The organism is Amycolatopsis sp. NPDC052450 (assembly GCF_044547565.1).
In the GTDB taxonomy this organism is placed as follows: domain Bacteria; phylum Actinomycetota; class Actinomycetes; order Mycobacteriales; family Pseudonocardiaceae; genus Amycolatopsis.
In genome coordinates this window covers 56,625-111,468 of sequence record NZ_JBIUAQ010000028.1, presented here as the reverse complement: position 1 = coordinate 111,468, position 54,844 = coordinate 56,625, and the positions used below count along the sequence as shown (strand labels likewise).

General features: G+C 68.6%; 60 protein-coding genes, 1 tRNA gene and 1 pseudogene (2 of these 62 only partly in view). 39 read left to right on the top strand and 23 right to left on the bottom strand.

Annotated features, from left to right (window positions below):
• The 4 genes from ACIHAO_RS33650 to ACIHAO_RS33635 form a co-directional block, all read left to right on the top strand.
• A protein-coding gene (locus ACIHAO_RS33650; RefSeq protein WP_125797620.1) for an aspartate kinase crosses the window boundary here: on the top strand, positions 1-1,097 show its 3' portion. The gene continues 169 nt to the left of window position 1, outside the view; only the last 1,097 of its 1,266 coding nucleotides appear in the window; the start codon falls outside the window, past its left edge; it ends in the stop codon at positions 1,095-1,097.
• Complete coding sequence (locus tag ACIHAO_RS33645; protein WP_396564720.1) at positions 1,097-2,137, top strand: aspartate-semialdehyde dehydrogenase; 1,041 nt, start codon at positions 1,097-1,099, stop codon at positions 2,135-2,137. Before ACIHAO_RS33650 ends, ACIHAO_RS33645 begins: the two co-directional genes overlap by 1 nt.
• Positions 2,138-2,263: 126 nt before the next feature.
• Positions 2,264-3,454, top strand: a complete 1,191-nt coding sequence (locus ACIHAO_RS33640) for an RtcB family protein (protein WP_396564718.1) — start codon at positions 2,264-2,266, stop codon at positions 3,452-3,454.
• A gap of 61 nt (positions 3,455-3,515) precedes the next feature.
• A complete protein-coding gene (locus ACIHAO_RS33635; protein ID WP_396564716.1) occupies positions 3,516-3,887 on the top strand; it encodes a hypothetical protein in 372 nt (123 codons plus the stop codon).
• Positions 3,888-3,960: 73 nt separating this feature from the next.
• On the opposite strand, the gene ACIHAO_RS33630 is transcribed toward ACIHAO_RS33635, so the two are convergent.
• Complete coding sequence (locus ACIHAO_RS33630) at positions 3,961-5,103, bottom strand: MFS transporter (RefSeq protein ID WP_396564736.1); 1,143 nt, start codon at positions 5,101-5,103, stop codon at positions 3,961-3,963.
• Positions 5,104-5,308: 205 nt separating this feature from the next.
• On the opposite strand from ACIHAO_RS33630, the gene ACIHAO_RS33625 reads away from it, so the two are divergent.
• Positions 5,309-6,751, top strand: a complete 1,443-nt coding sequence (locus ACIHAO_RS33625; RefSeq protein ID WP_396564714.1) for a catalase — start codon at positions 5,309-5,311, stop codon at positions 6,749-6,751.
• A 434-nt stretch (positions 6,752-7,185) separates the two neighbouring features.
• Positions 7,186-7,716, top strand: coding sequence for a hypothetical protein (locus ACIHAO_RS33620; protein WP_396564712.1), 531 nt, complete (start codon positions 7,186-7,188; stop codon positions 7,714-7,716).
• A gap of 102 nt (positions 7,717-7,818) precedes the next feature.
• On the opposite strand, the gene ACIHAO_RS33615 is transcribed toward ACIHAO_RS33620, so the two are convergent.
• Positions 7,819-8,865, bottom strand: coding sequence for an alpha/beta hydrolase (locus ACIHAO_RS33615; RefSeq protein ID WP_396564710.1), 1,047 nt, complete (start codon positions 8,863-8,865; stop codon positions 7,819-7,821).
• A 148-nt stretch (positions 8,866-9,013) separates the two neighbouring features.
• On the opposite strand from ACIHAO_RS33615, the gene ACIHAO_RS33610 reads away from it, so the two are divergent.
• The 6 genes and pseudogenes from ACIHAO_RS33610 (at position 9,014) to ACIHAO_RS33585 (ending at position 12,100) form a co-directional block, all read left to right on the top strand.
• Positions 9,014-9,589 (top strand): NADPH-dependent FMN reductase, encoded by a 576-nt coding sequence (locus tag ACIHAO_RS33610; RefSeq protein WP_396564708.1) that lies wholly within the window; start codon positions 9,014-9,016, stop codon positions 9,587-9,589.
• 139 nt (positions 9,590-9,728) lie between these two features.
• Complete coding sequence (locus tag ACIHAO_RS33605) at positions 9,729-10,151, top strand: organic hydroperoxide resistance protein (protein ID WP_126737210.1); 423 nt, start codon at positions 9,729-9,731, stop codon at positions 10,149-10,151.
• 57 nt (positions 10,152-10,208) lie between these two features.
• Positions 10,209-10,685 carry a Dps family protein gene (locus ACIHAO_RS33600; protein WP_125679743.1) on the top strand — a complete coding sequence of 159 codons (477 nt, stop codon included), beginning with the start codon at positions 10,209-10,211 and terminating at the stop codon, positions 10,683-10,685.
• An 86-nt stretch (positions 10,686-10,771) separates the two neighbouring features.
• A pseudogene (locus ACIHAO_RS33595) lies at positions 10,772-11,215 on the top strand (pyridoxal-dependent decarboxylase); the annotation flags it as partial.
• Positions 11,216-11,277: 62 nt separating this feature from the next.
• A complete protein-coding gene (locus ACIHAO_RS33590) occupies positions 11,278-11,904 on the top strand; it encodes a TIGR03085 family metal-binding protein (RefSeq protein WP_396564702.1) in 627 nt (208 codons plus the stop codon).
• A 10-nt stretch (positions 11,905-11,914) separates the two neighbouring features.
• Positions 11,915-12,100 carry a 2-hydroxymuconate tautomerase gene (locus tag ACIHAO_RS33585; RefSeq protein WP_378443554.1) on the top strand — a complete coding sequence of 62 codons (186 nt, stop codon included), beginning with the start codon at positions 11,915-11,917 and terminating at the stop codon, positions 12,098-12,100.
• Between the two features lie 71 nt (positions 12,101-12,171).
• Here ACIHAO_RS33585 and ACIHAO_RS33580 read toward each other — a convergent pair whose 3' ends face one another.
• A complete protein-coding gene (locus tag ACIHAO_RS33580; protein ID WP_396564699.1) occupies positions 12,172-14,016 on the bottom strand; it encodes a prolyl oligopeptidase family serine peptidase in 1,845 nt (614 codons plus the stop codon).
• A 39-nt stretch (positions 14,017-14,055) separates the two neighbouring features.
• Here ACIHAO_RS33580 and ACIHAO_RS33575 point away from each other — a divergent pair, with 39 nt between their 5' ends.
• The gene (locus ACIHAO_RS33575; protein WP_396564697.1) at positions 14,056-14,748 is read left to right on the top strand and encodes a methyltransferase domain-containing protein; all 693 of its coding nucleotides are present in this window, start codon (positions 14,056-14,058) and stop codon (positions 14,746-14,748) included.
• 428 nt (positions 14,749-15,176) lie between these two features.
• On the opposite strand, the gene ACIHAO_RS33570 is transcribed toward ACIHAO_RS33575, so the two are convergent.
• From ACIHAO_RS33570 to ACIHAO_RS33560, 3 genes are all read right to left on the bottom strand, one after another.
• A tRNA-Pro gene (locus ACIHAO_RS33570) sits at positions 15,177-15,250 on the bottom strand.
• 28 nt (positions 15,251-15,278) lie between these two features.
• Entirely contained in the window at positions 15,279-16,205 is a 927-nt protein-coding gene (locus tag ACIHAO_RS33565) for a metallophosphoesterase (RefSeq protein WP_396564734.1), read from the bottom strand.
• A gap of 275 nt (positions 16,206-16,480) precedes the next feature.
• Positions 16,481-18,649 (bottom strand): transglycosylase domain-containing protein, encoded by a 2,169-nt coding sequence (locus ACIHAO_RS33560; protein WP_396564695.1) that lies wholly within the window; start codon positions 18,647-18,649, stop codon positions 16,481-16,483.
• 350 nt (positions 18,650-18,999) lie between these two features.
• Here ACIHAO_RS33560 and ACIHAO_RS33555 point away from each other — a divergent pair, with 350 nt between their 5' ends.
• Positions 19,000-19,317, top strand: coding sequence for a WhiB family transcriptional regulator (locus ACIHAO_RS33555; protein ID WP_020632155.1), 318 nt, complete (start codon positions 19,000-19,002; stop codon positions 19,315-19,317).
• Positions 19,318-19,380: 63 nt separating this feature from the next.
• On the opposite strand, the gene ACIHAO_RS33550 is transcribed toward ACIHAO_RS33555, so the two are convergent.
• The 4 genes from ACIHAO_RS33550 to ACIHAO_RS33535 are packed head-to-tail and all read right to left on the bottom strand — an operon-like array spanning position 19,381 to position 22,791.
• Positions 19,381-20,511: an ArsA family ATPase gene (locus ACIHAO_RS33550; protein ID WP_396564692.1), complete on the bottom strand. Its 1,131-nt coding sequence runs from the start codon at positions 20,509-20,511 to the stop codon at positions 19,381-19,383.
• Positions 20,511-21,515: an ArsA-related P-loop ATPase gene (locus tag ACIHAO_RS33545; RefSeq protein ID WP_125791116.1), complete on the bottom strand. Its 1,005-nt coding sequence runs from the start codon at positions 21,513-21,515 to the stop codon at positions 20,511-20,513. The genes ACIHAO_RS33550 and ACIHAO_RS33545 overlap by 1 nt, the downstream gene beginning before the upstream one ends.
• Before the next feature lie 22 nt (positions 21,516-21,537).
• Positions 21,538-21,786, bottom strand: coding sequence for a hypothetical protein (locus tag ACIHAO_RS33540; RefSeq protein ID WP_396564690.1), 249 nt, complete (start codon positions 21,784-21,786; stop codon positions 21,538-21,540).
• 60 nt (positions 21,787-21,846) lie between these two features.
• Complete coding sequence (locus ACIHAO_RS33535) at positions 21,847-22,791, bottom strand: esterase/lipase family protein (RefSeq protein ID WP_396564688.1); 945 nt, start codon at positions 22,789-22,791, stop codon at positions 21,847-21,849.
• Between the two features lie 131 nt (positions 22,792-22,922).
• On the opposite strand from ACIHAO_RS33535, the gene ACIHAO_RS33530 reads away from it, so the two are divergent.
• The 7 genes from ACIHAO_RS33530 (at position 22,923) to ACIHAO_RS33500 (ending at position 27,279) form a co-directional block, all read left to right on the top strand.
• Complete coding sequence (locus ACIHAO_RS33530) at positions 22,923-23,084, top strand: DUF4177 domain-containing protein (protein ID WP_005166970.1); 162 nt, start codon at positions 22,923-22,925, stop codon at positions 23,082-23,084.
• Positions 23,085-23,096: 12 nt separating this feature from the next.
• On the top strand, positions 23,097-23,552 hold the full coding sequence (locus tag ACIHAO_RS33525; protein WP_016337888.1) for a RidA family protein: 456 nt from the start codon (positions 23,097-23,099) through the stop codon (positions 23,550-23,552).
• Positions 23,552-24,181 (top strand): hypothetical protein, encoded by a 630-nt coding sequence (locus ACIHAO_RS33520; protein ID WP_101613579.1) that lies wholly within the window; start codon positions 23,552-23,554, stop codon positions 24,179-24,181. The genes ACIHAO_RS33525 and ACIHAO_RS33520 overlap by 1 nt, the downstream gene beginning before the upstream one ends.
• A gap of 38 nt (positions 24,182-24,219) precedes the next feature.
• Positions 24,220-25,362 carry a hypothetical protein gene (locus ACIHAO_RS33515; protein ID WP_396564685.1) on the top strand — a complete coding sequence of 381 codons (1,143 nt, stop codon included), beginning with the start codon at positions 24,220-24,222 and terminating at the stop codon, positions 25,360-25,362.
• 89 nt (positions 25,363-25,451) lie between these two features.
• Positions 25,452-26,264, top strand: a complete 813-nt coding sequence (locus ACIHAO_RS33510) for an NUDIX hydrolase (protein ID WP_396564683.1) — start codon at positions 25,452-25,454, stop codon at positions 26,262-26,264.
• Positions 26,261-27,031: an MBL fold metallo-hydrolase gene (locus ACIHAO_RS33505; protein WP_396564681.1), complete on the top strand. Its 771-nt coding sequence runs from the start codon at positions 26,261-26,263 to the stop codon at positions 27,029-27,031. Before ACIHAO_RS33510 ends, ACIHAO_RS33505 begins: the two co-directional genes overlap by 4 nt.
• On the top strand, positions 27,028-27,279 hold the full coding sequence (locus ACIHAO_RS33500) for a glutaredoxin domain-containing protein (RefSeq protein WP_125779656.1): 252 nt from the start codon (positions 27,028-27,030) through the stop codon (positions 27,277-27,279). The genes ACIHAO_RS33505 and ACIHAO_RS33500 overlap by 4 nt, the downstream gene beginning before the upstream one ends.
• Before the next feature lie 318 nt (positions 27,280-27,597).
• On the opposite strand, the gene dnaN is transcribed toward ACIHAO_RS33500, so the two are convergent.
• The 4 genes from dnaN to ACIHAO_RS33480 all read right to left on the bottom strand — a co-directional run bounded on the left by dnaN (position 27,598) and on the right by ACIHAO_RS33480 (position 31,493).
• Positions 27,598-28,662, bottom strand: a complete 1,065-nt coding sequence (gene dnaN, locus ACIHAO_RS33495; protein WP_396564678.1) for a DNA polymerase III subunit beta — start codon at positions 28,660-28,662, stop codon at positions 27,598-27,600.
• 9 nt (positions 28,663-28,671) lie between these two features.
• Entirely contained in the window at positions 28,672-29,934 is a 1,263-nt protein-coding gene (locus ACIHAO_RS33490) for an MFS transporter (protein WP_396564732.1), read from the bottom strand.
• A 473-nt stretch (positions 29,935-30,407) separates the two neighbouring features.
• Positions 30,408-31,082 (bottom strand): Crp/Fnr family transcriptional regulator, encoded by a 675-nt coding sequence (locus ACIHAO_RS33485; protein ID WP_003081747.1) that lies wholly within the window; start codon positions 31,080-31,082, stop codon positions 30,408-30,410.
• Positions 31,083-31,241: 159 nt separating this feature from the next.
• Positions 31,242-31,493 (bottom strand): hypothetical protein, encoded by a 252-nt coding sequence (locus tag ACIHAO_RS33480; RefSeq protein ID WP_005166943.1) that lies wholly within the window; start codon positions 31,491-31,493, stop codon positions 31,242-31,244.
• 238 nt (positions 31,494-31,731) lie between these two features.
• Here ACIHAO_RS33480 and nth point away from each other — a divergent pair, with 238 nt between their 5' ends.
• From nth to ACIHAO_RS33460, 4 genes are read left to right on the top strand one after another with little or no spacing between them, the layout of a single operon-like run.
• On the top strand, positions 31,732-32,415 hold the full coding sequence (gene nth, locus ACIHAO_RS33475) for an endonuclease III (protein ID WP_125797608.1): 684 nt from the start codon (positions 31,732-31,734) through the stop codon (positions 32,413-32,415).
• Positions 32,412-33,008, top strand: a complete 597-nt coding sequence (locus ACIHAO_RS33470) for a TlpA family protein disulfide reductase (RefSeq protein WP_396564675.1) — start codon at positions 32,412-32,414, stop codon at positions 33,006-33,008. Before nth ends, ACIHAO_RS33470 begins: the two co-directional genes overlap by 4 nt.
• Complete coding sequence (locus ACIHAO_RS33465; protein ID WP_396564673.1) at positions 33,005-33,712, top strand: NUDIX hydrolase; 708 nt, start codon at positions 33,005-33,007, stop codon at positions 33,710-33,712. The genes ACIHAO_RS33470 and ACIHAO_RS33465 overlap by 4 nt, the downstream gene beginning before the upstream one ends.
• Before the next feature lie 6 nt (positions 33,713-33,718).
• Positions 33,719-34,903, top strand: coding sequence for a MarP family serine protease (locus tag ACIHAO_RS33460; RefSeq protein WP_396564671.1), 1,185 nt, complete (start codon positions 33,719-33,721; stop codon positions 34,901-34,903).
• 80 nt (positions 34,904-34,983) lie between these two features.
• Here the strand turns inward: ACIHAO_RS33460 and ACIHAO_RS33455 are convergent, their stop codons facing one another.
• The 4 genes from ACIHAO_RS33455 to nhaA are packed head-to-tail and all read right to left on the bottom strand — an operon-like array spanning position 34,984 to position 38,068.
• A complete protein-coding gene (locus ACIHAO_RS33455; protein WP_396564669.1) occupies positions 34,984-35,400 on the bottom strand; it encodes a DUF1992 domain-containing protein in 417 nt (138 codons plus the stop codon).
• On the bottom strand, positions 35,397-36,320 hold the full coding sequence (locus ACIHAO_RS33450; RefSeq protein WP_396564667.1) for an alpha/beta fold hydrolase: 924 nt from the start codon (positions 36,318-36,320) through the stop codon (positions 35,397-35,399). The genes ACIHAO_RS33455 and ACIHAO_RS33450 overlap by 4 nt, the downstream gene beginning before the upstream one ends.
• Positions 36,321-36,331: 11 nt before the next feature.
• Positions 36,332-36,820 (bottom strand): phage holin family protein, encoded by a 489-nt coding sequence (locus ACIHAO_RS33445; RefSeq protein ID WP_125791131.1) that lies wholly within the window; start codon positions 36,818-36,820, stop codon positions 36,332-36,334.
• A 51-nt stretch (positions 36,821-36,871) separates the two neighbouring features.
• Entirely contained in the window at positions 36,872-38,068 is a 1,197-nt protein-coding gene (gene nhaA, locus ACIHAO_RS33440; RefSeq protein WP_396564730.1) for a Na+/H+ antiporter NhaA, read from the bottom strand.
• A 209-nt stretch (positions 38,069-38,277) separates the two neighbouring features.
• Here nhaA and ACIHAO_RS33435 point away from each other — a divergent pair, with 209 nt between their 5' ends.
• The 5 genes from ACIHAO_RS33435 (at position 38,278) to ACIHAO_RS33415 (ending at position 42,477) form a co-directional block, all read left to right on the top strand.
• On the top strand, positions 38,278-39,738 hold the full coding sequence (locus ACIHAO_RS33435; protein ID WP_396564664.1) for a peptide MFS transporter: 1,461 nt from the start codon (positions 38,278-38,280) through the stop codon (positions 39,736-39,738).
• A 163-nt stretch (positions 39,739-39,901) separates the two neighbouring features.
• A complete protein-coding gene (locus ACIHAO_RS33430) occupies positions 39,902-40,219 on the top strand; it encodes an SAV_915 family protein (RefSeq protein WP_125786238.1) in 318 nt (105 codons plus the stop codon).
• Positions 40,216-40,503, top strand: a complete 288-nt coding sequence (locus ACIHAO_RS33425; RefSeq protein ID WP_396564662.1) for a hypothetical protein — start codon at positions 40,216-40,218, stop codon at positions 40,501-40,503. Before ACIHAO_RS33430 ends, ACIHAO_RS33425 begins: the two co-directional genes overlap by 4 nt.
• Positions 40,504-40,505: 2 nt before the next feature.
• Entirely contained in the window at positions 40,506-41,669 is a 1,164-nt protein-coding gene (locus ACIHAO_RS33420; RefSeq protein WP_396564660.1) for a hypothetical protein, read from the top strand.
• Positions 41,656-42,477 (top strand): hypothetical protein, encoded by an 822-nt coding sequence (locus tag ACIHAO_RS33415; protein WP_396564658.1) that lies wholly within the window; start codon positions 41,656-41,658, stop codon positions 42,475-42,477. Before ACIHAO_RS33420 ends, ACIHAO_RS33415 begins: the two co-directional genes overlap by 14 nt.
• On the opposite strand, the gene ACIHAO_RS33410 is transcribed toward ACIHAO_RS33415, so the two are convergent.
• Positions 42,464-43,183 carry a VIT family protein gene (locus tag ACIHAO_RS33410; protein WP_396564656.1) on the bottom strand — a complete coding sequence of 240 codons (720 nt, stop codon included), beginning with the start codon at positions 43,181-43,183 and terminating at the stop codon, positions 42,464-42,466. The two genes, ACIHAO_RS33415 and ACIHAO_RS33410, sit on opposite strands and share 14 nt — an antisense overlap.
• Before the next feature lie 111 nt (positions 43,184-43,294).
• On the opposite strand from ACIHAO_RS33410, the gene ACIHAO_RS33405 reads away from it, so the two are divergent.
• Positions 43,295-43,747 (top strand): AAA family ATPase, encoded by a 453-nt coding sequence (locus ACIHAO_RS33405; protein ID WP_396564654.1) that lies wholly within the window; start codon positions 43,295-43,297, stop codon positions 43,745-43,747.
• Positions 43,744-44,526, top strand: a complete 783-nt coding sequence (locus ACIHAO_RS33400; RefSeq protein WP_396564653.1) for a tRNA(His) guanylyltransferase Thg1 family protein — start codon at positions 43,744-43,746, stop codon at positions 44,524-44,526. Before ACIHAO_RS33405 ends, ACIHAO_RS33400 begins: the two co-directional genes overlap by 4 nt.
• On the opposite strand, the gene ACIHAO_RS33395 is transcribed toward ACIHAO_RS33400, so the two are convergent.
• Positions 44,490-45,170 carry a DUF2848 domain-containing protein gene (locus ACIHAO_RS33395; protein WP_396564650.1) on the bottom strand — a complete coding sequence of 227 codons (681 nt, stop codon included), beginning with the start codon at positions 45,168-45,170 and terminating at the stop codon, positions 44,490-44,492. The two genes, ACIHAO_RS33400 and ACIHAO_RS33395, sit on opposite strands and share 37 nt — an antisense overlap.
• A gap of 108 nt (positions 45,171-45,278) precedes the next feature.
• Between ACIHAO_RS33395 and ACIHAO_RS33390 the strand changes: the two genes are divergently transcribed.
• Entirely contained in the window at positions 45,279-46,583 is a 1,305-nt protein-coding gene (locus ACIHAO_RS33390; RefSeq protein ID WP_396564648.1) for an MFS transporter, read from the top strand.
• Positions 46,580-46,915, top strand: a complete 336-nt coding sequence (locus ACIHAO_RS33385; RefSeq protein ID WP_396564646.1) for a cupin domain-containing protein — start codon at positions 46,580-46,582, stop codon at positions 46,913-46,915. The genes ACIHAO_RS33390 and ACIHAO_RS33385 overlap by 4 nt, the downstream gene beginning before the upstream one ends.
• Positions 46,916-46,969: 54 nt before the next feature.
• Here ACIHAO_RS33385 and ACIHAO_RS33380 read toward each other — a convergent pair whose 3' ends face one another.
• From ACIHAO_RS33380 to ACIHAO_RS33370, 3 genes are all read right to left on the bottom strand, one after another.
• On the bottom strand, positions 46,970-47,461 hold the full coding sequence (locus ACIHAO_RS33380) for a DUF6319 family protein (RefSeq protein ID WP_396564644.1): 492 nt from the start codon (positions 47,459-47,461) through the stop codon (positions 46,970-46,972).
• 163 nt (positions 47,462-47,624) lie between these two features.
• Positions 47,625-49,595 carry an acetate--CoA ligase gene (gene acs, locus ACIHAO_RS33375; protein WP_396564642.1) on the bottom strand — a complete coding sequence of 657 codons (1,971 nt, stop codon included), beginning with the start codon at positions 49,593-49,595 and terminating at the stop codon, positions 47,625-47,627.
• Between the two features lie 100 nt (positions 49,596-49,695).
• Positions 49,696-50,283 (bottom strand): GNAT family N-acetyltransferase, encoded by a 588-nt coding sequence (locus tag ACIHAO_RS33370; protein ID WP_396564640.1) that lies wholly within the window; start codon positions 50,281-50,283, stop codon positions 49,696-49,698.
• Positions 50,284-50,397: 114 nt separating this feature from the next.
• On the opposite strand from ACIHAO_RS33370, the gene ACIHAO_RS33365 reads away from it, so the two are divergent.
• From ACIHAO_RS33365 to ACIHAO_RS33345, 5 genes are all read left to right on the top strand, one after another.
• Positions 50,398-50,895, top strand: a complete 498-nt coding sequence (locus tag ACIHAO_RS33365) for a phosphoribosyltransferase (protein WP_005166906.1) — start codon at positions 50,398-50,400, stop codon at positions 50,893-50,895.
• Positions 50,892-51,623, top strand: coding sequence for an oxidoreductase (locus tag ACIHAO_RS33360; RefSeq protein ID WP_396564638.1), 732 nt, complete (start codon positions 50,892-50,894; stop codon positions 51,621-51,623). The genes ACIHAO_RS33365 and ACIHAO_RS33360 overlap by 4 nt, the downstream gene beginning before the upstream one ends.
• A 156-nt stretch (positions 51,624-51,779) precedes the next feature.
• Positions 51,780-52,538, top strand: coding sequence for a 3-hydroxybutyrate dehydrogenase (locus ACIHAO_RS33355; protein ID WP_125791147.1), 759 nt, complete (start codon positions 51,780-51,782; stop codon positions 52,536-52,538).
• Positions 52,539-52,703: 165 nt separating this feature from the next.
• Positions 52,704-54,020 carry an MFS transporter gene (locus ACIHAO_RS33350; protein ID WP_396564636.1) on the top strand — a complete coding sequence of 439 codons (1,317 nt, stop codon included), beginning with the start codon at positions 52,704-52,706 and terminating at the stop codon, positions 54,018-54,020.
• A protein-coding gene (locus ACIHAO_RS33345) for a helix-turn-helix domain-containing protein (RefSeq protein WP_396564634.1) crosses the window boundary here: on the top strand, positions 54,017-54,844 show its 5' portion. 1,008 nt of this gene lie beyond the right edge of the window; only the first 828 of its 1,836 coding nucleotides appear in the window; its start codon is at positions 54,017-54,019; its stop codon lies off the right edge, out of view. Before ACIHAO_RS33350 ends, ACIHAO_RS33345 begins: the two co-directional genes overlap by 4 nt.

Below are 54,844 nucleotides of genomic sequence, written 5' to 3'. Positions count from 1 at the left end.
TCAACCCGGCGCCGCCGGAACGCGAGATGGACATGCTGCTCACAGCGGGTGAGCGCATCTCCAACTCGCTGGTGGCGATGGCGATTTCGGCGCAGGGCGCGGAGGCGTGGTCGTTCACCGGTTCGCAGGCAGGCGTGGTGACGACGTCCGTGCACGGCAACGCGCGGATCATCGACGTCAGCCCCAGCCGCGTGACGGAAGCCCTCGACCAGGGCTACATCGCGCTGGTGGCGGGTTTCCAGGGCGTGTCGCAGGACACCAAGGACATCACCACCCTCGGCCGCGGCGGTTCGGACACCACCGCCGTCGCGCTGGCCGCGGCGCTGAACGCCGACGTCTGCGAGATCTATTCCGATGTGGACGGTGTGTACACCGCCGATCCGCGGGTCGTGCCCGACGCCCGCAAGCTGGACACCATCGCCTACGAGGAGATGCTGGAGCTGGCCGCGAGCGGGTCGAAGATCCTGCACCTGCGCTCGGTGGAGTACGCGCGCCGCTACGGCGTCCCGATCCGAGTCCGTTCTTCCTACAGTGACAAGCCGGGCACCACGGTGACCGGTTCTATCGAGGAGATCCCCGTGGAACAAGCGTTGATCACCGGTGTGGCGCACGACCGCTCCGAAGCCAAGATCACGGTGACCGGAGTGCCGGACCACGCCGGTGCCGCCGCCAGGATCTTCCGGGTGATCGCCGACGACGAGATCGACATCGACATGGTGCTGCAGAACGTGTCCAGCACCGTCTCGGGCCGCACCGACATCACCTTCACGCTGTCGAAGGCCAACGGCGCCAAGGCCGTGCGGTCGCTGGAGAAGATCAAGGAGGAGATCGGCTTCGAGTCGGTCCTCTACGACGACCACGTCGGCAAGGTCTCGCTCGTCGGCGCGGGGATGCGTTCGCACCCCGGTGTCACGGCGACGTTCTGCGAGGCGCTCGCGCAGTCGGGCGTCAACATCGAAATCATCAACACCTCGGAGATCCGGATCTCGGTGCTGATCCGGGACGCGCAGCTCGACGACGCGGTGCGCGCGATCCACGAGGCATTCGAACTCGGCGGCGACGAAGAAGCCGTCGTCTACGCGGGGAGTGGTCGCTGATGCCGGAAGGTCTGCGGGTAGGGGTCGTCGGGGCGACCGGTCAGGTCGGCGGTGTCATGCGCCGTCTGCTGGCCGAACGGGGTTTCCCGGTCGCCGAAATGCGGTACTTCGCTTCGGCGCGGTCCGCCGGTTCGAAGCTTCCTTGGCGGGACGAGGAAATCGTCATCGAGGACGCGACGACCGCGGATCCGTCCGGTTTGGACATCGCGCTGTTCTCCGCCGGTGGCTCGACCTCCAAGGCGCAGGCGGAGCGGTTCGCCGCGGCCGGCGCCACGGTGATCGACAACTCGTCGGCGTGGCGGATGGACCCGGACGTCCCGCTGATCGTCAGCGAGGTCAACCCGGAGGCGATCAAGGAAGCGCGCAAGGGGATCATCGCGAACCCCAACTGCACCACGATGGCCGCGATGCCGGTGCTCAAGCCGCTGCACGCCGAAGCGGGCCTCGTGCGGCTGGTCGCGAGCACCTACCAGGCGGTGTCCGGCAGCGGGCTCGCCGGTGTCGAGGAGCTCGAAGGCCAGCTCGCCGCGGCGGCGTCGAACGCGGGCGCGCTGACCCACGACGGCGCGGCGGTGACCTTCCCCGAGCCGAAGAAGTACGCGCGGCCCATCGCGCACAACGTCCTCCCGCTGGCCGGGTCCATTGTGGACGACGGTGAGTTCGAGACGGACGAGGAGAAGAAGTTCCGCAACGAGAGCCGCAAGATCCTGAGCATCCCGGAGCTGCTGGTGTCCTGCACCTGCGTGCGGGTGCCGGTGTTCTCGGGGCACTCGATCTCGATCAACGCGGAGTTCTCGCAGCCGCTCTCGGTCGCCCGCGCGACCGAGCTGCTCACCGGCGCTCCCGGCGTGGAGCTGTCGGACATCCCGACGCCGCTGCAGGCCGCCGGCCAGGACCCGTCGTACGTCGGACGCCTGCGGACGGACCCGGGTGTCGACGGCGGCCGCGGTCTGGTGCTGTTCCTGTCGAACGACAACCTGCGAAAGGGCGCGGCGCTCAACGCCGTCCAGATCGCGGAACTGGTCGCCGCGAACTCCTGACGCCACAACGCAATCAGTCACCTACTTGCCGGAGGACGCCAGGCAAGTAGGTGACTAATTGCGTTGTCGGGGGCCTTCGGTCGGTGCATGCTCTGTGGAGGCAAACGTTTCCACGAAGGGAAAATCATGTACACGGCGGTCGAAGGCTCGCGGGTTCCGATCCGGATGTGGGCGGACCCCACATCGGTCGAGGACCAAGCCATGCGACAGCTGCACAACGTCGCCAACCTGCCGTGGGTGCACGGCGTCGCGGTCATGCCCGACGTCCACTACGGCAAGGGCGCGACCGTCGGCAGCGTGATCGCGATGCGCGACGCGGTGTCCCCGGCCGCCGTCGGCGTGGACATCGGCTGCGGGATGAGCGCGGTACGGACCTCGCTCACCGCCGCCGACCTGCCCGACGACCTGCTGAAGCTCCGCCGCCGGATCGAATCGGCCGTCCCGGTCGGGTTCGGCCTGCACAAGACCCCGGTGAACCCGGCGAAGGTGCACGGTGTCGGTGGCTGGGACGCGTTCTGGAAGTCCTTCGGCCACCTGCATCCCGGCGTCCAGGACCTGCACGACCGCGCAGCGCGCCAGATCGGGAGCCTCGGCGGCGGCAACCACTTCATCGAGGTCTGCCTCGAACAGGGCGGCGAAGACGAAGGCCGCGTGTGGCTGATGCTGCACTCGGGTTCGCGCAACATCGGCAAGGAACTCGCGGAACGGCATATGGCCGTCGCGCGGAAGCTGCCGCACAACGCGGACCTGCCGGATCCGGATCTCGCCGTGTTCGTCGCGGGCACGCCGGAGATGCAGGCGTACCGGCGCGACTTGTTCTGGGCGCAGGACTACGCGGCGCGCAACCGCGCCACCATGGTCGCGCTCGTCAAGCAGGCGCTGAAGGACGTCGTCCCGCAGACGACCTTCGACGACGCGATCAGCTGTCACCATAATTACGTCGCCGAAGAGACCTACGACGGCGTCGATCTGCTGGTGACCCGCAAGGGCGCGATCCGCGCGGGTTCGGGTGACCTCGGGATCATCCCGGGCAGCATGGGCACCGGTTCGTACATCGTGCGCGGCCTCGGGAACGCGTCGTCCTTCCAGTCCGCGTCGCACGGCGCGGGCCGCCGGATGTCGCGGAACAAGGCCAAGAAGCTGTACACCGCCGAAGACCTCGCCGCGCAGACCGCCGGCGTCGAATGCCGCAAGGACTCCGGCGTGGTGGACGAGATCCCGGCCGCGTACAAGGACATCGAAACGGTGATCAAGGCGCAGACCGACCTCGTCGAGGTGGTCGCGCATCTGAAGCAGGTCGTCTGCGTCAAGGGGTGAAGCGGGGTGGTGTGCCGGGGAACCCGACATACCACCCACGTTTCTCGCTACTGTGGTCGTCATGAAGAGGTTGGGAATCGCGGCGCTCCTGGCGGCCGCCGGACTCGCGCTGGCGGGCTGCAGCGAGGTCACGAACGCCGTCGATCAGACGAACAAGGCCGCGACGAAGGTCGGCGCGTGCGCCGAGGCACTCAGCCTCATCGACCTCAACCCGGACCCGGCGACCATCAAGGAGCGGGCCGCGGACAAGGAAAAGCGCCTGCGTGAGCTGGCGAACAGCGTCGGCGAGCAGAATGTGGCCGGCGCGCTCACCGGCATGGCCGACTCGTACCTGCAGGTCCAGAAGGAGAACATCCAGGACGCGGGCAAGGTCGCGGACTGGACCAAGCGCAACCTCGAGCGGGTCGACACCCTCCGCAAGGTCTGCGCCTAGCCCGTCTCCCGCAATTCGGCACCTGCTTGCGCTGGATGCGTGCGCAACCATCGCAACCAGGTGCCGAATCGCGTCAGGAGGAAGTGAGCGCGGGCACCCGGGCGGGGGTGCGGGAGCGACGCCAGAACAGGCCGACCGCGGCGATCATCAGCGCGCCCAGCGCCGAGGCCGCGAATCCCCAGCCGGGGCTGGAATGGTCGATCACGAATCCGATGATCGGGCTCCCGATCGCCAGCCCGATCCGGCTGGCCGCGTCCAGCAGGCCCATCGCCTCGCCGCGCACCCGCGGCGGCGCCGCCGCGCTGACCGTCTCCGTGCTCGCCGCGAGCGTCGGCGCGCACAGCACGTTGCTCGGGAACAGCACGATCGCCAGCAGCCACCACGGCCCGGCGATCAGCCCGACCGGCAGCGTCAGCACGGCGAGCAGCACCATCAGCGTGCCTTGTGAGAGCGACCGCCGGACCGCGCCGTGGATCGCCCCGCCCAGGACGGACGCGACGCACATCACCGTGATCAGCAACCCGGACCAGGCGATGTCGCCGCTCGCGCGCAGCGTCGCCAAGGCGGCGAGTTCCATGCCGACCAGGCAGAACAGCGCGCCGGCGGCGATGAACATCGCCATCACGAGCCGTCCGGTGAGCCAGCTTCGCACCGTCGGCCGTTCCCCGGTGAACACGCCGGCGTCGGCTTCGGCGCGGATCGGCGGGTTCTGCCGGTAGATCAGCGTCGCCGAAAGCGCGAAGCAGACTCCGATACCGGTGAGCGCGTAGACCGCGGGCAGTTGCGTGATCGCCATGATCCCGGCCGACGGCCCGATCATGAACGACGCCTCCACCAGGATCGTGTCCAGCGAGTAGGCCGCCCGGCGCTGCTCCAGCGGCACGAGCGCGGTGAGCACCAGCCGCGCCAGTGTTCCGGCGGGCACCGACAGCACACCCGCGGGGAGCGCGACCACCAGCAGCACCTGGTACGGCAGATGCGGCGCGCTGATCCAGAACGTCGACGAGGCCAGTCCGCAGATCGCGACCACCGGCCGCAGCCCGTAGCGGTCGACGTACCGGCCGACGAGCGGTGCCCCGATCGCGCTGCCGAGCGTGGTGGCGGCGCCGACCAGCCCGGCCGCGCCGTAGCCGCGGCCGAGGTCGTTGACCACGTACAGCGTCATCGTCACGCCCATGGCCGTCATCGGGAGCCGGGCCAGGAACATCAGCAGCATCGAGCTGGGAACTCCGGGCACGGCTAACACACGACGATACGGAGCGAGGGCCATAGGTCCGATGAGAACGTAACTTGGTACGCGCGTGCAACTTTATTTCGCGGTGTCCGTCACCCGACCCGGCGTGTTTTCTTGACTGATTCCAGATTGCGCGAGAGGGTGGAGGCAGCTGACCGCTCCACCACCACGAACCAGGAGGCACTGCGTGAGCTTGCCGACCACGAACAACGTGGGCATCCCCGTCGCGAGCGACAACGACTCGCTGACGGTGGGCGCCAACGGCCCGATCCTGCTCCAGGACCACTACCTGATCGAGAAGAACGCCCAGTTCAACCGGGAACGCGTGCCGGAACGTGTCGTGCACGCCAAGGGCGGCGGCGCGCACGGGTTCCTCGAGGTCACCGAAGACGTCAGCCAGTTCACGAAGGCCGCGCTGTTCCAGCCGGGCGTGCGCACCGAGAGCCTGGCCCGCTTCTCGTCGGTCGCCGGTGAGAACGGCTCGCCCGACACGTGGCGCGACCCGCGCGGCTTCGCGGTGAAGTTCTACACCTCCGAGGGCAACTACGACCTCGTCGGCAACAACACCCCGGTGTTCTTCATCCGCGACCCGATCAAGTTCCCCGACTTCATCCACTCGCAGAAGCGCCGCGCCGACAACCACCTGCGCGACCACGACATCCAGTGGGACTTCTGGACGCTGCGGCCCGAGTCCGCGCACCAGGTCACCTGGCTGATGGGCGACCGCGGCATCCCGTCGAACTGGCGCGAGATGGACGGCTTCGGCTCGCACACCTATCTGTGGGAGAACGCCGGCGGCGAGAAGTTCTGGGTCAAGTACCACTTCAAGACCGACCAGGGCATCGGCTACCTGCCGCAGGCCGACGCCGACCGCATCGCGGGCGAGGACTCGGACTACTACATCCGCGACCTGTTCAAGAACATCAAGCAGGGCAACCACCCCAGCTGGACGCTGTACGTCCAGGTGATGCCGTACGCCGAAGCCGCGGACTACCGCTTCAACCCGTTCGACCTGACCAAGGTGTGGCCGAAGGGCGACTACCCGCTGATCAAGGTCGGCCGCTGGGTGCTCGACCGCAATCCGGCGAACTACTTCGCGGAGATCGAGCAGGCCGCGTTCGAGCCGTCCAACCTGGTGCCGGGCATCGGCCCGTCGCCGGACAAGATGCTGCAGGGCCGCCTGTTCGCGTACCCGGACGCCCACCGTTACCGGATCGGCGCGAACTACACGCAGCTGCCGGTCAACGCGCCGAAGTCGCCGGTCAACAGCTACTCGCGCGACGGCGCGATGCGCTACAACAACCCGGGCGACCCGGTGTACGCGCCGAACTCCTACGGCGGCCCGCACGCCAACGCGGAGATCGCTTCCGAGACCGCGTCGGGCTACGGCGTCGAGGACGAGGTCATCCGGTCGGCGTACAAGCTCCACGCCGAGGACGACGACTTCGGCCAGCCGGGCACGCTCGTCCGTGAGGTGATGGACGACGAGCAGCGTGAGCGGCTCGCGAACAACATCATCGGCCACGCCTCGAACGACGTTTCGCGTCCGGTGCTCGAGCGCGTCTTCGAGTACTGGCGGAACGTCGACAAGGACCTCGGCGACAAGGTCGCGGACGCGTTCCGCGAGTAAAGAACCTCTCTTGGAGAGGCTGCTCCCACCACTGAACGCCCCCGGTGCCCGCACCGGGGGCGTTCCCATGTCCCCACTCGCATGTGAAACCAGAAGGTGGCGTGGCGTGCGTGGGGGACAACCCGAGTGGAGCAGTGCGACACGCCTGTCCGACGGAGTGATGAAGCGAAACGATCACCGTTTACACCGTTGTGGGTGAACGAACCGTACTACCGTGTCGATCGGTCACGGGTGGTCATAAAACGGCCGGAAAATGATGATCTTCAGGGGGAAGCACAAGATTTCGACGTTAATCAATTGCGGGGGTCTTCGCCGGGAATGAATCCGGCACGTAAGGGTTAGAAAACTGTCCTAACCGGTGATCGGGTGGTGTTCGGCCGATACGGCGGGTATCGATTTACCTCGTCAGGTCCCAGAGGCCAGGAGGTAAGGGAATGAAAGGCAACATTGCCCGGACGATTGCCGCGGTCGCCGCAGGCAGTCTGTTGGCGGTGGCCTCAGCCGGCGCCGCGACGGCTGGCACCGATGGTGGAAAGGGTTCGTCGAACACACAGGCACTCGCCGCGCAGGTGCTGCAGATGCGAGACGGCCTCACCAAGGTGGCCTACGCCGGAGACGTCGCCAAGACGCGGGCGGACTTGGACAAGCTCAGTCCCGTCCTCGGCGACATCGCCGCGGGCAAGCGCTACCAGATCCAGACCGAGACCCAGAAGCTCGGCGACCTGGCACAAGGCCGTTCCGTCGAGGCCGGCAGGCTGCTGGCCGACCCGACGGCCAAGGCCCGGCAGCTGCCGCCGTTGCCGGTGCCGATCCCGTCGCTTCCGGACCTGCCCGGACCGCTGAAGATCGTCAGTGACCTGGTGAAAGCCCTGCTCGCGGCCGTGACCGGCATCCTCGCCGGGCTGCTCGGCGGACTCCCTGTCCCGCCGCTGCCGGTCCCGCCCGTCCCGCTTCCCACGCCGTAGAGGAGACCGAAAATCGTCAGGGTTCGCCGTGCAGGGCGGCGGGCCACGATATGGGGGCCGGAGCCCGAGTGGGGACATTTCTCCTCACTCGGGCTCTGGCTTTCACTTCGGGGCGAGGCCCAGCCGCAGGGCGCCCGCCGCTTCGGCCGTCGCCTCGCGGAACCGCCGCCCGACGCCGAGGAAGTTGATGTACCCGTGGATCAGGTCCGGCTGGCGGCTGAGCGCCACCGGGACCCCGGCCTTCCGCAATTTCTCCGCGTAAGCCTCGCCCTCGTCGCGCAGCGGGTCGAAACCGGCCGTCGCGATATATGCGGGCGGCAATCCGGAAACGTCGCCGTGCAGCGGTGACAGTTTCGGGTTGTACAGATCGGTGCCTTTCGGCACGTAATGTCCTTCGAACCAGGTCATATCCGTATCGGTGAGGAACAGGTCCTCCGCGAACAATTCCCGGGAGCGGCGGCGCACGGTGAAATCGGTCGCCGGATAGAACAGCAGCTGGAACGCCGGGATCCCGGCGCCGCGTTTCACCGCCTGCTGCGCCGTGACCGCCGCCAGGTTCCCGCCCGCGCTGTCACCGCCGACGGCGATGCGCGCCGGGTCGGCGCCCAGGTCGCGCGCCTTCGCGAAGGCGTACTCGAACGCCGCGATCGCGTCTTCGGTGGCGCCGGGGAACCGCGTCTCCGGCGCGAGCCGGTACTCCACCGAAAGAACCCGCACGCCCGCCTGTTTCGCCAGGTAGCGGACGGTGTTGTCGTGGGAGGCGCGGCTGCCGACCACCCAGCCGCCGCCGTGGAAGAACACCAGCAGTCCGGACGGATCCGGCAGTCCGGCCGGCGTGTAGAGCGTGGCCGGCACGTCGCCGTCACCCGTCGGGATGAGCAGTTCCCGGGTGGCGACCGGTTCGATCGTCGGCCCGCTGACCAGATGCCTGCTCGCCAGGAGCATGCTGCGCGACTCTTCGACGCTTCCCCGCACCAGCGACGCCTTCGCCAGCTTCTGCAGGCGGAGCAGGAGCTGGGCGTCCAGCGCGAGTTCCTGTCCGTCGAGGCGGAGCGGCGGCCCGGCGATGGCCCTTCTGACCGGCTTCGGGAGCCAGAACGCCAGCTGCGAAAACGCGGCCTCGGCACGGATCTGGAGCGGTATCGCCATACTTCCTCCTGAGGGCTTCCGGTCAGGTTACTTTCGAGTAGGTATGCCGTCCAGCGGGAACCGGCGCCGTTGCGGCGAACGGGTGTGACGCAGACCTCCGTTCCAGATCCTGGTCCTCCACTTAAGTAGAGGGGTTAGCCTCGAAAGCGTGACTTCGACGAACGCGGTGCATGTCCTCGGTATCGGCGGCTCCCTGCGGGAGGGCTCGCAATCCGAGCGCGCTCTGCGCATCGCGCTGGGTAGCGCGGCCGAAGCGGGAGTCACCACCGAACTGATCTCCGGTCCCGAGCTGGTGCTGCCGTTCTACGACACCGCGTTGGACGAACGGCACGAACGGGCCGTGCGCCTGGTCGAGGCGATCCGCCGCGCCGACGGGATCATCGTGGTCTCGCCCGGCTACCACGGCGCGTTGTCCGGCCTGGTCAAGAACGCCCTGGACTACGTCGAAGACCTCCGCGACGACTCCCGGCCGTACCTCGACGGCCGCGCGGTCGGTCTCGCCGCCGTCGCGTTCGGCTGGCAGGCGGCGGTCACCACACTGGAGCAGCTGCGCACGATCACGCACGCGCTGCGCGGCTGGGCCACCCCATTGGGTGGTTCCATCAACACCGCGGAGACCAAGTTCGACGAAGCGGGCGGCGCCTCGGACGAGAAGAGCGTCCGCACCCTTCGCCTGATCGGAACCCAGGTCGCCGAGTTCGCCCTGAGTCGCGCCGGTCACTAGCCGGTTTGCCTCCGTCGTCGTCCGGGTAGTTCCCGGACGTGATGCCTGCCATGGGGTGGCAAGGTTTCGCGGTTGCGGGACGTTGACACCGAAGAGACGCTCAACGGGGCGTGTCTTGAGACCAGGAGGTAGGCGAAGAATGGCTGAGGCTTTGTACACCGCTGTGGCCACCGCTCGCGGCGACGGCCGCAACGGTGAGGTCACGTCCTCTGACGGCGTCATCGACGAGTCGTTGGCGATCCCGAAGGAGATGGGCGGGCCGGGCGGGGACAAGACGAACCCCGAGCAGCTCTTCGCCGCCGGCTATTCCGCCTGCTTCCACTCCGCGTTGCAGCTCGTCGCGCGCCAGGCGAAGGTGACGCTGGACGGCTCCACCGTGACCGCCGAGGTCAGCGTGCTCAAGCAGGGCGAGGGCTTCGGTCTCGGTGTGGCGCTCAAGGTTTCGCTGCCCGGCCTGGAGCAGGCGCAGGCCGATCAGCTCGTCGAGCAGGCGCACCAGGTGTGCCCCTACTCGAACGCGACCCGCGGCAACATCGAGGTCGCGCTGTCCGCGACGGTCTGATCCCGGCCGCGGCAGGTCCATTCCCGAACCGGCTAGTTTCTGAAAGGAAGACCGAATATGGGCAAGTCTCCGATCAAGAGTCCGCTGAGCGAAGCCGACAAGGAGATCACCGGTAACGCCTTGCAGGCCACGCTGGTCGATCTGGTGGACCTGTCGCTGATCGCGAAGCAGGCCCACTGGAACGTCGTCGGCGCGAACTTCCGCAGCGCGCACCTGCAGCTCGACGAGCTGGTCGCCACCGCGCGCCAGTACGTCGACGAGGTCGCCGAGCGCGCCAACGCCATCGGCATCTCGCCGAACGGCCAGGCGAAGGCCGTCGTGGAGAGCTCCGGCCTGCCGGACTACCCCGACAACTGGCAGTCCGTCGAGTCCACGGTCGCCGCGATCGTCGACATCCTGGCGGCGCTGATCGAGCGGCTGCGCAAGCGCATCGACGAGACCGACAAGAGCGACCTGGTCACCCAGGACCTGCTCATCGAGATCACCCAGGAGCTTGAGAAGGCGCACTGGATGTGGCAGGCGCAGCAGGCCTGACCTGCCCTCTCACACCGCTCTCGCGTGCAATGAAGGGGCCTTTCATAGCAAAATTTGCTATGAAAGGCCCCTTCATTGCACTTGGCTTGCCGACTTTCGCGCTGAACTTCTCGCGCCCCGGCGCGGAGGTGGCCGCGCAGTACTACCCGTTCGTCCGGCTCGGCCGTGAAGGTTTCCGTGCCGTGCAACAGGCTTCACGCGACGTGGCGACCCAGCTGGCGGACGGGATCGCCGGGCTGGGTCCGTTCGAACTGCTGACGCGAGGCGATCAGCTGCCCGTGTTCGCCTTCACGACGAAGGCGGACGTCGAGAGCTTCGACGTCTTCGACGTGTCGCGGCGGCTTCGTGAGCGTGGCTGGCTTGTCCCGGCGTACACGTTCCCGCCGCACCGGACCGATCTCGCGGTGCTGAGGATCGTGGTGCGCAACGGTTTCACGCACGACCTCGCGGATCTGCTGCTCGCCGACCTCCGGCGCCTGCTGCCCGAGCTCGATCACGGCCCGCGACCGCGGACCGCGTTCCATCACTGAGCCGGGTGCCCTGCGTCACGCCGGATTTCCCCTGGCCCTACCGGCGCGTAACGTCGGGGGCTATGGGAGTCGCCGGAGACGAACGTCGTGCGTTGAGCGAGCTTTTCGAAGAGGTCGGCCCGGACGCGCCGACCCTGTGCGCGGGGTGGAAGACGCGGGATCTCGCGGCGCATCTGCTGGTCCGTGAGCGGCGGCCCGACGCGGCGCCCGGCATCCTTGTCCCGGCGCTGGCGTCGTACACGCAGCGGGTGCAGGACTCCTACGCCGCGCAGCCCTGGTCCGAGGTCGTCGGCAAGGTCCGGTCGGGCCCAGCCTGGTTCTGGCCGACGACGATCGGCCCGCTCGACGAGGTCGTGAACGGCCCGGAATTCCTGGTGCACCACGAGGACGTCCGCCGGGGACAGTCCGGCTGGGAGCCGCGTCCGGCCGAACCCGCGCGGGACGCGGCGGCGTGGAAATCGGCGAAGCAGGCATCGAAGCTGAACCTGCGGAAATCGCCGGTCGGCGTGATCCTGAAGACTCCTGAAGGCCGCGAAGCGCTGGTGAAGGAAGGCCCGGACACGGTGACCGTGATCGGCGCGCCGATCGAGCTGCTGCTGTTCGTCTTCGGCCGCGACGCCGTCCGCCTCACCTTCGAGGGTGACGCTTACGCGGTGGACAGGCTCCGGAAGCACGACCGCGGCCTTTAGAGTTCCGGCCATGCCGATGATCAGCGTTTCGATGTTCCCCGGCCGCACGGCCGAGCAGAAGCAGGCCCTCGTACGCGAGGTGACCGATGCCTTCGTCCGCACCTGCGGCGGCAAGCCCGAAGGCGTCTGGGTGACGATCAACGAGATCCCCGCCGAACACTGGGCGGCGGGCGGGACGCTCTTCTCCGAGCGCTGACCCCCCTCCGCGGACGTCAGGAAAGGGTCGTTCAAGACATCTTTTGTCCTGAACGACCCTTTCCTGACATTTCAGCGAAGCCCGACCGCCCGCAGTGCGAAGAACACCTCGATCGCGGTCTGCTTGACCGTCTCGGCGATCACCAGCGACCCGTGGCCCGCGTCGAACCGGTAGAACTCGAACGGGATCTCCCGCTTCGCGAGCCTGTCGAGGTAGTTCTCGACCTGCCGGATCGGACAGCGCGGGTCGTTGTCCCCGGCGAGCACCAGCACCGGCGCCGTCACGGCCTCGACGTAGGTGATCGGCGAGCATTCCCGGTACACCGCGGGTACCGTCTCCGGCGAACCGCCGAACAGCGCCCGGTCGAAGGAGCGGAGCTGCTCCATCTCGTCCTCGTACGCGGCGACGTAGTCCGCGACGGGAACCCCGGCGATCCCCGCCGCCCAGCGCGCCGGCTGGGTGCCCAGTGCCAGCAGGCTCAGGTAGCCGCCCCACGAAGCGCCGTTCACCACGCATTTGGCCGGATCGGCGAGTCCACTTTGGACCGCCCAGTCGTGCACGGCGGCGACGTCTTCGAGCTCGGTCAGGCCTGGACGGCCTTCGATGGCGTCACGCCAGGCCGAGCCGTAACCGGTCGAACCGCGGTAGTTGACCTCGACGACCGCGAAGCCCGCGTCGAGCCACACCGCGCGGTACGCGGAGAAGCGGTCTTCGTCGGCTGAATGCGGCCCGCCGTGCAAGGAGAAAACCGTCGGAAGCGGCCCTTCGGGCGCGTCGGCCGGGCGTGAGACCAGTGCGTGGATCTGCCCGCCGATGCCTTCGACGAACGCGTCGGTGACCGGGGCCGATTCCGGAGCCCGTTCGCCCGGCGGCTCGAGGAGCACCGAGTCGACGCCATCCGCCGTTCGCGCGCGCACCGCCGTCGGCTGCGCGGCACTGGACCACGAGTACTCGACGGTGCCGTCGGGCCGCACGCCCGCGCCGCCGATCCTGCCCGGCGGCGTGTCCAAAGAGGACAATTCGCCGCTCGCGAGGTCGTACCGGTGAAGGGAACTGCGGCCTTGGTGGAAGTGGACGACCAGCAGCGCCCGCGCGTCCGGATACCAGCCCGCGACCACTTCGCCGGGCAGGTCGAGCTCGATCTCCCGCTCGGTGTCCGCGGCGGTGTCCCAGATCAGGAGTTCTTCGCGGCCGCGCCGCTCGTGCAGCACCAGCAACCGCTGATCGCCCGCGACCGGCGAGAACTCGAGCGCGCCGAGGCCCTTGCCCTCGCCGTCCCACTTGTCGGCGACCGCGGTGAAGCCGTCGGTCGACAGGACGCGCAGCGCGGGGTGTCGTGAATCACCGTGCTCGGAATGGGAGATCACGAGCAGCGACTCGTCGCGGGACAGCGAGGCGATCCCCGCGTCGTCCTCGTGCTTGTAGAAGCTGGTGGTCTTGCCGTCGATATGGGCGAAAAGTTCGCTGCCGTCGTCGGTGGAGACGCCGACGGCGACCACCTTGGTGCCGATCTCGAGCCCGGCGGGGTAGCCGTCGTGGACGTCCGGCACCGCGCGCTCGGCGGCGGCTCCCGGCGCGAACGGTTCGCGGACCCAGGAACCGAATTCGTCGCCGTCGGTGTCGTCGAACCACCAGATCCAGCGGCCGTCCGGGGACGGGGTGGCGTGCATGGTGCCGTTCGGCCGGTCGGTGACGCGGCGGTGCTCGCCGGTCGACCGGTCCCACGAGTAGACCTCCCAAACGCCGCTGGCGTTGGAGACGTAGATGTTCGCGTCGGGGGCGTCGATGGCCCACTCGGGGACCGAAATGCGCGGCGCTCGGAAGCGGGCCCGCCACCTGGCCTCGGCTTCGGCGTCGTCGAACAGGCGGTCCGGGACCGCCGCGGACGGATATTCAGTGCCTGGCTGCGTGCTCACCCCTCGATCCTGCCACTCCGGAGCCGTACTGTGTGCGGGGTGCTGGAGGGAAACCCGCCGCGCGCCGCGGTGTCCGCGCGGTTCGCGCGCCAGGCGGTCGAACGGGCCGTGTTCGCGCAACCGCTGTTCGGGCCGGGGATGGGATGTGTCGACGTCGGCTGCGGGCCAGGATCGATCACCCTCGGTATCGGAAACGGGCACAGAAAGTCCACAGTGGACTTTCTGGTCGGCGACCCGTGCGCGTTGCCGTTCGCCGACGCTTCGGTGGATGTGGCCTTCGCGCACGCCGTCTTCGAGCATCTGCGAGAGCCGGGCGCCGCGCTGGCGGAAATCCGGCGAGTCCTCAAGCCCGGCGGAGCCCTCGCACTGTCCACTTCGGACTGGAGTCGTGCGCGGCTGCGGCCGAAGACGGCGAACGTGGACGCCGCCCTCCGCGGGCACTATCTGTTGTGCCGCCGCGCCGGCGGTGACCCGTTCGCGGGGCGCTCGTTGCCCGCCGCGGTGACGGCCGCCGGTTTCACCGACGTGCGAACGAAAACCCGCTACCGCACGGACACGACGTACCGGGCGCTGGCGACGTACGTGGAGGGGCGTCTGGTGACGGCGCTGGAAACCGCGACCACCCCGGACCGCGACCAACTCGCTTCGGCCGCCCGCTCGGCCTGGTCCTGGGCGCGCTCCGGCGATGGGGACTTCGCGCAATGCTGGACCGAACTCCTCGCCACCCGCTGAGGTCTTGGGTGCCCCAATGCCGCATTGGGGTTCGGCTGCTCTCGGTTGTCCACACCTGCCCGCCGTTGTGGACAACCACCCCTGCCGTCCCCTCTTCCGGCCCATCCCGACACCCCCCGGCGATACGCTGGACCCGGGGTCGCCCCCCTGGGAGTGGCGGGGGCTGGGCGGGGCTCGGTTTCGCTGTGGGGGCCAGCTTGGTGCGGCGGGGTGCGTGTCCTGAAGGGGCCCTTTGGGACGTTGAGCGTCTTGAAGGTGACCTTGGGGACATGTGCGTGGTCCGCGGGTGCGCCCAATGTGGCATTGGGGGCCCTCGGCGTCCCCAATGCCACATTGGGAGCATCCGACTCCAGCCCCGCGGCAAAACAGGGCCCGCAACGCGAAAGAGCCTTGCTCGCCGAAGCGAGCAAGGCTCTTTCGATCCAACGTCGGGGTGGCGGGATTCGAACCCACGACCTCCTCGACCCGAACGAGGCACGCTACCAAGCTGCGCCACACCCCGGATACTTCTTAGCGGGTCGAGGAGAAGTTTAGCGGACGGTGTTTCGGGCTTTGCGGGGGGCTGCTTTCCGGTGGTTCGCGCTGGTCGTGCCCCGTGGCACGAGGGTCAGCAGGCTCGCCTCGGGCGGGCACGCGAAGCGGGCGGGGGCGTACGGGGAGGTGCCCAGTCCGGCGGAGACGTGGAGCCACATCTGGGCGCCCCAGCGGGACGCGCCGCGGGCGCGGGTGCGGTCGAGCTCGCAGTTGGTGACGAGCGCGCCGTAACCCGGGATCCGGAGCTGGCCGCCGTGTGTGTGCCCGGCGAGGACGAGGTCGTAGCCGTCGCCCGCGAACTCGTCGAGCACGCGTGGTTCCGGCGAGTGCGTGACGCCGATGCGGACGGCCGCCGCGGTGTCCACCGGGCCGGCGATGTCGGCGTAGCGGTCGCGGCGGAGGTGCGCGTCGTCGACGCCGGCGGTGAACACGTACTGGTCGGCGACCTCGATGGTGCGGCGGACGTGGGTGAGGTCGTGCCAGCCGTGTTCGACGAAGGCCGCGCGGAGGTCGCGCCACGGCAGGTGCTCGCCGTGGATCCGCTTCTTCTTGCCCTTCGGCATGAGGTAGCGCGCGGGGTTCTTCGGCTTCGGCGCGTAGTAGTCGTTGCTGCCGAAGATGAACACGCCGGGCCGCTCGAGCAGGGGGCCGAGTGCGCGCAGCACGGACGGCACGGCCTGCTGATGTGACAGGTTGTCACCGGTGTTGACGACGAGGTCCGGTTCGAGTTCGTCGAGCGCCGCTACCCAGCGTTGCTTGCTCACGTGGCCGGGAAGCATGTGCAGGTCCGAGATGTGGAGGATCGTGAAGGGCTTCGCCCCTGCCGCGAGGACCGGGAGCTCCGCGGTGCGAAGCGTCCACCGGCGCCTTTCGATTCCGACCGCGTAACCGAGGGTCGCGGCTCCCAGGGCGACGGTTCCCACGGCCAAGCGCCGTACCGTCGCCCCTGAAGTGCTTTCGTTACTGAGCGTGCTCACAATGTCCAGTTTACGTGCTCGTCGGTGGTGATCGTCCGCCCCCATTCCGGCGATCTCGGTAAATCGCTGGAATGGCCTCTTTTCTTCACCTTCCGTGGTCAGCGCGGGGTCTCGCGATCAGTCGACATGATCCCGTCGGCCGTTGTTCCCCGTTAAGCCGCCAGCCGCTCACTCAAAGTTAGATTCACGTGACTCATCGTAATTCACGCTGGTGAATGCGGTCAGCGTCCGCCGCCCATGTACTTGGGGTCCGGCTGCGGCAGCGGCAGCGCCTCCTGGCCTTCGAGGATCTTCGACATCGCCCCGAACCAGGTCTGCGCCGGCGTCTTCCCGCCGAACATGTTTTCGCAGCCGCGAGTGGTCACGTTACCCGGGCCGAGGTAGCACAGGCCGCCGTTTCCACCCTTCGGACGGAACACCATCGCCGCGCCGGCGAGCTGCGGCGTGGCCCCGAGGTACGTCCCCGAGCCGTTGCCCTGGGTGGTCCCGGTCTTGCCCATCACCGGCCGGTTCCACCGGGCGCCGCTCGCGGCGACGGCCGATGTCCCGCCGGGCTGACTGTCCCTGCTCAGGCCGACCGCGAGGGTGTTGGCGAGGCCTTCGGGCACCACCTGCTCGCAAGCGGCTTCCTTGACGGGCACTGGCTTTCCGTCCCGGTCGGTGACGCCGGAGAGGGGGGTCGGCGGGCACCAGACGCCACCGCTCATGATCGTGGCGCCGACGTTCGCCAGTTCCAGACCGCTCAGCGGGGCCGGGCCGAGGGTGAACGAGGCGTTCCCCGGCCAGCCGGGCCGCGGGCCGAAGGCCTGGAGCTGGCTGGTGTTGGCGCCGGGGTTGTCGGATTTCGGGTCGACGGCGCCACCGCCGAGGTTGCTGGCCATGGTGTCGCGCATACCGAGTTTGCGCGCCATCTCCACGATCGGCCCCGTGCTCCCGACCTTCTCCTCGAGGGCCACGAACGCCGTGTTCGGCGAAGTCGCCAGCGCCTGCTGCATCGACATGGCGCCGCCCGCGGGGTTGTAGTCGGCCGCGTTGCCGAGGCAGTACCAGCGAGAGCGCAACGGCGGTCCGGTCGGGGCGCATTTGGGGCCACCACCGGCGAACACGTGCGAGGTGTAGAAGTCGGGCACCGGCAGGGGAGAGTTGATCCCGGCCACGCCCGCTTCCAGCGCCGCGGCGGCGGTGAAGACCTTGTACGCGGAGCCCGCGCCGCCCGTGTTGTAGACGCCGGAAGGCAACGCGAACGTCGTCTGGCCTTGGTCTTCGTGAAGCCCGTAGTCACGGTTCGCCGCCAGCGCCACGACTTCGTGTCGCTGCTTGCCCGGCTTCACCAGGGAGAGCGTGTTCGCGACGTTGTCCTGGGTCTTTTTGACCTGGGCTTCGGCCGACATCTTGGCTTCGTGGTTCGCCCGTTCGTCCAAAGTGGTCTTGATCCGGTAGCCGCCGGTGTAGAGATCGTCCTTCGTCATGCCGTTCTTGAGGAGATAGTCCTCGACGTACTGGCAGAAGAAACCGTTCTCCGGACCGGCGCCGGTGCAGTTCGACGCGGGTTTCTGCGGCCCGCCTTCGACGACGCCGAGCGGCTCGGCCTTGAAGCGTTCCGCGTCCGCCTTCGCGAGCTTCTGGTTGTCGACCATGCGGTCCAGCACCAGGTTGCGGCGCTCGGTCGCCTTCGCCGGGCTCTTCCACGGGTCGTTGACGACCGGGTTGTTCACCAGACCGGCCAGCAACGCCGCCTGCGGCACCGTGAGCTTCTCGACGGGCGTGTTGAAGTACGCGTTCGCGGCCGCGCCGACGCCGTAGATCTCGCGCGAGAATTCGACGACGTTCAGGTAGCCGGTCAGGATCTGCATCTTGTTCAGCTTGGTTTCCAGCTGGATCGCGATCCGGGCTTCCTTCAGCTTCCGGGCGACCGACTGTTCCTGTGCGCGCTTCTGTCCCGGCTTGTCGTCCCGGTAGACGACGTTGATCAGGTAGTTCTTGACGTACTGCTGGGTCAGCGTCGAGGCGCCCTGCGTGTCCCCGCCGGTGCTGTTGCTGACCGCGGCGCGCAGCGTGCCCTTCCAGTCCACCCCGTTGTGCTCGTAGAAGCGTTTGTCCTCGACCGAGATCAGCGCCCACTTCATGGCGTCGTTGATCTGGGTCTCGGTCGTCGGGATGCGGAACTGCTTGTACAGCGTCGCGATCTGCTTGCCGGTGTTGTCGGTGATCGTCGTCACCAACGGCGGCGGTATGTCCGCAAGGTCCGAAGATGTCTTGTCGACGGTCTCGCTCGCCTGGTTCGACAGCACCCCCGCGGCACCCGCCACCGGGAACAACATCCCCGCGACCAGCACCCCCGCGAGCACACAAAGGCCAATGAGCTTCAGCAGACCGTCCGTTTTGCGCACGCGGACCAGGGTACGCGGAACCCGTTAGCCCACCGTGACGTCACCTCGCTGTGGGTGGGGATTTGATTACGAAATCGACCCCATGCGGTGACGGCTGGTAACGGGAGGCATTCTAGGGCTTGGCGGGGGGAACCGAGGGCCCCTACAGTCCGTCAACGTCTCACGTATGAAAAAGCCGACAGACGGGTGAGTGCGAGCGGCAGTCGCATTCGACCGAACGGAGGCACCGGCACCGGGGAGGTGTCGGTTCAACCGACGTGAGCACACAGGGAGACACGCTCATGGGGGCAGGAGCGCAGGCTTTTCGTCCTCCCGTGGTGTGTCGAACACCAGGGTAGGGAGCTGGGGGTATGGAAACCAACCAGTCGAGCTGGCGAGTCAATGCGTCGTGCCGCGACACCGATCCGGACGGTTTGTTCGTCCGGGGGGCGGAACAGAACCGGGCCAAGGCGGTCTGCCTGGGTTGCCCGGTCAGGACGGAATGCCTCGCCGAGGCGCTCGATGGCCGGATCAACTTCGGCATCTGGGGAGGTATGACCGAACGGGAACGGCGGGCGCTGCTGCGGCGGCGGCCGGACGTGACCAGCTGGGCAGACCTGCTTGAAGCGGCGAAGCGCAGTTTCACCGGGATCGACGAAGAAGAAGACGTACGCGTCCGAGTCTCGTGATCATGATTCCGTGAAGGACCTCTTCCCTGAGTCCAAGGTAGGGAAGGGGTCCTTCACGGAAACTCAGGACTGGGTGGCGAGGCGGACGCCGATGTCGCGCAGGCCTTCGAGATCGTGCACGTCACTGGGGAGCGCGGGCACCCGCACCAGCGGGACCTCGGGATGCGCCCGCGTGAACCTGGCGAGCAGCCGCGTCTCTCGATCGGCCAGCGCGACACGGTCCGCGTGCAGGCGAAGGACGGCTTCGGCCAGCGGCGCGCCTGCCTCGCCCTTCGCGAGCTGTTCGGCGGCAGCGATGGCCTCCGCGCCGGACAACGGGGCCAGCACCGGATGCGTCCGGTTCGCGACCAGCCCGGCCAGCGGCATGCTCTCTTCCGAAAGCCGCTCCACGAAGTAGGACGCCTCGCGCAGCGCGTCCGGCTCCGGCGCGGCCACCACGAGAAAAGAAGTGCCGCCGGACCGCAGCAGCTCTGAGGTCTTGCGCGCGCGTTCGCGGAAGCCGCCGAACATGCTGTCGAAGGCCTGCATGAACGCCGAAGCGTCGGTCAGCAGCTGGCCGCCGATGATCGTCGAGACGGCCTTCGCGAACATCGAGAACCCGGCGTTGACGACCTTGCGCAGGCCCCAGCCGCCGGCCTTCGCGGGCCCGGTGAGCAGCCGGATCATCCGGCCGTCGAGCGCGCTGGAAAGCCGTGTCGGCGCGTCGAGGAAGTCCAGAGCGGACCGGCTCGGCGGCGTGTCGACGATGATCAGATCCCATTCGTCGGTGGCCGCGAGCTGCCCCAGCTTCTCCATCGCCATGTACTCCTGCGTGCCGGAGAAAGACGTGGAAATGGTCTGGTAGAAGGGGTTCTGCAGCAGCTGCTCGGCGCGTTCCGGGCCGGCGTGCACGCGCACCATGTCGTCGAAGGTGCGGCGCATGTCGAGCATCATCGCCCAGAGTTCGCCCTTGGGCTCGAAGCCCTCGACCCGCACCTGCTTCGGGTGATTGCCGAGTTCGCGCAGGCCGAGTGCCTGCGCCAGCCGCCGGGCCGGGTCGATGGTGAGCACCACCGTCTGCCGCCCGCGTTCGGCCGCGCGCAACGCCAGCGCCGCCGCGGTGGTCGTCTTGCCGACCCCGCCGGATCCGCAGCACACGATGACCCGGCTCTCCGGATCGTCGATGAGCTTGTCGATCTCCAGGACGTCCGACATCAGCGCACCCCCTGCTCGGTCAGCGCCTCGGCGAGGTCGTAGAGCGCGGCGACGTCGACCCCGTCGGTCAGGTCCGGCAGTTCGAGGCCCGGCAGATCGGCTTCGGCCAGTTGCTCGCGGGCGCGTTGTTCGGCCGCGACCCGCACGGCGTGCTCGACGGTCTCCTCGACCAGCGCGTCGAGGGTGCTGTCGGGCAGGTTCAACCCGGCCGACGCGAGCCCGGCGCGGACGCGCGAGGCGTCGACGCGGCCGTCCGCGGCGGCGGTCACCGAACGGGCGGGCAGCCGCGGCGGGCGGACCCGGTTCACCAGCACCGCGCCGGGGCGCAGATCCGCGCCGTCGAGTTCGGCGACCGCTTCGACGGTCTCCCGGACGGGCATCTCTTCCAGCAGTGTCACCAAGTGGATGGCGGTCTCGCCGGAGTGCAGCAGCCTGACGACGCCGTCCGCTTGGCCGCGGATCGGGCCGGTCTTGGCGAGGTCGGTCAGCGCCTTGGTGACGTCGAGGAACTTCACGACCCGGCCGGTGGGCGGCGAGTCGACGACGACGGCGTCATAGGTGTGGCGGCCGTCCGATTCGGTGCGGCCGACGCATTCCTTGATCTTCCCGGTGAGCAGGACGTCACGCAGACCCGGCGCGAGCGTGGTCGCGAACTCGATCGCGCCCATCCGCCGCAGCGTCCGCCCCGCGAAGCCGAGGTTGTAGAACATCTCGAAGTATTCGAGGAGCGCGGCCTCGACGTCGATGTGCAGGGCGCGCAGCTCCCCGCCGCCGGGAACGGCCGCGATGCGCTGCTCGGCGTACGGCAGCGGCTCGGTGTCGAAGAGCTGGGCGATGCCCTGGCGGCCTTCGACCTCGATCAGCAGCACGCGGCGCCCGCCCTTGGCGAGGGCGAGGCCCAGCGAGGCGGCGAGCGTGGTCTTGCCCGTCCCGCCCTTACCGGTGACGAAATGCAGCCTGGCTCTCGCGAGTTCGTCGGTCCAGCCGGCAAGGGATGTGCTCACCGGTCCCACCCTAATTGAGCCTTCAGCCCGCCAGCATCATGACGCCGAGCGCAGCGGCGACCACTGCGACGACGCCCCAGGTCACAGCTCCGGGCAGCACCGTGAGCATCACCACACCGAGGAGCAGGAGAACCACGAAGGCCACCGCGCCGGTGATCGCGACCGTCGCCGAGCTGTCCGTGCGGTCCCGTGCCTTTGCCATCAGGACCAGCACCAGCGGCAGCCCGGCCGCGGCGAGCAGGACGGTCGCGACCACGCGCCAGGTCTCCACGGGCCCACCGTAGCGCCGTCATACGCGTGATTGAGCGCGTAACTCGCGTGCTTGGGCGGGTCAGCTCCCGATGGGGGTGGCGGGAACGCAGGGGACCGGTTTCGCGTGGGCCGGGTCCAGCGCGTTGAGGACGTGCCCGGCGGCGTTGCGGTCGGCGGCGACGCCGGCGTGCTCGGCCAGGTCCAGCAGGCAGCCGTCCTGCAGGACGATGTTCTTCACGTTCGGGCCCTTGCCCATGCCGCTCGTGTACGGGACGACGGCCTCGTCGTAGCGGGTCATGATGTTCGTGTAGGTCACGCCCGGCTGGAAGACGCCGTTGCCCGACCGCAGGTTCGTGAGGAACTCCGAGCCGCGCAGGAACTGGCGGCAGGAACCGCAGGCCGGGTCGAGGATGCCGTTGAAGCCGGTCGCGAGTCCCAGCGCGCCGGCGAGCGCGTAGAGATGCGAGGCGCCGAACAAGGTCGTGCCCTCCCAGAGCGGGGTCAGGCTGACGTACTTGTCCACTTTGGACGATCCGCCGAGGAACTTCACGTAATAGGAAGGCATCAGCGTTCCCTCGGAATGCCCGAGGAGGTCCACCTTGGACGCCCCGGTCGCGCCGAGCACCTTGTCGACGAACGCCGAGAGCTCCTTCGCGCTCTGCTCCATCGGCAGGAGACCGCCCGGCTGGTAGATCGGCAGCGGCTTCCCGGGAACGCCGTAGGTCAAGGAGAAGACGCAGTATCCGTTGTTCTTGAGCAGCGGGCCGAACGTCTGCCAGTTCACCGTCTGGTTGGCGCTGAGACCGTGGGTGAGCACCACCGGATTCGGATGGGCCTCGCTCGGACGGCAGCCGAAGTCGTTAGCGCCGGGTGGCGGGCCGCCGGGAGTCGCCGCCTGCGCGGGCAGCGCCGCGGCGAGCGTCCACGGGACGGGGAGTTCCTCCTCCGCGATGGCCGGTGAAGCGCAGATCAGGGCAAGGGCCGCGGCCAGGAAAGTGGCGGCGAGGGACTTCGTCGTCCGCATGTCGGCGTCCTATCTACTCCCGAGTAGGTGTGAAGTGAACCACATCGACGGGAAATCGGCGAACCGGTCGCGAGAGGGTTTTCCGCATGTGTGTCGGGGGCGCCCTTGCCGGTTTGGCTACGCTCCCGGGCATGAGCGCCACCAAGTGGGAGTACGCGACCGTCCCCCTGTTGATCCACGCCACCAAGCAGATCCTCGACCAGTGGGGCGAGGACGGCTGGGAGCTCGTCACCGTGCTCCCGAACCCGACCGGCGAACAGCACGTCGCCTACCTCAAACGAGCCAAGAACTGAGGGATTGAAGCCATGACCTGGAGCGATCGACTCGCCGAGCTCGGTATCGAACTGCCGGCCGTCGCCGCGCCGCTGGCGGCCTACGTGCCCGCCGTCCGCACCGGTTCGCACGTCTACACGGCCGGTCAGCTGCCCTTCGTCAAGGGCGAGCTCGAAGCGACCGGCAAGGTCGGCGCCGAGGTCAGTCCCGAAGAGGCGAAGCAGTACGCGCGGACGTCGATCCTGAACGCCCTCGCCGCGGTCGACTCGGTCGCCGGGATCGACAACGTGGTCCGGGTGGTCAAGGTCGTCGGGTTCGTGGCGTCCGCGGAGGGCTTCACCGGCCAGCCCGCGGTGATCAACGGGGCGTCCGAGCTGCTCGGCGAGATCTTCGGCGAGGCGGGCATCCACGCCCGTTCGGCCGTCGGCGTCGCCGAGCTGCCGATCGGGGCGCCGGTCGAGATCGAACTGATCGTGGAGGTGAAGTGATGGACCCGGACATCGAGAAGTCCTCGCACGAGCTCCTGCTCCGGCTGGCCGGACGGCTGCCGGACCAGCTCCTGTGGCGGTTCCGCGACTGGCTGGGCGAAGGTGCGATGGGGACGCTCGCGCGGACCCTGCCGCGGTCTTTGCTTAAGCACAGGATCGACCTCGATCAAACCGAATATCGCCTGCTAGTCGCCGGGCTCATTCCTCACGGGGCCGACTGGCATCAGGTGAGTTCCACCCTGGGGGTAGACGACGTCACCGAGACCAGGTACACATTCACGCAGAGTGCGCCCGAATGGGTGAACTCCGTCGACTCTGTGTCCGTATTGATCCACGCGACGTTGCGGGGACGGCCGGATGTGGGTGAAGTGCGGCAAAGCTGGCGACACCTCGGTGTGGTCGGCGAGGGTGGGGCGAAACGAGTCCTCCTGGTCACGGCGCTGAACGGGCTGCCGAGGCTGACCGGTGAACTGCAGCGCGTCCTGCGCGTGCTGGGTGACGAGGAGCCCGGCGTCGAGGTTCTGCCGCCGAGCATCGACCTCACCGGCTATCACCGCACCGCGCTCGCCAGCTCCGAGCTCGTCTGTGTGGGCGCGGTGGACACCGGAAGTCGGCTGGTCGCCGCTTAACGCTCGCTCCACCAGGCGAGCCGGGAGGGAGCAGAGCAATGGTGGAGGTCCACGACGGCCCGCCCATGGACGGGTTCTCGGTGCCCCTGCGCCTGCACAACCTGTTACTGGCCCTGGCGGGTCGTATCGACGACAGTGCTTTGACCGAAGCGCGTGAGCTGATCGCGCGTGCGCACATCGACGAAGCGGTGGAGCTCACCACCGGCACCCTGATCGCGGGGAAGATCCCGGTGAGCTCGTCCGAACAACGTGAACTCGCCCTCGTCCTCGAGATGAGCCGGTCCGACGCCACCTTGGCGAACGACCTGCTGGTCGTCGAGGAGGACGAGCCGGTGCTGACCCACCGGTTCACCGGCGAGAACCAGCCCGAATTCGGCCTCGCCGAGGCGCTCGACCGCACCCTGCAGGTGCTGCCGGACGTCCGGTCGGTGCACGCGGTGTGGCGGAACACGCCGGCGGGCAGCGTGCCCGGCGCGTTGCCGCAGCGGGTCGTCCTGGTCGAGATCGGCCCGGAAGGCAACCCGCCCGCGGTCGCGTTCCGCGTGGACACCGCGCTTCGCCGCGCGGGCATCCGTTCGGTCGTCGAGGTCGCGGGACCCGGCGTCGCGCGGTCCGCGTACCACCAGGCCGCTTCGTCGGCCGCGAGTCCTGTCTGGGTCACCGGGAGTACCCATTCCAGTGACTTTCGGTCCGAGCCGGTGACTCCGCCGCCCGCTCCCGCCCCGGCTCCCGAGCCGGTCAAGGAGCAGCCGAGCAGGCATGGGCTGCGGCCGGTCAGCAGCAGCACGCACGAACCGGTCGAGCCGATCGCGCCGGTGGTGCCGATCGTGCAGCAGGCGCCCGCACCGGCGACGCCCGCTCCGGAGACGGCGCCGCCGCGCAAATCGCGGGCGGAGACCCGTGCCGAGCGCACGGCAGACCTGACCCCGGCCGAAGTGGCGCAGCTGCGCCAGGCGCTCAAGGAGGACCCGGAAAAGGGCCGCGAGATCGCCACGGGAAAGCCGAGCATGCACGAGGTCGTCGAGCTGCCCGCTCTCGACCTCGACGACCCCAGCCTGAGCGAGCGCGACCGCGCTCTCCTGCGCGAGCTGCACGCCGAGCTCGCCGAACGGGAGCGCGCCGAAGCGGCGAAGATCCGGCTGAACGGCGCTTCGCGCAGCAGCGGCTCGAGCTGGTCGTAGCAAGTCCCACGCAATTCGGCACCTGGTTGCGATAGTTGCACGCGCAACGATCGCGACCAGGTGCCGAATTGCGATGTTAGGTTGCTGGTGTGGCTGAAGAACTGACATTCGACATCCCGGTGGGGGCCGGGGTGGGCACCCGGGCCAACGCCGACGGCGAGCCGGTGACGCCCAAGGACGCGGCGACCGTGATCCTCCTCCGCGACGGCGCCGACGGCGTCGAGGTCTTCCTGCAGCATCGGGTGAAGGGCATGCCGTTCGCGGGCGGGATGACCGTCTTCCCCGGCGGCGGCGTGGATTCCCGCGATGTCGACACCTCGGTGAGCTGGGCCGGCCCGGAGCCCGCTTGGTGGGCGGAACGCTTCGGTTGCGACGAATCGCTGGCCCGCGCCCTGGTGTGCGCGGCCGTGCGGGAGACGTTCGAGGAGTCGGGCGTGCTGCTCGCGAGCACCGGGGACACCGTCGTCACCGACACGACGCCGTACCACGACGCCCGCGAAAAGCTGGTCTCCCGAGAACTCTCGCTCGCCGCGTTCCTCGAGGCGAACGGCCTGACGCTGCGCGCGGATCTCCTGCGCCCGTGGGCGAACTGGGTCACCCCGCCGCAGGAACCGCGCCGCTACGACACCTGCTTCTTCGTCGCCGTGCTGCCCGAGGGGCAGGACGCGGACAGCGCCACTTCCGAGGCCGTCAGCTCCGGCTGGCAGCGGCCCGAAGAGGCCATCGCCGACGCCAAGGAAGGGCGCCGCATGCTCATGCCCCCGACCTGGATCACGCTCGCGGAACTGGCCGAGTTCGACTCGGCGGCCGCGGCACAGGCCGTCGAACGCGAGATCTCGAAGATCATGCCGACGCTGGTGCGCGACGGCGACAAGGTCCGCGTCATCCTGGACCCGGCGTGAGCGCCCCCGCATACGGCGTGCTGCGCCAGGTCACGCCGACGGCTTCCGTGCTCCTGGAGCACAACCCGTCGTCGATGACGTTGGAGGGCACCAATTCCTGGGTGCTGCGCGGATCCGGAGCGTCCGGTTCCGTGGTCGTCGACCCCGGCCACGAGGACGTCGAGCATCTGACGCTGCTGGCGGAGACCGGCGCCGTCGAGCTGATCGTCCTGACCCACCACCACCCCGACCACGCCGAGGGCGCGCCCTGGTTCGCCGAACGCGTCGGCGCGCCGGTGCGGGCCTTCGACGAGTCGCTCTGCGTCGACGGAAAGTCCCTTGTGGACGGTGAAGTGATCGAGGCCGGCGGCGTCCGGCTGTCGGTGCTGCACACGCCGGGCCACACCGAGGACTCGATCTGCCTGGTGTCCGACGGGCAGATCCTCACCGGTGACACCATCCTCGGCCGCGGCACCACCGTGCTGCACGACCTCGGCGACTACCTGCGCTCGCTGCGGAAACTCATCGAGCTGCCCGGCGGCACCATCGGCCTGCCGGGCCACGGCCCGGAACTGCCCGATCTGGCCGCGACCGCGCGCGAATACCTGGCACACCGGGAAGAACGGCTCGACCAAGTGCGTTCGGCCTTGGAGAAGCTCGGCGCGGACGCCACTCCGCGTCAGGTCGTCGAGGTCGTCTACGCCGACGTCGACAAGGCTCTGTGGGCGCCCGCGGAGTGGAGTGTGCAAGCACAGTTGGACTACCTGAGGTCGGAGGACGGCGAATGAGTGACGTCGAGGTCGAGTTCTACTGGCGGCCCGGATGCGGGTTCTGCGCCGCGTTGGAGCGGCCGCTGTCGAAGAGCGGCTTCACCGTGAAGCGGGTCAACATCTGGGAGGACCCGGACGCCGCCGCGCGGGTGCGTTCGGTGGCGAACGGGAACGAGGTCGTGCCGACGGTCTTCGTGGGCTCGAAGGCGATGGTGAACCCTTCGTTCGGTGAGATCGAGGCCGCTGTGAAGGCCGCTTCGGCCTGAGTCGCCAGATGCCATGAACGGTCCGTTACTTGCGAATTTTGCAAGTAACGGACCGTTCATAGCATTCGGCAGGGTGGATGACTGCGTCGCGATTCAGCGCCCAGGTGGTGTCGCGAAAGCCACTTTGGGGACGTCAGGCGTCGCGAAAGTGGCTTTCGCGACCTCCTCGGGAGGGCGAGGCTGTTGCGCTCCTGGGCACGTCTACGCCGCCATCACCACGTTGCGAAAGCCACTTTCGCAACCCTCAACGTTGCGAAAGTGGCTTTCGTAACACGGCTTCGCCTCGGTGAGTCCTTTGTGGATGGTCGAGAGCCGGTGTCAGCGCGGCAGCATCGGCATCACGTAGTACGTCAGCTCCACATCGCCCGGCTCCACCGCGCGGATGACGCAGGCCCGCATGCCGGGCTGGATGTCGAGTCGTACCCGCTCCCCGGCGAAACCCTGCAGCGCGTCCAGCAGGTAGCGCGCCTGGAATGAGGGCGACGTCCGGCCGCCCGAAACTTCGGCCTTCAAGGTCTCCTCGGCCTCGCCGGTGTCCTGCTTCGCGCTGGCGAGCCGCAGCTGCGAGTCGCCGACCTCCAGGGTCAGCACCCGGCGCTCGTCGGCGTAGACGCCCACCCGGCGCACGGCGGAGGCCAGCGCGTCGGCGGCGACCTCGACCGTCGTGTCCACAGTGGACGATTCGATCAGCTTCTCCGACAGGAATCCCGCGTCGAGGACGGCGGTGGTGACGGTGACGCCTGCCCAGCTCAGTCCGAAGCGGGTCTTGTCGCCGTGCAGGCCGACGACGCCGCGTGCCTGCTTCGCCGTCTCGGCCAGCAGGCCCGCCGGGACCAGCGCGTCGATCGGCTTGCCTTCGGAGCGCAGCGGCAAGGTGGCGACGGCCATCCGGTACCGGTCGGACGCCGTCAGCCGCAGCTCACGGCTGAAGCTCTGCACGCGGACGCCGGTGAACATCGGCAGCGCGTCGTCCTTGGCGGCCGTGCCCGCGACCGTGCGCAACGCGGTCACCAGCGCGTGACCGTCCACTTCGGACACCTTCGGCGGCAGGTCCGGGAGGTTCAGTTCGCGGCTCAGCAACGGAAGCGCGAACCGGCCGCCTTCCACACGCACGGCCAGCCGTGATCCCTCGACGACCAGGCGCACCAAGTCGCCGTCGAGCATCCGCAGCGTTTCCGCGAGCGGCCCGGCCGGGACGAGGACCTCGCCATCGGTGTGGACCATGGCGTCGCTGGTCAGGCGGACCGCTCGTTCGCTGTCGCTGCCGCCGACGGTCAGGCCTTCCCGCCCGGCGCGCAGGAGCAGACCGGAGCGGGCCGACAGCAACCGTGCGGCGGCGGAAACGGCGGACGAGAGGGAGCGGGTGTCGGCAGTCAGGTCCATGCCCGCAAGTTAGCGGGCGGCACCGACAAGTTCGGGGGCTTCGGCGACGGGCCCGGAAGGCCGCGGGCGGAAGGTGCCGCGCATCAGCCACACCACCGCGGCGAGCGCGAACCCGACGGCGCCGGCGGCGAGGAACGCCGCTTCGTGCCCGGCGTGCTCGACGAGGTAACCGCTGATCGACTGCCCGAACGCCAGGCCGAGGGTCACCGCGGTGAGCACCCAGCCGAACGCCTCGGCCGCCGTGCCCTTCGGCGCGGCGATCTCGATGGCCGCCGAATGCGTCGTCGACTGCGGCGTGATGAGCGCGCCCGCGGCGAGCATGGCGAGCGCGAGGCCCCAGAGCGAACCCGGAAGCGCGAGCAGCGCCACCAGTGCGCCGAAGCCCGCCAGCAGCACCGGCAGCCGCAGGCCCATCTGACGCGGCCACGGGCGCAGGCTGTACGCGACGCCGAACGCGACCGAGCTGACCGACCAGGCCGAGAGCAGCAGTCCGCCGATGGAGGTGTTCCCCGCTTCGGCGGCGGCCGCCGGGACGGCGACCTCGACGAAGCCGATCACGGCGCCGAAGCCCAGCGCGGCGATCGCGAGCGTGCGCATGCCCGGGCTGGCCAGCGCGCCGAGCAGTTTGCCGCCCGAGGACGGCGACGGTCCCCAGGCCCGCACGGTCGGGCTCAGCGCGAACAGCACCGCGCCCGCGATCATCGTCAGCGAGCCGGTCACGATGCCGGTGCCCGCCCACGGCGCGGCGATCAGCAGCCCCGCGAACCCGGGGCCGAGGATGAAGAAGACCTCCATGCTGATCGCCTCATACGAGAACGCGGCGTTCCGCGTCGGCCCGGCGGGCAGCAGCCGTGTCCACAGCGCCCGGGAGGCCGAACCGACCATCGGTTCCGTGATCCCGGTGCCGAAGGCGAGGGGGACCAGCACGAGAGTGGGCGCGTGCGCCTCGATCGCGAACACCAGCCCGGTCATCGCCAGTGCGAAGAACACCGTGGTGGTCAGCAGCGGCCGTGTCGGCCCGAAGCGGTCGATGAGCCGTCCCTGCACGACCGCGCCGACCGAGACACCCACCAGCGACCCGGCCGAAACCAGCCCGGCCGAGGCGAAGGAGCCCGTCTCGCGCTGCACGTAGAGCAGCGCGGAGATGCCGATCATCGCGATCGGCAGGCGGGCGAGAAGGGACGCGATCACCGCCGCGCGGGATCCGGGCGCGGTCAGCGCGGCACGGTAGTCGGCGAGGGAGGTGCGGTGGCTCTCGGCGGAGGCGGACACAGACTGGGACACGCGTACCAGTATGAACTACTTTGGTACGCGAGTACCAGTTCTGCGGCGGTAAGTTTGGTCACCACCGGATTCGGGTACTTCGGGCAATGAACTGGCCCGGTTCGTCACGATCGGATAACAGTAAGCCCATTTTGGGTCATTCGGGGCAACAAATCGACGCAGATGGCGTCCTTGAGAGTGAAAGAACTTGAGTTCACGGCCGATGGCCGTGGATGGTTGTACGACAACCACACAGTCTCCAGCTCCCTCCGGCGTACGGGTCGGGGCCTTGTTCCGGAGGGCGGGGAGCGCGGATCGTCGGGGGATGGTCCGCGCACAGCGAAGAGCCGGTGCGCCACGTCGGGGGTGGCGCCCGGCTCTTCGTTGTTTCTCCCCGCGCTGGGTCACGCGAATGCAATGAAGGGGCCTTTCATCGCAAAATTTGCGATGAAAGGCCCCTTCATTGCGCTTGAAGCAAGGGACTAGCGGGCGCGGCGGGCCAGGCGCTCCGGGTCCAGGATCAGGACGCTCTTGCCCTCGAGTCGAAGCCAGCCACGGTGCGCGAAGTCGGCGAGAGCCTTGTTGACGGTCTCGCGCGAAGCGCCGACGTACTGGGCGATCTCTTCCTGCGTCAGGTCGTGGGTGACCCGCAGCAGACCGGCTTCCTGGCTGCCGAACCGCTGCGCGAGCTGCAGCAGCGCGCGCGCCACGCGTCCGGGGACGTCGGTGAAGATCAGCTCGGCGACCATGTTGTTCGTCCGGCGCAGCCTGCGGGCGACCACACGCAGTAACTGTTCGGCGATCTCCGGGCGGGTGGAGATCCACTGCCGCAGCGCCGGGCGGTCCATCGTCACCGCGCGGACCTCGGTCACGGTCGTCGCGCTGGACGTCCGCGGGCCGGGGTCGAAAATGGACAGCTCGCCGAACATGTCGGACGGGCCGAAGATGCCCAGCAGGTTCTCGCGGCCGTCGGGTGACTTGCGGCCGATCTTCACCTTGCCGGACTGGATGATGTAAAGCTTGTCGCCGGGTTCACCCTCGTTGAAGATGACATGCCCGCGAGGAAACTCCACGGATTCCAAGGTCTGTGCCAGCGCCTCGGCGGCTGCTGGCTCAACACCCTGGAAAATGCCCGCTCGGGCCAGGGTTTCGTCCACCTCGGGTGCCTCCTCATCGAGATACGACGTCGGTCCTCATCTGCCGAGGACCGTGTCGTCGATCACTTTTCGCGTCAGTCTAGGTCGTGCGCGCGAGATCGCTCGTCGGCACGCCGAACGTGCGCGCGTGCCTGGAACGATCTCGCTCGAACGTGGAGCCTAACTCCGCACGCGTCGCGCGCGAAGCCTGGCCGCCTTCCCGCCGAGCCTGCGCAGCCGGAAAAGCTCGAGCGCGCGCCCGATGCCGTGCCCGTAAAGGGCCCTGACCTCGTTGGGCTGTGCCTGCTCGAGGAACTCTTCGACTTCGTTCTCCTGCACCGCGACGTGCTTGAGCCGGGTCTCCACGCGTTCCATGAACAGCGCGAAGAACATGATCACCAAGGGAACGAGGATGACGAACCAGACGGTCATGCGCCCTGCCCCGGGAATTCCGAAAAGTTGTGCATTACTCCAGATCCTCGCTCATGGCGTCCTCGATCGAAGCGCCGAGGTGGTGCTCTGGCGTGTCGGCCGTCGACCGGCGGGTGCTCCCCACTGGCTCGTCCGATGGCGCCCGTAGGCTATCGGGGTGTCTCCTGCCCCTGCCAATGCCCCCCGTGCGGGGGGTGCGGGTGAAAGCCGGCTCGCATTGGTGAGACGCGCCAGGCGGATGAAGCGTTGCCTCGACGACGAGTTCCCGGACGCGCACTGTGAGCTTGACTTCACCAACCCGCTCGAACTGCTGGTCGCGGTCGTGCTGTCGGCGCAGACCACCGACGTCCGCGTGAATCAGGTCACGCCCGCGCTCTTCGCGCGCTATCGGACCGCTGCCGACTACGCCGGCGCCGATCGCGCCGAACTCGAGGAGTACCTCCGGCCGACGGGGTTCTTCCGCGCCAAGGCGAACTCGGTGATGGGACTGGGCGCCGCGCTGGTGGAGCGCTACGACGGCGAAGTGCCCGGCAAGCTGAAGGACCTCGTCACGTTGCCCGGTGTCGGCCGCAAGACGGCCAACGTCGTGCTCGGCGACGCCTTCGGGGTCCCCGGGATCACCGTCGACACCCATTTCGGCCGCCTGGTCCGCCGCTGGGGCTGGACCGAGGAGGAGGACCCGGTCAAGGTCGAGCACGCCGTCGGCGAGCTGATCCCGCGCAAGGAGTGGACACTCCTGTCGCACCGGACGATCTTCCACGGCCGTCGCGTCTGCCACGCCCGCAAACCCGCCTGTGGCGCCTGTCCGCTGGCCAAGATGTGCCCCTCGTACGGAACCGGCCCGACGGAGTTCGAAGAGGCCGCGAAGCTGGTCAAGGGCGAAGAACGCGAACACATCCTCGACCTGGCGGCGCGCCGGTGACCAGGGTCACCAAACTGGCCCTCGGCGCCGCCGTGCTGGTGGTGGCCCTGATCGTCGCGTTGCTCACCACCCGTGACGGCAAGGAACCCGCCAAGACGTCGGGGGATCTCACGGCCGCCCGTGCGAAGGCCGCGCTCGCTCCCTGCCCGCCGCCCGGGCCGGGCGAGGTGACGAAGTTGCGCGGCGTCGACGTGGAATGTCTCGGCGACGGCTCCAGGGTCGACCTCGCCAAGGTGCTGTCGGGCGGTCCCGTGCTGGTCAACCTGTGGGCGTCGTGGTGCGAGCCGTGCCGCGCCGAACTGCCGTTGCTCCAGGAGTACGCCGCGCTGTCCGGCGCCGCCCGCGTTCTCCTCGTCCAGGTCGCGAGCTCCGGGGCCGACGGGCTGGCGATGCTGAGCGACCTGGGCGTCCGGCTGCCGTCGGTGTTCGACGGTGACGGACAGTCGGGCCCGGTGCGGACGGCACTAAAGGTCCCTTCCTCCCTTCCGGCGACGTACCTGGTCACGGCGGGTGGCGACGTCAGACTCATCGAGAACCCACGCGTCTTCCTGAACACTGACCAGGTGCGCGCCGCTGTGGAAGGAAACCCATGACCGGCCCCCTCGTGGACACCGACGCCGTGCCCGCCTGGTTGCAGCCGCTGGTCAAGATCAGCGGGGATCTCGACGCGGCCGCCTTCAGCCGGTTCAGCGTGCCGCCGGACGCGAGCTACCGGTCCGCGTCCGTCCTGATGCTCTTCGGCGAGGGCCCGCAGGGGCCGGACGTGCTGCTCCAGCGCCGCGCCGACACCCTCGGCTCGCACGCGGGCCAGGTCTCCTTCCCCGGCGGGGGCGCCGAGCCGGACGACGACGGGCCGGTCGGCACCGCGTTGCGCGAGGCGGAGGAGGAGACCGGCGTCGAACCCTCGGGCGTGCTGCCGGTGGCGATCTTCCCGGAACTGTTCGTGCCGGTGTCCGCGTTCGCCGTGACGCCGGTGCTCGCCTACTGGCGGACACCGTCCCCGGTGCACGCCGTCGATCCCGGCGAGACGGCTGCGGTGGCCAGGGTGCCGATCGCCGAACTCACCGACCCGGCCAACCGGTTTCAGGTGACGCGCGAGGGGTACGACTGGAAGGGGCCCGCGTTCGACGTCGGCGGGCTCTTCGTCTGGGGATTCACGGGCGGCCTGCTGGCGATGACGCTGTCGCTCGGTGGCTGGGAACGGGACTGGGACCACGGCGACGTCCGGGACCTTGACGTAGCGTTGGCCGAACATCAGGCGCGGGTCGACGGGCGGCAAGTGCCGGAGAAGGAGTAGGCGCCGGTGAACTGGGTCGACGTACTGGTGATCCTCCTCGCGCTGCTGGCGGGCGTGTCCGGCGCGTTCCAGGGCGTGATCATCGCCCTTCCTTCGCTGGTCGGAGTGGTGCTCGGCGCGCTGGCGGGGATCAAGATCGCGCCGCTGATCGTCGAACTCTTCGAACATCCGGCGGCGAAGGTCGCCTTCGCGGTGGCGACCGTGGTGTTCCTGGTCGCGCTCGGTGAGACCCTCGGCGTCTGGGCAGGCCGGAGACTGCGGCAGAAGATCAACCCGGACAAGCTTTCCGGGGTCGACAAGACACTCGGCGCGGTGGTGCAGGCCGCCGTGGTGTTCGTGGTCGCGTGGCTGATCGCGACGCCGCTCACGGCGGTCTCGGGAGTGCCTGGGCTGGCGAAGTCGATCAACAGCTCGGTCGTGCTCGGCGAGGTCAACAACGTCATGCCGGACGCGGCGCAGGGCTTCCCCAGCGAACTGCGCAAACTGCTCGACGCTTCGGGCTTCCCGTCCATTGTGGACCCGTTCCAGAAGCCGAACGTCCAGGACACCAGCCCGCCGGACACCGCCTTGCAGGCGAGCGCGATCGTCAGGCAGGTGCACGGCAGCGTGGTGAAGATCCGCGGCAACGCGACTTCGTGCTCGCGGGCCTTGGAGGGCAGCGGTTTCGTCATCGCGCCGCAGCGGGTGATGACGAACGCGCACGTCGTCGCGGGGACCGACGAGGTCGCCATCGAGTCGACTTCGGGCAAGTTCCCGGCCAGGGTCGTCTACTTCGACCCCGAGGCCGACGTGGCCGTGCTCGCGGTGCCGAGGCTTCAGGCGCCGGTGCTCCCCTTCAAACAGCAGGTCGCTCGGGCGGGCGACGACGCGATCGTGCTCGGGTACCCGCTCGACGGCCCGTACACCGCGACGTCCGCCAGGGTGCGCGGCCGGATCAACCTGCGCGGACCGGACATCTACGAGTCCAACACCGTGCAGCGCGACGTGTTCACCGTGCGCGGGCAGGTCCGCAGCGGCAACTCGGGCGGGCCGATGATCAATCCCGAGGGCGAGGTCATCGGGGTCGTCTTCGGCGCGGCCGTCGAAGACCCGGAGACCGGCTTCACGCTGACTTCGGAGCAGGTGCGGCCGGTGGTGGACACGGCCCCGGCGTTGAGTGCCAACGCGTCGACCGGTCCCTGCGCGAACTGAGCCCCTCACGTGCAATGAAGGGGCCTTTCATAGCAAAATTTGCTATGAAAGGCCCCTTCATTGCACGCGCGGAGGGTGAATCAGGAGCTGGACGAGAGTCCTTCGCGCCAAGAAGCGACGGTCTCCTCCACGTCCAGCGGCCGTGCCCGCAGCACCGGGCCGCCCGCCGGACGCCGGTGCTCGGCGCGGATCCGTTCGTTCAGGTCCTCGACGATCTCCCGCACCCGCGCTTCACGGCGCACCCGCGTCAGCGTGTCCGGCAGGTCGTCGAGTTCCTTCGCGATGGCCAGCGACGGCGGCAGCAGCGCCGAAACGTCGTGCCCCTCGGCACGGACCTTGTTCACCACCCAGGCAAGAGCCGAGTCGTCGCCGTCGGTCTTCGGCAGCGGTTTCCCCGCGCCGGGAAGGTCGTCGAACTCGCCCTTCGCCTCCGCGGCGCTGACCTGCCGGTCCACCCAGGACTCGAACGACACGCCCGTCGGTTTGCGCTCGGTCATGCTTCCAAGATACGGAGGAAGTCCAGCAGCGCCACAGACGTGCGCTCCGGGGCCTCCAGATGCGGGAAGTGCCCGATGCCGGGCCAGCGCTCGAGACGGGCGTCCGGGGCCCAGCGACGCGACGCCGCCGCTGTCTCGGGCAGGACGCATCGGTCTTCCTCGCCGTGCAGTTGCAGCACGCGGGGAGCGAAGCGGCCTCGCAGTGCTTCGCTGAACCGGCGGCCTTCGCCGCGGAACTGCGCGCGGAACGCCCATCGGTAGTACTCGAGCGCGCTGTGCGGCACTCCCGGCACGAGCATCGCCTGCCGGAACGTCCGCACGGTCTCGGTGAAGTCGGAGGTGTCCGTCCACTGTGGACCGGACCAGGCGCGGAACAGCTCTTCGACGGCGAGCGCTTCGTCCTTGACCAGCCATTTTTCCGGCGCCATCGGCAGCTGGAAACGGAACAGGTGTCCCGACGCGCGCAGCTGTCCCGGCCGCCGGACGGCCCGGCGCAACGCCAGGGGATGCGCGCCGCCCAGCACACTGACCGAAGACACCAGCCGGGGGTGCAGCGCGCCGACCGTCCACGCGAGCATGCCGCCCCAGGCATGTCCGACGAGATGGGCCTTGCGTGCGCCGAGCGACTTGATCAGCCCGCCGACGTCACCGGCCAAGGTCCACGCGTCGTAGCCGCGCGGGGGCTTGTCGGAGTCGCCGTAGCCGCGCAGATCGACCGCGATCGCGCGGAAACCGGCGTCGGCGAGCGCCGTCAGCTGGTGGTGCCAGGTCCACCAGAACTCGGCGAACCCGTGCAGCAGCAGGACCACCGGCCCGTCGCCGAGTTCGGCGACGTGCAGCCGGATGCCGTTCGCCGAGACGTCACGATGGGTCCACGGGCCGTCGATCCGGACGATCGACGGATCCGGTGTCGCCTGCACCGCTCGAAGACTCAGTCTTGGTCTTCGGCGCCGTGACGCGGCTTGAACGCGGCGGCGGTGTCCTTGAAGCTGTTGATCGTGCGCTCCGGCGCCTTGATCTTCTTCACCTTGCGGTAGCCGAGGAAGCCCGCGGCCGCCGTCGAGACGAGCATCAGCCCGAACACGATCAGGAACGCCGCCCAGCGCTGCAGGAACTCCGACAGCAGTTCGCCGAGGAAGAAAAAGAAGAAGAACGAGCTGTACAGGCCGATGACCAGCGCGACGAGGAAGAAGATGGCGCCCTTGAGGCCCTTCTTCGCCTCCGCGACGACCTCGGACTTGGCCAGCTCGACCTCGGCGCGGATCAGCGTCGAAACGTGCTGTGTGGCATCGCCGACGAGTTTCCCGAGGGACTGCTCGCTCGCTACCACGTCGTCATCGCTCGACAGGGGGAGGTAGGGCACGGCCCCCACGCCGTCGGGGCCGGTACGTTCGTGCTTGGGGCTGCTCACACCGGTCATCGTGCCACGTGCCCCGATCACGGGCGCGGCGGACCGGCGAGTGTCGCAGGTTCAATCCTCCTTCGCGTGCACGCGGCTGCGGTGCACGAGCATCGCGGCGGCCGAAAGCGAGGCGATGGCCGAAGCGATCAGCACCGCCGCCTTCGCCAGTTCGACGGACTCCCCGTCGAGCGCGAGATCGGCGATCAGCAGGCTCACCGTGAACCCGACGCCGCCGAGCATCGACAGCGCGCCGATGTCCCGCCAGCCCATCCCCCTGGGTTTCTCCGCGAGTTTGAACTTCACCGCGAGCAGGCTGGCGCCGAAGATCCCGATCAGCTTCCCGCCGACCAGCCCGATCAGGATGGCCAGCGGCAACGCCGTGGTGAACACCTCGCCGAGCGATTCGGCGTCCACCTTGATCCCGGCCGCGAACAGCGCGAACAGCGGCACCGCGACCGCGGCCGACCACGGCTGCAACCGGTGTTCGAGCCGGATCGCGGGCGCGTGCTCCTCGCCTTCGTCGGCGCGGACGCGGGTGAGCAGGCCGAGCGCGACGCCGGCGATGGTGGCGTGGACGCCGGCCGAGTGCACCGCGATCCAGGTGATCAGGGCCAGCGGCACGTAGATCCAGGCGCTGCGGACGCGGCGCTTCTGCAGGTAGGCGTACAACGCGAGCGCCACGACGGCGACGCCCGCGGCGACGAGGTCGAACTTCGCGGTGAACAGGATCGCGATGACGAGGATCGCGCCGAGGTCGTCGACCACCGCGAGCGAGAGCAGGAAGACCCTGGCGCTGCTCGGCAGGTTCGACGCGGTCAGGGCGAGGACACCCAGCGCGAACGCGATGTCCGTGGCGACCGGGACGGCCCACGCGCGTTCGATGCCCGGCGTTCCCCAGCCGACGGCGAGCGCGACCAGCGCCGGGACGATCATGCCGCCGATCGCGGCGACCACCGGCAGGATCGCCTGTTTGAACCGGGAGAGCTCGCCGACCACGAGTTCGCGTTTGAGTTCCAGCCCGGCGACGAAGAAGAACAGCGCGAGCAGGCCGTCTTTCGCCCAGTCGCCGATCGTCAGATTCAGGTGGAGGAATTCGGGGCCGAGCCGGAAATCACGGATCGCGCGATAAACGTCGTCGATGGGCGAATTGGCCCAGAGCAGGGCGATCGCGGTGGCGCCGAGCAGGATCAACCCGCCGGTCGTCTCCGTGCGCAGGTAGCGGGCGAATTCGGCGACGGCTTTTGCGGGGCGGGTGGGTCCGGACAAGGCATCCTCCGGGTTTTCGGCGACGACGAACACTGTTGCCGACCAGACTTCCCGGCGCACCTTGACGCGATTTTAATGCCTCAAGCTGCGGAAATCTCGCTTTCATGACAGCTGCCACAGAGATCATGCGGACGTCGGTGTCCCGTCCACATGGTGGGCTTCTAGCATGTCAACCGGAAACCGACAACGATGTCTTCACAAAGGACGGCATGGTGAGTACCTCTACCGAGGTCCAGCAAGACACGAGGTTCTTCGGGCACCCACGAGGGCTCGCGAACCTCTTCGGCGTCGAGATGTGGGAGCGGTTCTCGTACTACGGGATGCTCGGCATCCTCCCGATCTACCTCTACTACGAAGTCAGCCAGGGCGGCCTGGCGCTGCCGAAGGCCTCCGCGCTCGGCATCGTCGGCGCGTACGGCGGCATGGTCTACCTGTCGGCCGTGATCGGCGCCTGGGTCGCGGACCGCGTGCTCGGCTCCGAACGGACGCTGTTCTACAGCGCGATCCTGATCATGATCGGGCACATCAGCCTCGCCGTCCTCCCCGGCCTGGCGGGCATCGGCGTGGGCCTCGCGTGCGTGGCCATCGGCAGCGGCGGGTTGAAGTCCAACGCCACCACCATCGTCGGGACGCTGTACGCGAAGGGCGACGAGCGTCGCGACGGCGGTTTCACGATCTTCTACATGGGCATCAACCTCGGCGGCTTCGTCGGGCCGCTGCTGACCGGGCTCGCGCAGAGCGAGATCGGTTTCCACGTCGGCTTCGGGCTCGCGGCGGTCGGCATGGCGCTGGGCCTGATCCAGTACACGATCGGCCGCAAGAACCTCGGCGAGAAGGCGAGCGAGATCCCCAACCCGCTGCCCGCGTCGCGGCGTCCGGTGGTCTACGCCGGCACCGCGACAGGTGTCGCGGCGATCGTCCTGCTGGTGGTCTTCGGCGTCATCAACCCGGCGAACCTGGTCGACATCGTCGTCTGGACCGTCGCGGTCATCTCGGTCATCTACTTCGTGGTGATCATCAGCAGCAAGAAGATCACCGCCGACGAACGCACCAGGGTGTACTCGTTCATCCCGATGTTCATCGCGAGCGCGGCGTTCTTCTCGCTGTACCAGCAGCAGTTCACCGTCGTCGCCGCCTACACCGACGAGCGATTGAACCGCACCGTCTTCGGCTGGGAGATGCCGGTGGCGTGGGTCAACTCGATCAACCCGGTGTTCATCATCCTGTTCGCGCCGGTGATCGCGGCGATCTGGACGAAACTCGGCCCCAAGCAGCCGTCGTCGCCGATCAAATTCGTGCTCGGCACCGTCACGATGGGGTTGGCGTTCCTGCTGTTCCTCCCGATGGTCGGCAGCGGCAAGAACGCGAGCCCGCTGCTCGCGCTGGCGGGCATCCTGTTCGTGTTCACCATGGCGGAACTGATGCTTTCGCCGGTCGGTCTCTCGTTGTCGACCAAACTCGCGCCGGAGGCGTTCCGGACGCAGATGGTGGCGCTGAACTTCCTGTCCATTTCGCTCGGTACGGCGATGTCCGGAAAGCTCGCCGAGTACTACTCGGTGGAGAACGAAGCGCCGTATTTCAGCATCGTCGGCGGGGTGGCCATCGTGGTCGGTGTGGCGCTCCTGGTCGCGACGCCGATGATCCGCAAGCTGATGAAGGGCGTTCACTAGACGCTCCGATTCACCTGATGAAGGCCCTCTTCCGGCGCACAACGCGGGAAGGGGGCCTTCGTCCATTCCGGTCCGGGAACCCCGCGGCGTCGAACCGCGTCAAAGCCGACGAACTGAGACGATCGCCATGGACGACGCAAAACGGACCACCAGGGTTGACGAAATGACCAGTCCCGAAAACGCACAGCCGGAAAGCAAGCCGATCCCGCGGGAATTCCCGCCGGTCGTGTACCTGCCCTGTATGGAAGCGGTGGCCGACGCCACCGAGGCCCGCGTCGCCATGCGCACGACGAGAGACGGCAGGGTCGCGCTGCTCGCCTATTCCGCGCTCGATCGCCTGCACGATTGCTGTGGTCCCCATCAGCCGTGGATCGTCATGCCGACACCCGGGCTCGACGCGTTGCAGAAGGCGCAGCCCTTTCAGCTGCTGCTGCTCGACGTCGTGATTCCCGAGGACAAACGGCAGGAGGGGGCGGCGTGACCGGGCCTAAGGTCGATCACGACGTCCTCGACGGCATCGCCGGCACGCTGCGCAACGCCAGCTCCGATGTCGACGCTCTGGGGAATTCGGTCCCCGGCGCTCCCGACGCGGGAGCCGGTACGCCAGCGGTCGTCGGCATCCTCGCCCATTTCGTCGAGAACGCGAGTGCGCTGGTGCTCGGCGCGGCCGGTGCCGGCGACGACGTCGCTTCGGCGAACAAGGGCTACCGCGAGCAGGACCACGCCGCGGGAGAAGACATCCGTAAAGCGGCCGGGGAGCGCTGACCATGGGGATCGACACGAAGATCGAGGGAAATCCGGAAAGCGTCCGCGGCGCGGGGCATTGGCTGCGCGACTCGCTGGCGAAAAGCGTTTCGGACGCGGCGACGCAGATCTATAACGCCAGGAACAGCGCGGACGCCGGATGGGGCGGCGAGGGCGGTCAGGCCTTCCGCGTCAAGATGACCACCGGCGCCGAAAAGACCGACCAGTTGTCCGCCGCCGCCAAGACGGCCGCACAGAACTTCGACACCTACGCCGCAGACCTCCACCGCGCCCAGGAAGACATGCGCGGGGTCCGGAAACGCGCCGCCGCGGCCGGGCTCACGGTGAACGGCGACGTCATCGAGGATCCGGGCAAGGGCCCGTCCGCGCCCGGCGCCGCACCGACCGGCGAGGGCGCCACGCCAGAGGCGATGAAGGCGCACAGCGACGCCGTCACCGCGTCGAACGCGCACGCGGCCAAGGTCAAGGCGTACAACACAGCCAAGACCGAGTCCGACGCCGCGAGTCATATCGCGAAGCTCGCGGGCGACACGCTGAAGAACGTCTGGCAGGACGTCACGCAGAAGTGGTTCCTCGTGGTCGGCGACCTCACCAGCGGTGCCGCCGGGACACTCGCCGCCAAACACTCGTCGATTCTCGGTAAACAGGCGAAATTCCTTTCCGAGGAATCCGCGAAGTTCCTGGAGCGGGCGCGAACCGCGCCGGCGGGGACTCCGGCGTCGCAGATCTATCGCGACGTCGACCTCGGACGGACCGCCGCCCAGCAGGCGGACGACGTCGCCGCGGCGGCGAAGAACACCGACGCCAACGCGGCCAAGTGGGGCCTTCGAGCGGGTGGCGCGCTCGCCGTCGCCGGTGTCGCCTACGACATCGCCAACGGCAAACCGGCCGCGCAGGCGATCGTTTCCGGTGGCGTCGGATTCGGCGCCTCGGTGGCCGCCGGCGCGGCGATCGGCACCCTGATCCCGGTGCCCGTCGTCGGAACGGCGGTCGGTGCCATCGGCGGTGCTGTGGTAGGTGTATTCGCGTCGGGCATGGTCGATTCCCTGTGGACGAACGGGATCGGCGACGTGGGCGGAGCGATCGAGGACGGGGCCGAAGCTGTGGGCGATGCGGGCAAGGCCATCGGCGGACTCGCCAAGGACGCGTGGGATGCCATCTTCTGACCTCGGCGAGCGACCCGCGGAATGGCCGCCAGGTGACGGCGCGAAGTACAAAGCGGCGCTGGTCTTCGTCGTGCTCCTCGGGGTCGCCTGTGTGCCCGTCGGGTTCGGGTTCGTCGCGATCGGCAAGGCCGGGGCGCTGAAGTACGCCCTCCTGCTCGCGGCGTTGTTCCTGCTCACAGCGGCGTACGGGCTGGTGACGAGGATCCGTCCGGGGCATCGCCATGCCGACATCGCGATCACCACGTACGAGGGGCGCCCGGCCACCGAAATCCGCTACTCGCAAGCGGCCTTCACGGTCCTGACGCTGCTGATGGTCTGCCTGGCGGCCCTCTGCGCGCTGGGCGTCTGGGACTTCCTGTCGGCGGGCGAAGAGGTGCCGGCGGCACCAGCCGGAGCGGCGTTGATGGGCATCGCCGCCTTGTTCTTCTTGAGTTTCCTCGTGTTCGTGGTGGCGGGCCGGTTGCAGCGCGGCCGGGTCGTCCTGGCGCAGCAGGGGATTTTCCAGCGCGGGAGGGCCTTTTCGTCCTTCCTGCCGTGGGAGGCGTTCGCCGGGGCGAAGGCCGCGTACAACGGAACGCCCGAAGTGCTGGTGATCGCCTACACGAACGCGCCATGGGACAAGCGGCGGCTCGGCGGGATCTGGAAGCTCGACAAGCTGCCGCCCGCGCCGATGATCGAGATCGACACCACGTCGTTCGCGCTCGACCCGACCGTGGTCTACCACCTGGTGCGGTTCTACGTGGAGAATCCGGCCGCCCGCGCGGAACTGGGCACGGACGCCTCCCTGCGCCGGTTCAGCCCACGCTGACGCCGAACAGCACACCGACGTAGTAGGTCACCAGCATCGTCAGCGCGCCGACGCCGACGTTTCGCGCGATCGCGCGGCCGACGCGGGCGTCACCGAGTTTCGCGCTGACGAACCCGGTCAGCACCAGGCCGACCACCACCGCCGACGCGCACGCCCAGACCCGCGCCGAGGTCGGCGTCCACGCGATCGACAGCAGCGGCAGCAGCGCGCCGACGGTGAACGCGACCAGCGAAGCCCACGCCGCCTGCCACGGGCTGGTCAGATTGTCCGGATCGATGCCGAGTTCGGCTTCGGCGTGTGCCTGCAGGGCGTCCTTTTCGGTCAGTTCGCGGGCGACCTCGGCGGCGAGTTCCGGGGAAAGCCCTTTCGACTCGTAGATCTCCGCGAGTTCCCGTTCTTCGGCCTCCGGCATCTCTTTCAGTTCACGCTTTTCCAGCCGCAACTGGGCGCGTTCGGTGTCGCGCTGGGTGCTCACCGAGACGTATTCGCCGCCCGCCATCGAAAGGGCGCCCGCGACCAGTCCGGCGATTCCCGCGGTCGCGATCACGGTGGAGTCGGTGGTCGCGCCCGCGACGCCGACCACGATGCCCGCCACCGAAACGATCCCGTCGTTCGCGCCGAGAACCCCGGCGCGAAGCCAGTTCAGCTTGCCGCCCAGATCCGCGTGCGGCTCGTGCGGATGTGAAGTCGATACGGTATCGGTCACCTTTTCAGTGAAACACAAAGAACGGGGATCGGCGAGGGAAGACCGTTTCGGTGAATAGAGGCAATCCTTATTGACTATTGCCTTGCCTAACCCATCGGCTAGGTTGAGTCCGTGGCCGAGGTGGTGATCCTGATCGGGCTCCAGGCGTCCGGGAAGACGACGTTCTTCCGCCGGGAGTTCGCGAGCACGCACGTCCATGTCAGCAAGGACACCTTCCCCAACGCCCGGCGTCCCCAGGTCCGGCAACTGCGGATGCTGGCCGAAGCGCTCGAGGACGGCCGTTCGGTGGTCGTGGACAACACCAACCCCTCGCCGGCGGAATGGGCGCCGCTGGTCGAGGTCGCCAGGCGGTACGGCGCGCGGGTGCGCGGCTACTGGTTCCCGCCCGACCTCGCCGGGTCCCACGGGCGCAACGCGCTCAGGAAAGGGAAAACCCGGGTGCCCGACGTCGGTCTGTATGCGACGCTGAAACGCCTGAGGCGACCTGGCGCCGAGGATGGTTTCGATGAGCTGTACACCGTCGGTTTCGACGGTGAGGGCGGTTTCGTCGTGGAACGGGGGTGACCGTGGAATCCGGTGGTTTCGAGGCGCGGCAACGCGAACGCGAGTGGTTCCACGGCCTGACCGTCCCGCCGGGATCGTGGACGGTGCTCCGCGTGGACGGCCGCGGGTTCTCCAAGTTCACCGAAGCGCGGTTCGAGAAGCCTTTCGATCCCCGGTTCAGTGAGTGCATGGTCGAGGCGGCCAAGGCTTTGATGGCGGACTTCGCCGCGCCGTACGTCTACACCGAGAGCGACGAGATCTCGATCCTGCTCGATCCCGCCGCCGACCTGTTCGGCAGGGGAGTCGAGAAGCTCGTGTCGATCTCGGCCGGGATCGCGTCGGCGGCGTTCACGCACGCGGCCGGAGTGCCCGCGCACTTCGACGGCCGGGTTTGGCTCGGCACGACGGCGGACGACGTCGTCGACTATTTCTCCTGGCGTCAGGCGGACGCGACCCGCTGCGCGCTCAACGGCTGGTGCTACTGGACCTTGCGCAAGGCGGGGAAATCGGCGCGGGAAGCGGGAGACGCCTTGGCGGGTGCGGGTATCCCCGAGAAGAACGAGCTGCTTTACGCGCATGGCGTCAACTTCACCGAAGTGCCGGCCTGGCAGCGACGCGGCGTCGGGTTGTACTGGGAATCCTACGAGCGCGCCGGATTCGATCCGGTGCGCGAGATCGAGGTCCCCGCGACCCGCCGCCGCGTCCGCGTGGAGGGTGAGTTGCCGATGAAGGACGAGTACCGCGTCTTCCTCGGCGAACTGCTTCAGCCGATCGGTTCGGGCAGCCGCCGCACGGTGTAGGCGAGTTCGATCGTCTCGCCGGTCGCCGGGTCGCCCAGTTCCACGCGCCAGGAGTCGGCGAACTGGTCGACGCCGTGCACCATCGGGATGGTCCCCGAGATCAGCACGGTGCCCGGAGCGTGGAGGCCGCGTTCGCGCAGCACGTCCAGCCAGTACGACGGCGGCAGCAGCTCCGCGAGTTTCCCTTGCTGGATCAGGGTTTCCCCGGCCCAAGCCGAGAGGGTGAGGTCGTCAAGCCGGTCCTGGACATCGACGAGGCGCCAGGCCTTGGCGGCGAGCACGTCGGGGCCGGCGTTCTTGCTCCACGCGACGCCGTGCGCTTCGAGCGCGCGGTCGGTGTGGTCGCAGGCGGCGGTCAGGAGGACGTCCTCGGGCGCGGGGCCGGTGATGACGATGGCCCATTCGGCCTCGCCGGAGGTCCGCTCGTGCTGCACCGGGACCTCGTCGGTCTGGCTCGCCAGGTACGGCGCGACCGGATAGAGCGCCGGGATCACCGAGGGCGCGGGGACGCCGAGTTCGGCCAGTTCGGCCACGTGGGCGGCGACGTCCTCCTGGCTGCGACCGGCGTATCCGGCGTTCAGCAGCGTGTGGACCTCGGTCCGCCGCTCCTCGCCGCCGGGAAGGGTGAAACGCAGCTCAGGCATCTGTCCTCCGAGATTGGGGGTTGCGCATACAGCTTGTATACAAGGAGTATATCCGCAATTCAACCCCTCCCGGCGGGGTTGCGGATCTCCTACGGACGGGACGTGGACATGACCTCACCAGCCGGTGACCGGCGTTCGCTGCACAAGGCCTTCGCGGCCAGCCTCTCGGGAACAGCGCTCGAGTGGTACGACTTCGCGGCCTACTCGGTGGCGGCCGCGACGATCTTCGGGCAGCTCTTCTTCCCCTCGGAAGACCAGCTAGCGAGCACGATGGCGGCGTTCTCCACCTACGCCGTCGGCTACCTCGCCCGGCCGCTCGGCGGATTCCTCTTCGGCCGCCTCGGCGACGTACTCGGCCGCAAGCGGATCCTGGTCATGACGCTCGTGCTCACCGGCGTGGCCACGTTCCTCATCGGCGTCCTGCCCACGTACGAGAGCATCGGCGGCTTCGCGGCCGTGCTGCTCGTCGCGCTGCGGTTCGCGCAGGGTGTGGGCATCGGCGGCGAATGGGGTGGCGCCGTCCTGCTCTCGAGCGAGTTCGGCGATCCGGCCAAACGCGGGTTCTGGGCGTCGGCCGCGCAGATCGGCCCGCCCGCGGGCAACCTGCTCGCCAACGGTGTCCTCGCCGTACTGGCCGCGCTGCTCACCGAGGCCCAGTTCAACAGCTGGGGCTGGCGGATCGCGTTCCTGCTTTCCGGCGCGCTGGTCGGTTTCGGCCTGTGGATCCGGCTCAAGCTGGAGGAAACGCCGGTCTTCAAGCAGATCCAGGAGCGCGGCGAGCGTTCGTCGGCGCCGATCTCCGAGGTCTTCCGCACCGAACGCCGCGCGCTGGTCGCGGCCGTGCTGATCCGCGTCTGCCCGGACGTGCTGTACGCGCTGTTCACCGTCTTCGTCCTCACCTACGTCACCACGCACACCGACCTCTCGCGTGGCGCGGGACTGGCCGCGGTGATGATCGGGTCCGCGTTCCAGCTGATCCTGATGCCGCTGTTCGGCGCCCTTTCGGACCGGGTCTCCCGGCGCAAGATGTACCTGGTCGCGACCATCGCCGCCGGGATCTGGCCGTTCGTGTTCTTCCCGATGGTCAGCGGCGGTTCGTTCCTCATGCTGGCGATCGGGATCGTGCTCGCGCTGGTCATCCACGCCGCGCTCTACGGGCCGCAGGCCGCGCTCGTCACCGAGCAGTTCTCGCCGCGCCTGCGCTACACCGGCAGCTCGCTGGCGTACACCCTCGCCGGCGTGATCGGCGGGGCGCCCGCACCACTGCTGTTCACGGCGCTGCTCGCCGGTTTCGACACCTGGCTCGCGATCGGCGTCTACCTGCTCGCGACCGCGGTGGTGACCATCATCGGTGTCGTACTCACCCGTGACCCGGACCGCGAGGAGGCCGCTGCCATGGAGCACGCGCGATGACCTGGTCGCCGATGTCCACAGTGGAGGGTCTGCCGCTGATCGGCGGACAGGGCCGGTTCCGGACGCTCGCGACGGCGGAAGGCGGGCTGGCGTACGAGATCCACTACCCGGCGGGCGTCGCTTCCCCCGTGCACAGCCACGATCACGACAGCATCGTGTACCTGCTGTCCGGTTCGCTGCGCGGCACTCTCGACGGCCGGGAAGTGACCCTCGAAGCGGGCGGCACGATCGTCCACCCGCGCGGTGTCCCGCACAGCGTCGAGGCCATTGTGGACAGTCAGTGGGTCGAGTTCAAGACACCGCTGCCCTCGCGGCCACCGATCGCGGAATGAAAAAGCCGGGGCGGACACTGATATCCAGCGTCCGCCCCGGTCGGGAGAAAAGTCTTACGCGTCCAGCTCGGCCAGCGCCAGCTTCGCCTTCTCCAGCTCGGCTTCGAGCTGAGCGACCTTCGCGGCCTGCAGCTCACGGGCGGCGTTGATGACCTCGTCGATCGGGCCCGACAGGTCGGCGTGCAGTTCCTTGGCGGCGCGGGACACGGCCGCGGCCGGGATCTCCAGGCCCTTCGCGACCCACTTGGCGCCGTTCTTGAGCTCGGCCTGCCACTCACCGTCGGCGGTGCCGGTGACCGTGAGGGTCAGCTCGACGGTGCGGGTCTTCTTCGCCGTCGTGGCGACCTTCGGGCGGCCACGCTTGGGCTTGGGGGACTCCACCGCGCTGTCGGTGGCGTCTTCGGTGGTCTCCGGGGTTTCCGGAGTCTCGGTCTTGGCCTCGGCAGGGGCTTCGGCCGTCTCCGCCTGCGGCGTCGAGTCGACGGGCGCTTCGGTAGCCGCTTCTTCGGACACGGCGTCAGTGCGTGTCAAGGCATCCACGGTCATCGTCGGTGTCGTCTCCTTGCCCGGGTATGGGGTGGTACCCGGCACATCCTAGAACAGGCGTTCGAGTGATGCGAACCGGGGTGTGGTAGGCGTGTCGATGTCAGGAAAGGGTCGTTCAGGACGAAAAGTGTCCTGAACGACCCTTTCCTGACGTTTTGGGGCGCTACTCCTCGGACTTGCCGGTCTTCAGGCCCGAAGAGATCAGGTCCATCACCGACGAGTCGGCCAGCGTGGTCACGTCGCCGACCTGGCGGTTCTCGGCGACGTCACGCAGCAGGCGGCGCATGATCTTGCCGGAGCGCGTCTTGGGCAGCTCCTGCACGACCAGGATCTGCCGAGGCTTCGCGATCGGCCCGATCTCCTTGGCGACGTGGTTGCGCAGCTCCTGCACGGCCTTGTCGCCACCGTCCACCGCGTTGCCGCGCAGGATGACGAACGCGACGATGCCCTGACCGGTGGTCGGGTCGGTCGCGCCGACGACGGCGGCCTCGGCGACCGTCGGATGCGAGACCAGCGCCGACTCGACCTCGGTGGTCGAGATGCGGTGCCCGGACACGTTCATCACGTCGTCGACCCGGCCCAGCAGCCAGACGTCGCCGTCGGCGTCGTACTTCGCGCCGTCGCCGGCGAAGTAGTAGCCCTGGTCGGCGAAGCGGGACCAGTAGGTCTCGCGGAAACGCTCCTCGTCGCCCCAGATGCCGCGCAGCATGCCCGGCCACGGCTTGTCGAGCACGAGGTACCCGCCGCCGCCCTTGCCGACCTCGACGCCCTGGTCGTCGACGACCTTCGCCGAGATACCCGGCAGTGCCCTCTGCGCCGAGCCCGGCTTCGTGGCGGTGACGCCCGGCAGCGGCGAGATCATGATCCCGCCGGTCTCGGTCTGCCACCAGGTGTCGACGATCGGCGCCGAGTTCGCGCCGACGTTCTCGCGGTACCAGATCCACGCTTCGGGGTTGATCGGCTCACCGACGCTGCCGAGCACGCGCAGCGACGAGAGATCGTACTTCTGCGGGATCTCGTTGCCCCACTTCATGAACGTGCGGATCAGCGTGGGCGCGGTGTAGTAGATGGAGACCTTGTGCTGCTGGACGATCTCCCAGTGACGGCCTTCGTGCGGGGTGTTCGGCGTGCCTTCGTAGACCACCTGCGTCGTCCGGTTCGCCAAGGGCCCGTACACGATGTACGTGTGCCCGGTGATCCAGCCGATGTCGGCGGTGCACCAGTAGACGTCTTCGCCGGCCTTGTGATCGAAGACGTTGTGGTGCGTGTACGCGGCCTGAGTCAGGTATCCGCCGGAGGTGTGCAGGATGCCCTTCGGCTTCCCGGTGGTGCCGGAGGTGTAGAGGATGAAGAGCGGGTGCTCGGAGTCGAACGCCTGCGGCGCGTGCTCCGCGGACTGGCCGTCGACCAGTTCGTGCCACCAGAGGTCGCGGCCTTCGGTGATCGGCACCTCTTCGCCGGTGCGCCGGACGACGATGACCTTCTCGACCGATTCGGCGCCTTCGAGCGCTTCGTCGACATTGACCTTCATCGGGGCGGCCTTGCCGCGGCGGTACTGGCCGTCGGTCGTGATGACGATCCGCGCTGCCTGGTCGTCCACCCGGGATCGCAGTGCTGTCGGGGAAAAACCACCGAAGACGACACTGTGCAGGACACCGATGCGGGCACACGCGAGCATCGCGACGATCGCTTCGGGCACCATCGGCATCTGGATGGCGACCCGGTCGCCCGCCGTGAGGCCGAGGGACTCGAAGGCGTTCGCCGCCTTGGAAACCTCGTCCTTCAGCTGCGCGTAGGTGATGTCACGGTTGTCGCCGGGCTCGCCGACCCAGTGGATGGCGACCTGGTCGCCGTGCCCGGAATCGACGTGGCGGTCGACGCAGTTGTACGCGACGTTGAGCTTCCCGCCCACGAACCACTTCGCCACCGGCGCATTGGTCCAGTCCAGTACCTGGGACCACTTCGTTTCCCAGTCGAGGCGCTCGGCCTGCTTGGCCCAGAACGCTTCACGGTCGGCGTCGGCTTCGGCGTAGAAGTCGGCGGTGGCATTCGCTTGCGCGCTGAAAGCCTCGCTCGGGGGGAAGGTCCTGCTCTCCGTGAGCAAATTGTCCAGCGCCGGCGACTGCTCGGTCATGGTGCGATGCCTCCTGTGATTCGCGTGTCTTCACGCCCGTTGGCACGCTATCGACGTTACGACGCGAAGTAAAAGGTTGCATCGTGGTTGCGCGCGGCATTCACACGCTTGAGGACAAAGCGGTACGGACCGCCGGCCATTCTGGTCCGGTGACGGAGTAGACGACGGTGTCACGGATGGTTCCGTCGGGCCGGACGCGATGCGCGCGCAGCACCCCTTCCCGTCGCGCGCCGAGACGTTCGATCGCCTTCTGGGACTTCAGGTTGCGGATGTCGGTCTCCCACGAGACCCGGTTCGCGCCGAGGTCGTCGAAAGCGTGGCGCAGCAACAGGAGTTTCGACTCGCGGTTGAGTCCGGTCCGCTGCCATTCGGAACCGATCCAGGTGTAGCCGAGGGAAACGATCTTGTGGCGCGCGTTCATCGCGTAGAACGACGTCGTGCCCGCGACCTCGCCGGTGCGGGCGTCGATCTGGGCCCAGGCGCGGCGGTCCGGGTCGGCGAGGATGTCGTCGACCATGGTTTCGGCCGCGGCGATGTCCCGCGGTTGCCGGAGGCTGAGCCAGGTCCAGATCGCCGGGTCGGAGCCCGCCGCGAACAAGCCCTTCGCGTGATCGCGGGTGAGCGGTTCGAGATGGACGCGATCGCCGCGCAGGGTGGCATGGACACTCCAGCTGTTCCAGTCGGTCACGGGCTCGACGTTACGGACGGCAATGGCCCTACTGGAGAGCCAGTTTCGAAGCATTCGAGAAGGCCACTGGGGCGTTGCCTATGCTCGCGGGAACGATCGAGAAGGCGAGGCAGCATGGCCGAGGAGCGGGAAGAGCTCACCTGGGAGTTGTTCGGGACGGCCAGCAGGGAGCTGGCGCAAGCCGTCGCCGACGACGGCTTCGAGCCGGACCTCATCCTGTCGATCGCGCGAGGCGGGCTGTTCGTCGCGGGCGCGCTCGGCTACGCGCTCGACGTGAAGAACCTGCACGTGATGAACGTCGAGTTCTACACCGGCGTCGATCAGCGCCTCGACCTGCCGGTGATGCTGCCGCCGGTGCCGAACGTCGTCGACCTGACGAAGAAGAAGGTGCTCGTCGCCGACGACGTCGCGGACACGGGTGCGACCTTGAAGCTGGTCCGCGACTTCTGCGCCGACCACGTCGCCGAGGTGCGCTGCGCGGTCGTCTACGAGAAGCCGCGCTCCGAGGTCAAATGCGAGTACGTCTGGAAGCACACGGACCGCTGGATCAACTTCCCGTGGTCGGTGCAGGCACCGGTCGTGCGCCGTGAGGGCCAGGTGCTGGACGCGTGACGGATCCGCTGAAGCCGCTGCTGGACCTCGAAGGGGTCGCCGCGGCCGCGAAATCGGCACAGGACGCGGTGTTCGCCGTCCACCGGCTGCCCGCCAACCTGCGCGGCGGCGCGGAGACGGCCGCCGAAGCGTCCGTGCGGTCGGCGCGGGCGTCGGCGGGGATCGAAGGCGCCGCGCCCGAACTGCCCGAATCCGGTGAAGTGACCGATCCGGTGCTGGCCGGCGCGCTGCGGGTGGCGGAAGCGCTGGAAAGTCTGCTCCCGACGTGGCGGCGTGCGCCGTTGCAGGCGTTGGCGCGTTTGCACCTTCTCGCCGCGTCGGATCTGGTGACGGATCCCGACGCGCTCGGACGGCCGCGGTCGTCCGGCGACGTCGGTCCGCGGCTGGAGATGCTGGCGCAACTGATCACCGGCGCGACGTCGGTGCCGGGGCCGGTGCTGACCGCCGTCGTGCACGGGGAACTGTTGGCACTCAAGCCTTTCGGATCCGCGGACGGCGTCGTCGCGAGGGCCGCGGCGCGGCTTTCGGCGGTGGCGACCGGCCTGGATCCGAAGGCGCTGACGGTGCCCGAGGTGGCGTACTTCCGGCGCGTGCCGAAGTACCTCGAAGCCGCTTCGGCGTTCTCAGGCGGGACTCCTGAGGGCGTCCGGGCTTGGCTGCTCTTTTCGTGTGAAGCCTTCGAGGCGGGCGCCCGCGAGGCGAAGTCGATCTCCGACTCCGCCGGCTGAACCCCGCAATTCGGCACCTGGTTGCGATACTTGCACGCGCAACCATCGCAACCAGGTGCCGAATTGCGGAGTGTGTGGCGCCCACATGGGATCTTGGGTAGGTGTGGGGCGTAACCACATGGTCTAAGTGCCGGGAGCGACCTAACGTCGTCCGGCATGAGTGGTGCGTATCACAGCGATCTGGCCGGTAAGTCCGCGCTGGTCACGGGCGCGGCGAGCGGGATCGGCCTGGCCTGCGCCGAAGCGCTCGCCGAGGCGGGGGCCAAGGTCCACCTCGCCGACATCGACGACGCCGTCGAGAAGGCGGCCGCCGGCATCAACGGCATCGCGCACGTCGTCGACCTCACCGACGCCCAGGCCGTCGAGACCCTCCCGGCCGAGATCGACATCCTCGTCAACAACGCCGGCTTCCAGCACATCGCGCCGATCCACGAATTCCCGCCGGAGACGTTCACCGGCATCCAGGCGCTCATGGTCACCGCGCCGTTCCTGCTCATCCGCCGCGTGCTGCCGAACATGTACGAACGCGGCTGGGGGCGCGTGGTCAACATGTCCAGCGTCCACGGCCTCCGCGCGAGCCCGTTCAAATCCGCGTACGTCACCGCGAAACACGCGCTCGAAGGGCTCTCCAAGGTCACCGCGCTCGAAGGCGCGGAACACGGCGTGACCAGCAACTGCGTCAACCCCGGCTACGTCCGCACACCGCTGGTCACCGGCCAGCTCCAGGCACAGGCCGAAGAACACGGGCTCGAACGCGACGCCGTCATCGAGCAGGTCCTGCTGCGCCGGTCGGCGATCAAGCGGCTCATCGAACCCGCCGACGTCGCCGCCTGCGTGCTCTGGCTGTCCGGCGACCACGCCGCCCACGTCACCGGCACCTCCATCCCCCTCGACGGCGGCTGGACCGCCGCGTGACCCCTGTGTCTCCGGTGAACCCGCGACCGCGATCGACGTCGGCGGGGCGCTGCCCGGTCGTCACCGCGATAGCGGGGCCTTCGGACGGCGCGGGTTCATGCGTTCGGCCGCTTTCGGAATCCACTTCCAGCTCCGCCAACAGGTACTAAAGAAAGGAAGCCCTCGGTGACCACCCAGAACCGCGGCTCGATCGCGAAGGTCGTCAGCGCCAGCCTGATCGGCACGACGATCGAGTGGTACGACTTCTTCCTCTACACCTCCGCCGCGGCGCTGGTGTTCGGCAAATTGTTCTTTCCCACCAACGATCCGCTCACCGGCACACTGCTCGCCTTCCTCACCTACGCCGTCGGTTTCCTCGCACGGCCGGTCGGCGGGCTGGTGTTCGGGCACTTCGGCGACCGGGTCGGCCGCAAGAAGCTGCTGGTGCTGAGCCTGCTGCTGATGGGCGGCTCGACCTGCGCGATGGGCATCCTCCCGACGTACGCCTCCGTCGGTGTCCTGGCGCCGATCCTGCTGACACTGCTGCGGCTGGTGCAGGGTTTCGCGCTCGGCGGCGAATGGGGCGGCGCCGTGCTGATCGTCTCCGAACACGGCGACGACAAACGACGCGGGTTCTGGGCGTCTTGGCCGCAGTGCGGTGCGCCCGGCGGGAACCTGCTCGCGACGGCGGTCTTGGCGATCCTCGCCGGGACGCAGTCCGATGAGGCGTTCCTCAGCTGGGGCTGGCGGATCCCGTTCCTGCTTTCCGGTGTCCTCGTGGTGATCGGGCTGTGGATCCGGCTCGCGGTCAGCGAATCCCCGGTGTTCCTCGCCGCTCAGAAGAACAACGCGACCACGCAGGCCCCGGTCGTCGAGGTGTTCCGCAAGAGCTGGCGCGCGGTGCTGATCACGATCGGTTCGCGGATGGCGGAGAACGTTTCGTACTACGTGATCACGGCGTTCATTCTCGTCTATGTCACCACCGGGCTGGGTTTGCCGAAATCGGCCGGATTGAACGCGGTACTCATCGGTTCCGCCGTGCATTTCGTGACGATTCCCCTGTGGGGCATTCTTTCCGACCGGATCGGCCGCCGGCCGGTCTATCTGTTCGGCGCGATCGGCATGGCGGCGTGGAGTTTCGCGTTCTTCGCGATGCTCGACACGAAGAATTCCGGTGTCATCATTCTCGCGGCGACCGTCGGGCTGGTGCTGCACGGCGCGATGTACGGACCGCAGGCCGCGTTCTTCTCCGAACAGTTCCCGACGCGGGTCCGCTACACCGGCCTTTCGGTCGGCGGGCAGCTGTCGTCGATCGCGGCGGGGGCGGTGGCGCCGCTCATCGCGGTCGCGCTGTTCAAGGAGTTCGGCAGCACGATCCCGGTGTCGCTCTACGTGGTCGCGATGTGCGTGCTGACCGTGATCGCGCTGCTCGCTGCCCGCGAGACCAAGGGCGAGTCCCTGCACTCCGAAGTTCTCCCGGAGCGCGGTCACGTGCCAGCATGACCGCTGTGGACAGTTCCGCACAGTTGCGCCGGCTGCTCGAACTGCTCGCCTCCGGGGCGGGCAGCGAGCAGCTGGCGCACGTCCCCGTCGATCCGAAGGCCACCGAGCTGGCGCTGCGGATCCGGGACACCGTCGCCGAGCACCGGCGGCGCGAGGCGGAGCTGGCCGCGCTGTTCGACACGGCCAGCGACCTCGCCCGGCTGGACGATCCGGACGCCGTCCTCCGGTCGATCGTGCGGCGGGCGCGGGCGTTGCTCGGCGTGGACGTCTCGTATCTCAGCCTCAACGACGAAACCGAAGGCAAGACCTACGTCCGCGTGACCGACGGCTCGGTTTCCGCGCTGTTCCAGGACATCGTGCTGGGTATGGGCGAGGGGCTCGGCGGGCTGGTCGCGCAGACCGCGCGGCCGTACGCGACGGCGGACTACTTCAACGACAAGCGGTTCCGCCATACGTCGTCGATCGACACCGGGGTGCTCGACGAGGGACTGACCGCGATCCTCGGGGTGCCGCTGGCGATCGGCAGCAAGGTCATCGGGGTGCTGTTCGCCTCCGACCGCACCACGCGCGAGTTCTCGCCCGACGAGGTCGCGCTGCTGTCGTCGCTGGCCGACCACGCGGCGATCGCGCTGGACAACGCGCATCTGCTCGACGAGACGCGCCGCGCGGTCGCCGAGCTGAACGCCGCCAACGCGACGATCAGCGCGCACAACGACGCGATGCGCCGCGCCGAAGACGCGCACGACCGGCTGATGGATCTCGTGCTGCGCGGCGGCGATCTGGCCGAGGTCGCCGCCGCGGTCGCGGACGTGCTCGGCGGCGCC

Excerpts from the sequence above, each read along its gene's own strand:
- ACIHAO_RS33445 (WP_125791131.1), bottom strand. The coding sequence starts at position 36,820 with ATGACCGGTGTGAGCAGCCCCAAGCACGAACGTACCGGCCCCGACGGC.
- ACIHAO_RS33395 (WP_396564650.1), bottom strand. The coding sequence starts at position 45,170 with ATGCCTGAGCTGCGTTTCACCCTTCCCGGCGGCGAGGAGCGGCGGACC.
- dnaN (WP_396564678.1), bottom strand. The coding sequence starts at position 28,662 with ATGGACCTGACTGCCGACACCCGCTCCCTCTCGTCCGCCGTTTCCGCC.
- ACIHAO_RS33590 (WP_396564702.1), top strand. The coding sequence starts at position 11,278 with ATGGGAGTCGCCGGAGACGAACGTCGTGCGTTGAGCGAGCTTTTCGAA.
- acs (WP_396564642.1), bottom strand. The coding sequence starts at position 49,595 with ATGACCGAGCAGTCGCCGGCGCTGGACAATTTGCTCACGGAGAGCAGG.
- ACIHAO_RS33380 (WP_396564644.1), bottom strand. The coding sequence starts at position 47,461 with ATGACCGTGGATGCCTTGACACGCACTGACGCCGTGTCCGAAGAAGCG.
- ACIHAO_RS33435 (WP_396564664.1), top strand. The coding sequence starts at position 38,278 with ATGGTGAGTACCTCTACCGAGGTCCAGCAAGACACGAGGTTCTTCGGG.
- ACIHAO_RS33455 (WP_396564669.1), bottom strand. The coding sequence starts at position 35,400 with ATGACCGAGCGCAAACCGACGGGCGTGTCGTTCGAGTCCTGGGTGGAC.
- ACIHAO_RS33615 (WP_396564710.1), bottom strand. The coding sequence starts at position 8,865 with ATGGCGATACCGCTCCAGATCCGTGCCGAGGCCGCGTTTTCGCAGCTG.
- ACIHAO_RS33635 (WP_396564716.1), top strand. The coding sequence starts at position 3,516 with ATGAAGAGGTTGGGAATCGCGGCGCTCCTGGCGGCCGCCGGACTCGCG.
- ACIHAO_RS33430 (WP_125786238.1), top strand. The coding sequence starts at position 39,902 with ATGACCAGTCCCGAAAACGCACAGCCGGAAAGCAAGCCGATCCCGCGG.
- ACIHAO_RS33555 (WP_020632155.1), top strand. The coding sequence starts at position 19,000 with ATGGAAACCAACCAGTCGAGCTGGCGAGTCAATGCGTCGTGCCGCGAC.
- ACIHAO_RS33480 (WP_005166943.1), bottom strand. The coding sequence starts at position 31,493 with ATGACCGTCTGGTTCGTCATCCTCGTTCCCTTGGTGATCATGTTCTTC.
- ACIHAO_RS33365 (WP_005166906.1), top strand. The coding sequence starts at position 50,398 with ATGGCCGAGGAGCGGGAAGAGCTCACCTGGGAGTTGTTCGGGACGGCC.
- ACIHAO_RS33525 (WP_016337888.1), top strand. The coding sequence starts at position 23,097 with ATGACCTGGAGCGATCGACTCGCCGAGCTCGGTATCGAACTGCCGGCC.
- ACIHAO_RS33385 (WP_396564646.1), top strand. The coding sequence starts at position 46,580 with ATGACCTGGTCGCCGATGTCCACAGTGGAGGGTCTGCCGCTGATCGGC.
- ACIHAO_RS33415 (WP_396564658.1), top strand. The coding sequence starts at position 41,656 with ATGCCATCTTCTGACCTCGGCGAGCGACCCGCGGAATGGCCGCCAGGT.
- ACIHAO_RS33630 (WP_396564736.1), bottom strand. The coding sequence starts at position 5,103 with ATGCTGCTGATGTTCCTGGCCCGGCTCCCGATGACGGCCATGGGCGTG.
- ACIHAO_RS33520 (WP_101613579.1), top strand. The coding sequence starts at position 23,552 with ATGGACCCGGACATCGAGAAGTCCTCGCACGAGCTCCTGCTCCGGCTG.
- ACIHAO_RS33515 (WP_396564685.1), top strand. The coding sequence starts at position 24,220 with ATGGTGGAGGTCCACGACGGCCCGCCCATGGACGGGTTCTCGGTGCCC.
- ACIHAO_RS33585 (WP_378443554.1), top strand. The coding sequence starts at position 11,915 with ATGCCGATGATCAGCGTTTCGATGTTCCCCGGCCGCACGGCCGAGCAG.
- ACIHAO_RS33600 (WP_125679743.1), top strand. The coding sequence starts at position 10,209 with ATGGGCAAGTCTCCGATCAAGAGTCCGCTGAGCGAAGCCGACAAGGAG.
- ACIHAO_RS33390 (WP_396564648.1), top strand. The coding sequence starts at position 45,279 with ATGACCTCACCAGCCGGTGACCGGCGTTCGCTGCACAAGGCCTTCGCG.
- ACIHAO_RS33640 (WP_396564718.1), top strand. The coding sequence starts at position 2,264 with ATGTACACGGCGGTCGAAGGCTCGCGGGTTCCGATCCGGATGTGGGCG.
- ACIHAO_RS33550 (WP_396564692.1), bottom strand. The coding sequence starts at position 20,511 with ATGTCGGACGTCCTGGAGATCGACAAGCTCATCGACGATCCGGAGAGC.
- ACIHAO_RS33620 (WP_396564712.1), top strand. The coding sequence starts at position 7,186 with ATGAAAGGCAACATTGCCCGGACGATTGCCGCGGTCGCCGCAGGCAGT.
- ACIHAO_RS33500 (WP_125779656.1), top strand. The coding sequence starts at position 27,028 with ATGAGTGACGTCGAGGTCGAGTTCTACTGGCGGCCCGGATGCGGGTTC.
- ACIHAO_RS33605 (WP_126737210.1), top strand. The coding sequence starts at position 9,729 with ATGGCTGAGGCTTTGTACACCGCTGTGGCCACCGCTCGCGGCGACGGC.
- ACIHAO_RS33420 (WP_396564660.1), top strand. The coding sequence starts at position 40,506 with ATGGGGATCGACACGAAGATCGAGGGAAATCCGGAAAGCGTCCGCGGC.
- ACIHAO_RS33645 (WP_396564720.1), top strand. The coding sequence starts at position 1,097 with ATGCCGGAAGGTCTGCGGGTAGGGGTCGTCGGGGCGACCGGTCAGGTC.
- nth (WP_125797608.1), top strand. The coding sequence starts at position 31,732 with ATGAAGCGTTGCCTCGACGACGAGTTCCCGGACGCGCACTGTGAGCTT.
- ACIHAO_RS33535 (WP_396564688.1), bottom strand. The coding sequence starts at position 22,791 with ATGCGGACGACGAAGTCCCTCGCCGCCACTTTCCTGGCCGCGGCCCTT.
- ACIHAO_RS33465 (WP_396564673.1), top strand. The coding sequence starts at position 33,005 with ATGACCGGCCCCCTCGTGGACACCGACGCCGTGCCCGCCTGGTTGCAG.
- ACIHAO_RS33355 (WP_125791147.1), top strand. The coding sequence starts at position 51,780 with ATGAGTGGTGCGTATCACAGCGATCTGGCCGGTAAGTCCGCGCTGGTC.
- ACIHAO_RS33530 (WP_005166970.1), top strand. The coding sequence starts at position 22,923 with ATGAGCGCCACCAAGTGGGAGTACGCGACCGTCCCCCTGTTGATCCAC.